Here is a 46,091-nt window from a genome sequence, read left to right as displayed (position 1 = left end):
GCGAAAGGCCGCCGCCAGAACCGTCGACGCCGTCTGCGCCGCCATCGGTGAAGTCCTGACAGCATTCACCCCAGAGGAATGCGCGAACTACCTCGAAAATTCAGGCTATCGAACCTAATGCCATCACGCTTTAGTGCGCAATTGCGCACGGGAGCAGGGACCCACAACCACCGATGGTCATTGTTGAGCGATGCTGGGACGATGAGTCCGATTCACCTCATCCGCCGCGGAGTATGGGTCCCTGCTTTCGCAGGGACGACGCGTGGAGAAAATCTTGTCCCCAACTACACCTGTCATCGCCCGGATGCTGCGGGTGATGACACCGCGCGGCTTGACGTCTTGAATCGAGAGCCATCCTCACCGTCGTCCCGGCTTCCGCCAGGACAACATCAACAATTTGTTTCTCCCGCTACCCGATCCGCACCACCATCTTGCCGAGCGCGGCGCGGGTCTGCATGGTCGTGAATGCTGCACGGAAATCGTCAAACGCGAACACCTTGCCGACAACCGGCGTCAGGCGGCCCTCGTTCAGCCACGTCGACAATTGCGTCATCACGCGCGCCTGCGCCGCGGGTTCGCGGCGCGCGATCTGGGCGGCATCGACGCCGATCAGGAGGCCGCCCTTCAGCAGCGGCAGATTGAACGGCAAGGCAGGAATGCTGCCGGCGGCAAAGCCGACCACGACATGACGGCCGTTCCAGGCAATCGAGCGGAACGCCTGCAGCGAGACCTCGCCGCCGACCGGATCGAAGATCACATCGGGACCCTGGCCGCCGGTCGCATCCTTCAGCGCGTCGCGCCAATCGGCCTTCGTGTAGTCGACGACGGCATCGGCGCCGAAGCTTGCAGCGAAACTGCGCTTCTCCTCGCTCGAGGCCGCGGCAATGACGCGCGCGCCGAGCAGCTTTCCGACCTGGATCGCGGCGACGCCGGTGCCGCCGGCGGCACCGAGCACAAGCAACTGTTCGCCGGCCTTGAGCGCGCCGCGTTCGCCGAGCGCATACAGCGCAGTGAGGTAGTTGGTGCGGAAGGCCGCGGCGGCTTCCATCGACAATCCGTCGGGCATGATCTCGACGGCCTCAGGCGGCACCGCGATGTGCTCGGCGAGCGCGCCCGAGCGCGCCGCGCCCATCACCCGCATGCCCGGGGTGATGCCGGTGACATCGCTCGCGATCGCATCCACCACGCCGGCGAATTCCGCACCGGGCGTAAAGGGCAGGGCATCCTTGGTCTGGTAGCGGCCCTCGACTTTCAGCCCATCGACGAAGCCGATGCTCGCGGCGTGGACCCGGACGCGGATCTGTCCCGGTCCCGGTTCGGGGGTGGCGATCTCCTTCAGCCCGATCTGATCGATGGGTGCATATTGCTCGACGACGACCGCCTTCATTCTGTCCTGCTCACTGGTTCGTTTCCTCTGCACCAAGCTATCTCATGTCCGTTGTTCTACGGGGAGGGCTTTTGCGCATCGCGCGGCGGCGGTCCGAGCAGAAAGCCAACATCTTCAACGACATCGCGAAATTGCCGGCGTTTACCCGTTGTTATCCCTACCAAATTCGGTAACGCGTCCTTAAGCGCATTAACGTTAGGGTTTTTCCACGCGGCCCGCCTTGGGCTGTGCGCCGTCCAGGACAGGCGGGTTGCGTTCGCGTTGGAGTTTTTCATGGATATCATGACAGGCGCCGGGCTGCTGGCCGGCATCATCGTCATCGCGGTGATGATGTTCATGGGCGGCGACCTGCACATGTTCATTTCCGAACATGCCATGATCATCATCTTCGGTGGTTCGATTGCAGCGACGATGATCCGCTTTCCGCTCGGCGTGATGCTGCATGGCCTGCCGCTCGGCGCCAAGTTTGCCTTCACGATGAGCCGGCTGTCGGCGCGCGACCTCGTCGAGGAGCTCGCCCGCATCGCCGAGATCGCCCGCAAGCAGGGCCCGGTCGGCCTGGAAAAGGTCGAGACCGACGAGCCGTTCCTCGCCAAGGGTATCCGCTACGTCGCCGACGGTTATGACCTCGAATTCATCCGCGACAACATGGAGCGCGACCGCGACAATTTCCTGATGCACCTCGACGAGGGCAGCAAGATCTATCGCGCGATCGGCGACTGCGCGCCGGCCTTCGGCATGATCGGCACGCTGATCGGCATGGTGCAGATGTTCGCCAACATGACCGACCCCTCCAAGCTCGGCCCGTTCATGGCGACCGCGCTGCTCGCGACGCTGTACGGCGCGCTGGTTGCCAACCTGTTCTGCCTGCCGATCGCCGACAAGCTGCACGGCAAGCTGCTCGACGAGGAGACCAACCGCACGCTGATCATCGACGGCATCCTGATGATCCGCGACTCCAAGAGCCCGGCGCTGGTGCGCGAGATGCTGCTGGCCTATCTGCCGGAGAAGCATCGCCACGAGGAAGGCGAGCCGGTTCCGGCCTGATAGGCCGGCGACTTCGGAAAACGCAGCCGGAAAAACGCGACAATGGCCAAGAAAAAGCGCGGCGACGCCCATACCGGAGGTCACGGCTGGTTCGTGACCTTTGCCGACCTGATGGGCCTGATGATGAGCTTCTTCGTGATGCTCGTCGCGTTCTCGACCATGGACAACAACAAGCTGAAAATCGTCGCCGGCTCGATGCGCGACGCCTTCGGCGTGCAGACCAATGTGCGCTATTCCGGCATCGTCGAGTCCGACGGCCTACCGACCCGGCCGAAGCTGAAGAATGTCGAGCACATCTCGCCGGAGGACTCTTCGGCCAATCCGACGCCGGACGAAAAGGAGCGCAGCCAGATCAACGGCGCGCGGCTGAAGATCGACCGCGAATTCGCGCTCGCCTCCGCCTCGCTGCGGCAGGCGCTGCAGGACATGCCGGAACTGACCGAGATCTCCAAGAACATCATGTTCGAGGAGACCAAGGAGGGGCTCAATCTCGAGATCGTCGACCAGGACGGCCGCTCGATGTTCGCCGACGGTTCCAGAGAGCCGTATGAGCGCACCCGCCGGCTGATCCAGAAGCTCGCCGCGCCGCTGAAGGCGACACCGCTGCGGATCGCGATCGTGGGGCATACAGCCGCAGGCTTCGTGCCGGCGCGCAGCGATTACGACGCCTTCGACCTGTCCGCGGACCGTGCCAACGCGGTGCGGCAGATCCTGGAGCGGGAAGGGCTGCCGCCGTCGCACATTTTCGCGGTTTCCGGCAAGGCCGACGGCCAGCCGCTGTTTCCCGACGATCCGACGCTGCCGGCGAACCGTCGCGTGACCATCACGTTGATGCGGGAAAATCCACCATTGCCGCCGGATCTGAAGCCGTAGCCGCAAAATACCATGCTACCGTCGAGCTAGTCGTGTTGGTTGGTTGACAGGCGGGGCGGAAGCGTCGATAGCCGCGCGGATCAAAATCAACCGATCGGGCGTTCCAACCTCGCCATGGCTGTCAGCGTCTCATCCACCGAAGCCCAGGAAGCCCAAGGCGCGGGTCAAGGCACAGGCCAAGGAGCAGGCCATGCCACCTCCGGCTTCTGGGCCCTGACGCTGGGCAGCATCGGGGTGGTGTTCGGCGATATCGGAACCTCGCCGCTCTACGCATTCCGCGAGGCGGTCGGCGGCGCCGCGCACGGCCAGCCGGTCACCCGCATCATGGTGTTAGGGGTGCTCAGCCTGATCCTGTGGGCGCTGTTCACCGTCGTTACCGCGAAATATGTGCTGCTGCTGCTGCGCGCCGACAACAATGGCGAGGGCGGCACGCTGTCGCTGATGGCGCTCGGCCAGCGCGCGATCGGACGGCGCAGCTGGCCGCTGCTCGCGCTCGGCGTGGTCGGCGCTTCGATGTTCATCGGCGATTCCATGATCACGCCGGCGATCTCGGTGCTGTCGGCGGTCGAGGGCCTCAAGCTCGCGACGCCACACCTCGAGCACTATGTGGTGCCGCTGACGATCCTGATCCTGGTCGTGCTGTTCGCCGTGCAGCGCAACGGGACCGCGCGCGTCGCCTCCGCGTTCGGGCCGGTCATGGTGGTGTGGTTCGCCTCGCTCGCGGTGATGGGGGTCGTCCACATCATGGACGATCCGTCGGTGCTGGCGGCGATCAATCCCTATTACGCGATCCAGTTCATGCTGACCCACGGCACCGTCGGCCTGGTGACCTTGGGCGCGGTGTTCCTCGCGGTGACCGGCGGCGAGGCGCTGTACGCCGATCTCGGGCATTTCGGCCGCAAGCCGATCCAGTCCGGCTGGCTGTTCTTCGTGCTGCCCTCGCTGCTGCTGAACTATTTCGGGCAGGGCGCGCTGGTGCTGTCCGATCCGGCCGCAATCGAGAACTCGTTCTATCGCATGGTGCCCGACGTGCTGCTGCTGCCGCTGATCGGACTCGCCACCGCGGCGACCGTGATCGCGAGCCAGGCGGTCATCACCGGCGCCTATTCGCTGATCAGCCAGGCGGTGCAGCTTGGGCTCTTGCCGCGCTTCGAAGTCCGCTACACCTCCGAGACCCATGCCGGGCAGATCTATCTGCCGCGGGTCAACCGGCTGCTGTTGATCGGCGTGCTGCTGCTGGTGCTGCTGTTCCGCACCTCGAGCGGGCTCGCCTCGGCCTACGGCATCGCGGTTTCCACCACGATGGTCGCCGACGGCATCATGGGCTTCATCGTGATCTGGAAGTTGTGGAATTGGCGCGTGGCGTCGGCCGCCGCGTTGATCCTGCCGTTCGTGATCGTCGACATGACCTTCTTCAGCGCCAACCTGCTGAAGCTGTTCGAGGGCGCCTGGGTGCCGCTGCTGTTCGGTGTCGTCATGGCGACGATGATCTGGACCTGGCGGCGCGGCGCCGCGATCCTGATCGCCAAGACCCGCCGCATCGAGGTGCCGCTGCGCGACCTGATCCACAGTCTGGAGAAGCGGCCGCCGCACATCGTCAAGGGCACCGCGGTGTTCCTGACCAGCGACCCCAGCTTCGTGCCGACCGCGCTGCTGCACAATCTCAAGCACAACAAGGTGCTGCACGAGCACAACGTGATCCTGACCATCGAGACCGCACCGACGCCGCGCGTCGACCTGTCGGAGCGCGTCAACATGGAGAAGGTCAGCGACAAGTTCACCGCGGTGCGGCTGCGCTTCGGCTACATGGAATCGCCGAACGTGCCGAAGGCGCTCGCAGTCGCGCGCAAGCTCGGCTGGCAGTTCGACATCATGTCGACCTCGTTCTTCGTCTCGCGCCGTTCGCTGAAGCCGTCGGCCCAGTCCGGGATGCCGCAGTGGCAGGACCATCTGTTCATCGCGATGAGCCGGTCCGCCAACGATGCCACCGACTATTTCCAGATCCCGACCGGCCGGGTGGTTGAAGTGGGTACCCAGGTAACTATTTGAGCCAACAGCGAATTCCGGCGTTGAAAAGCCGTGATCTATGCGTGTTACGCATAGTGGAGGCCTGAATCCGTGCTAACCTATGCATTCCTGCCGGGAGTATAGGCCTGCAACCCGGCATTGTGCAGTGCGGCAGAAGACAGAGGCGCAGCTTCCCATGTCATCCGAGAGTGCGATCACCGCGGCGGAAACGCCCGCGGCAAATGGCCATGGCGAGGCGCATTCAACCGCCACCTTCAAGGCGCTGATGCTCGGCAGCATCGGTGTCGTCTATGGCGACATCGGCACCAGCCCGCTGTACGCGCTGCGCGAAGCCGTCGTGGCGGCGGCCGGCGGCGAGGGCGGTGTGACGGCGCATGCGGTGCTCGGCGTGGTGTCGCTGATCCTGTGGGCGCTGATCGTGGTCGTCACGCTGAAATACGTCGTGATCCTGCTCCGCGCCGACAACAATGGCGAGGGCGGCACGCTGGCGCTGATGGCGCTGGCGCAGCGCGTGGCCACCAAGGGCGCCGGCGCCATCGTGCTGCTCGGCATCATCAGCGGTGCGCTGTTCTATGGCGATGCCGTGATCACGCCGGCGCTTTCGGTGCTGTCCGCGATCGAGGGTATCAAGCTCGTCACCTCGACATTCGATCCATACGTCGTCCCGCTTACGGTGGTGATCCTGGTCGTCCTGTTCGCGGTGCAGTCGCGCGGCACCGCGCGCGTCGCGGCCTTCTTCGGCCCGGTGATGTGTGTCTGGTTCGCCGTGATCGCGATCGCGGCGCTGCCGCAGATCGTGCGGCATCCCGAGGTGCTTTACGCGCTCAACCCGATCCTTGCGGTGTCGTTCATGCTGCATCATGGCGTGATCGGCTTCATCACCCTCGGCGCGGTGTTCCTCGCCGTGACCGGCGCGGAGGCGCTCTATGCCGACCTCGGCCATTTCGGCAAACGCCCGATCCAGACCGCGTGGCTGTTCATCGTGCTGCCGTCGCTGGCGCTGAACTATCTCGGGCAGGGCGCGCTCTTGATCGGTAATCCTCAGGGCATCGAGAACCCGTTCTTCCTGATGTTCCCGGACTGGGCGCTGATCCCGATGGTCGCGCTTGCGACCCTGGCGACCGTGATCGCGAGCCAGGCGGTCATCACCGGCGCCTATTCGCTGACCCGACAGGCGATCCAGCTCGGCTTGATGCCGCGGTTCGAGATCCGTCACACCTCCGAAGCCCATTCCGGCCAGATCTACATGCCGCGCATCAACCGCTTCCTGTTCATCGCGGTCATCGTGCTGGTGCTGATGTTCCGCTCGTCGAGCGCGCTGGCGTCGGCCTACGGCATCTCGGTGACCGGCACCATGGTGGTGACGGCGATGATGGGCTTTGTGGTGATCTGGCGTGTCTGGCGATGGTCGCCGGTCGCCGCCGCAGCGCTGGTTGCGCCGTTCCTGTTCCTCGACATCACGTTCCTGGCCGCCAACCTGCTCAAAGTGTTCGAGGGCGGCTGGGTGCCGCTGGCGCTCGGCGGGGCCATGATCGTGGTGATGTACACGTGGCGGCGCGGCAGCCGGCTGCTGTTCGAGAAGTCGCGCAAGCTGGAATTCCCGCTCGCCGATCTCGTCGCGATGCTCGAGAAGCGGCCGCCGCAGCGCGTCTCCGGCACCGCGGTGTTCCTGACCAGCGATCCCGTCAGCGCGCCGACCGCGCTGATGCACAGTCTCAAGCACTACAAGGTGCTGCACGAGAAGAACGTCATCCTCACCATCGAGACCGCGCAGACGCCGCGCATCGATCCGTCCGAGCGGGTGCGGATGGAGCAGCTGACCGAGACCTTCTCCAAGGTGACGCTGAAATTCGGCTTCATGGAGCAGCCCAACGTGCCGAAGACGCTGGCGATCGCCCGCAAGCTCGGCTGGCAGTTCGACATCATGTCGACCTCGTTCTTCCTGTCCCGCCGCGCGCTGAAGCCGGCGGCGCATTCGGGCATGCCGAGCTGGCAGGACCATCTGTTCATCGCGCTGAGCCGCTCGTCGAACGATGCCACCGACTATTTCCAGATCCCGACCGGGCGGGTGGTCGAGGTCGGCACGCAGGTCACGATCTAGGAGCCTCGATCCCGCGTTTTCGGCGCGGCATCTAACCCGTTTCGGGCGCTTGATTTTCTCGGCGTGAGAGGCGACTTTGCGGCCCGGACCGGCGGGCCGCGTGACGCTCGCCAATCGAATAGTCGGGAGGATATTTCCGTGGCGGACCACAAGGTGGAAGATTTGTTTCCGGACGAGGTGTCGAAGGGCATAGCGGAAGGCCGCTATCTCCTGGTCGACGTCCGCGAGCCCAACGAGGTTGCCGTCGAGGCCTATCCCGATGGCGTCGTGGTGCCGCTGTCGACGTTCGATCCGGCGGCGATTCCCGATCCGAAAGAGAAGCAGGTGGTGTTCGCCTGCCGTTCCGGCAAGCGCTCGGTGACGGCCTCGCTGGCCGCCCAGGCCGCGGGCCTGCCCTATGACAAGCATCTGGCGGGCGGCATCATCGGCTGGAAGGCGGCGGGATTGCCGACCAAGACGGGCGGCTGATCCCTGACATGACCTCCATGAACAAGGTCTTCGCAGACCTTCCCGTCACCATCTTCGAGGCGATGTCGCAGGCTGCGCGCGACAACAACGCCATCAATCTTGGCCAGGGCTTTCCCGACGATCCCGGACCGGAGGATATCCGCCGCGCCGCCGCGGATGCCTCCATCAACGGCTACAACCAGTATCCGTCGATGATGGGCATTCCGGAACTGCGCCAGGCGATCGCATCGCATTACGGCCACTGGCACGGGCTCAAGCTCGATCCGATGACCGAGGTGATGGTCACTTCCGGCGGCACCGAGGCGCTGACGTCCTCGATCCTCTCCGTGGTCGAGCCGGGCGACGAGGTGGTGTGCTTCCAGCCGGTCTATGATTCCTATCTGCCGATCATCCGCCAGGCCGGCGGCATTCCGCGCTTGTTGCGGCTCGAGCCGCCGGAGTGGCGGCTGAACGAGGAGATGCTGCGCAGCGCCTTCAACCACAAGACCAAGGCGGTGCTGTTCAACAATCCGCTCAACCCCGCGGCTGTAGTCTATCCGCGCGAGGACCTCGAACTGCTGGCACGGTTCTGCCAGGAGTTCGACGTGGTCGCGATCTGCGACGAGGTCTGGGAGCACGTCGTGTTCGACGGCCGCGAACATATCCCGCTGATCACGATACCGGGGATGCGCGACCGCACCATCAAGGTCGGCAGCGCCGGCAAGATCTTCTCGCTGACGGGGTGGAAGATCGGCTTCGTCTGCGCTGCGCCGCCGCTGCTGCGCGTCGCCGCGAAGGTGCACCAGTTCCTGACCTTCACGACGGCGCCGAATCTGCAGGCCGCCGTCGCCTATGGTCTCGGCAAGCCGGACGATTATTTCTTCGACATGCGCAAGGACATGGCGCGGAGCCGCGACCGTCTGACGAAGGGATTGGAGAGCATCGGCTTTCCGGTGCTGAAGTCGCAGGGAACGTATTTCCTCACCGTCGACCTGTCGCCGCTCGGCCTCAACGAGACCGATGCGGAGTTCTGCTGGCGAATTGTAAGGGATTACAAGGTCGCGGCTATTCCGGTGTCGGCGTTTTACGAGCAGGATGCGGTGACGTCGGTGGTGCGGTTCTGTTTCGCCAAGAAGGACTCGACGCTCGACACCGCGCTCGAGCGGCTGTCCGACGCCGTCCATCGTCGCAAGAGGTAGACCAGAATGCAGAGCCGTCGTCTCGTCAGCCTCGTCGGTACGATCGCCACGGTTCTGTTGCTCGCTGCCTCGGCCAGCGCGGAGGAGCGCACGGTCAACTTCTACAACTGGTCGAACTACATGGCGCCCGATGTCCTCGAGGACTTCACCAAGGAAACCGGCATCAAGGTCGTCTACGACACGTTCGACGCCAACGAGACGCTGGAGACCCGGCTGCTCGCCGGCAAGTCGGGCTACGATGTCGTGGTGCCGACCGGCTACTTCCTGCAGCGCCAGATCACCGCGAAAGTGTTCCTCAAGCTCGACAAGTCGAAGCTGCCGAACCTTGCCAATGCATGGCCCGTCGTGACGAAGCAGCTTGCGACCTACGATCCCGGCAACAATTACGGCGCCAACTACATGTGGGGCACCACCGGCATCGGCTACAATGTGAAGATGGCGGAGAAGATCCTCGGTCCTGACGCGAGGATCGACAGCTGGGACATGGTGTTCAAGCCGGAGAACCTCGCCAAGTTCAGGGATTGCGGCATCCACATGCTGGACTCCGCCGACGACATCCTGCCGGCGGCGCTGAGCTATCTCGGTCTCGATCCGAACTCGACCAAGCAGGCGGACCTCGAGAAGGCCGCGGATCTCGTCATCAAGATCCGGCCCTATGTGCGCAAATTCCATTCGTCCGAATATCTCAGCGCGCTGGCCTCCGGCGAGATCTGCTTCGTGGTCGGATGGTCCGGCGACATCATGCAGGCGCGCAGCCGGGCGGCGGAAGCCAAGACCGGCGTCGAGATCGGCTACACGATCCCGAAGGGCGGCGCGCAGATGTTCTTCGACAATCTCGCGATCCCCGCGGATGCGAAGAACGTCACGGAGGCCTATGAGCTGATCAACTACCTCTACCGTCCCGAGGTCGCGGCGAAGAATTCGAACTTCCTGTCCTACGCCAACGGCAATCTGGCGAGCCAGAAGCTGATCGATCCGAAGATCTTCAACGACAAGAATATCTATCCCGACGAGGCGATGCAGAAGAAGCTGTTCGTGATCACGGCGCGCGATCCGGCGACGCAGCGGATCATCAACCGGCTGTGGACGAGGGTGAAGACCGGGAAATAGGTCTATCCGTCATTGCGAGGAGCGTAGCGACGAAGCAATCCAAAGCTTCGCAAACGGTCGAATGGATTGCTTCGCTTCGCTCGCAATGACGCGGTTGGATTTGCGACAAGCCTTACCGCCAGCGCCGGTGCAGCCAGAGCCATTGATCCGGATATTCGCGGACCCAGCCCTCGACGATGTCGGTGATCGCCTGCATCGTGCCCTGGATGTCGATCTGCCCGGATGCGTCGAACACCGGTTTCACTTCCTCGGTGACTTCGCCGCGGAAGCGGCCGTCGGGCAGGCGGATGATCCGCGTGCCGTGGATCGGGCAATCGATCTGCCGGCGCAGCCGCGCCAGCAGCGGGTTCGCGGTGGTCTTGCGACCGAAGAAGGTGACGGGAACACCGTTGGTCAAATACTGGTCGACCAGCATCGCGACGTGCTGGCCGTTCTTCAGCGCCTGCGCCAGCTTGAGCGGCGCGTCGCGGCCGGCCGGGACCAGCGTGCCGAGGTTGACGGCGCGGATGCGTTCGATGGCGCGGTCGGCGGCCTCGATGTTCGGCCGCCGGAACAGGATGGTCGCGTCGAGCCCATGCGCTGCGGCGGCAATGGGCGAGAGCTCCCAGTTGCCGAGATGCGCGGCGAAGAACAGGGCCGGCTTGCCGTCGTCACGCAGCTGGTCGAACAGCTGCTTGCTGCGCGCCGAGAACTCGACGCGGCCCGGCCTGTCGGGATTCTGGGGATCATGGTCCCAGATGCGGTCGATATGCGCGAATTCGGCGCCGATGCGTCCGAGGTTGTGCCAGACGCCAGTCAGGATCTCTTCAATCTCCTGCGGTGACTTCTCCGGGAAGGCGGCCTTGAGGTTTTCGCGGCCGATGCGATCTTCACGCAGCCGGCGGCCGATGAAATGCGCGGCGTGGCCGAAGAATCGTGCGGTCTTCTCCGGATCGAAATAGCGCGTGGTGCGCAAGAGGCCGGTCGTCAACGCGCCAATGGCAACGTTGGCCACGGGCTTGGCAGCGTCACGCAGCTGCGCCCTGGTGCGGAGGATCAGGCGTTTCATCGAGGCGAGGGCGCGGGCCTAAGCCGGCTCGCGCGTCAGGATCAGCGAAGCGTTCTGTCCGCCAAATCCGAACGAGTTCGACATCACGGCGGTCACCTTGGCGTCGCGCGCCTTGTTGCCGACCACGTCGAACGGGATCGCGGGATCGGGCACCTCGTAATTGATCGTCGGCGGAATCCGCTGATGCTCGAGCGTGAGCAGCGAGAAGATCGCCTCGACTGCGCCGGCGGCCGAAATGGTGTGGCCGACCATCGACTTGTTCGACGACACCGGAATGTTTTTGGTGTGTTCGCCGAACACGGCCGAGGTGGCAAGATATTCCATCTTGTCGTTTTCCGGCGTCGAGGTGCCGTGCGCGTTGATGTGGTCGATCTGCTCGGGCTCCATCCCGGCATCCGCGAGCGTCTTGCGCACGCAGCCGATCGCCGGTTTGCCGTCCGGGGCCGAGCGGGTGCGATGGAAGGAGTCGGTGAGCTCGCCGCAGCCGGCGACGACGCCCAGGATACGCGCGCCGCGCGCCATCGCGGCCTCGTAGCTCTCCAGCACCAGCGCGCCGGCGCCTTCGGCCATCACGAAGCCGTCGCGGTTCTTCGAGAACGGCTTTGAGGCGCCCTGGGGCGGATCGTTCTGGGTCGAGAGAGCCGAGAGCAGCGAGAAGCGCACCATGGCTTCGGGATTGACCGAGCCGTCGGTCGCGACGCACAGCGTTGCATCGGTTTCGCCGCGGCGGATCGCCTCGACGCCGAGCTGGATCGCGGTCGCGCCGGACGCGCAAGCCGTCGAGAGCGAGATCGGCGACCCCTTGGTGCCGAAGGTCTCGGCGAGGTTGAGCGCGACCGAACCGAAGGTGAAGCGCCGGTGGAAGTGCGCAAACTTGCCGCCGCTGCAGGTCGCCAGATAATCGATGATGCCAAAGTCCTTGGTCGGAACCTCGCGCGCGATTTCGAGCCGCTGCGGCCACTCGGTCTCGATCGGCGCGACCGCGAGAAACAGCGGGCCGGGGAAGTCGCCCTTGCTGCCGATGCCGGATTGCTCCAGCGCCTCTTCGGTCGCGATCTCCGCCAGACGTTGCGACAGACTGGTCGAGGAGAACGGATCGACGGTGACGAAATCGACGGCGCCGGCCATCGTCGTCTTCAGACTGTCGAGCGGGAAGCGCGTCACGGTCTTGATGCCGGACTCGCCCGCGGTGAGGCGCTTCCAATTGTCGGTCTTGCCGCCGCCGAGCGACGTCACGATTCCCATGCCGGTCACGACGACGATCGGTCGGCCGAATTTATCGCGTGGTGCTGTCATGGTGTCCCCGTCGGTGCTTGCGCCGAATTACTTGACGGCCTCGACCAGTGCCATGCCTTCGCCCTGCCAGTGGCCGACCCCCAACACGACAATCTGGGTTGGCGCTTCGGTCTTTTCAACCTCCAGCCCGGTCGGGTCGTTGGCAGGATAGAGCGCGCCGCGGGAAATCGACAGCGCGGCCAGCGCGAGCCCGAGCGGGAACTGGGCCTCCATGGTGTGCCCAAAGGTCGTCCCCGTGGCGCGCACGGCAAGGCCGAGATGCTGCCCGAGGAATTCGCGCTCTTCGGCGGTGGCAGGCTCGGCGCCGGTCGCGCCCGTGATCAGCATGGCGTTGTCGTTGCTGACCCCGAGCTGCGGCCACATCGCCTGCAGCGACTTCGTCACAGCGCCGGGCTGCTTGCGCTTGGCAAGATCGGCGACCACCTTGGTCAGCTTGGCGTACGGCTTGGCGCCGCGCGCCTCGGCGTGCTCGCGCGATTCCATCACCAGGAAGGCGCCGGCGGAGCCGATCGCGAAGCCCGGGTGGTTCCTACGAGCCCAGACCGGCGCGTATTGATCCTTGAGGGCGAAGTCGCCGAACGAATAAAGCATCAAGAGGTCGCCGCGATCGCCGTTGTGCGCCGCGCCGACCAGCGCGATGTCGCTCTGTCCGGCGCCGATGCGTGCGACCGCGATCCGCGCGGCGTCGATGCTCGAGGCTTCCTCGCCCATGAAGGTGCGCGACGTCCCGCAGACGCCGTGAACGATCGCGATGTTGCCGGCGAGCAGATTGGAGAGCTGCGCCAGGAACAGCGTCGGGCGCAGCTCGTTCATCAGTTTCTCGTTGAGCAAAGCGGGCGGCAGCATGCCCTGCGCATCGGCATTCATGATCGCGAGGTCGACATTGAGGTCACGCTCGCCGCCACCGGCAGCGATGATCATGTCCATCCGCGACAGGATTTCCTGATTGCCTTTGACGCCAGCGGAATCGAGTGCCAGCCCGGCGGCATAGGTGCCGATGCGCTGCCACGTCTCCATCTGACGCTGATCGCCCTTCTTCGGGATCTGGGCGTCGAAGCTCACTGGCGCGATCGGATGGATCACGTATGGCGCGAGGCGCTTGTCGTCGGCATTGACGCGCTTTTCACCGAGCGCCTGCCAATGCGCATCCAGCCCCTCGCCAAGCGAGGAGAGCAGACCGACGCCGGTGATCCAGACTTCCTTCTCAGCCATTACTCATTGCCTGCTGCGGAAACCCGATCTTGGTGGCCATCGCATCCATGTGCACGCGCAAGTCCGGGCTGGGGAAGGGGATATGACGGAAGGTCAGCTCGGCATTGCATTTGAGCTCCTTGCCGACGCGGACCTTCGCCGAGGTCACGGTGAAGCCTGAACCCTCGTGCTCGATCTTGGCTTCGATCGTCAGGGTCGAACCGGGGCTGACGAAGCCACGCATCTTGGCTTCCTTGACCATGGCGAGGAAGGGCATGCGCTCGAACTTGGTCAGACCAAGGATCAGCCAGCCCGAGCTCTGCGCCATCGCTTCGGTGAGCAGTACGCCGGGCATGATCGGGTAGCCCGGGAAATGCCCAGCGAACACCGAATGGCTGTCCGGCGGGACGTCCGCCTCGACAACAATGGTCCTTGCGTCGAGGTTGAGGTCGACGATCCGATCGATCAGCTGAAAAGTTTCAAGCTGCATGGCGGGCGATTACGAGGCCGAGCCCGCGCCCGCGTTCTTGGCCGCGACCAGCTCGTCGATGCGGTCGGCGAGATTCTGCAACACGAAGTACTGCTCCGTCGTGGCCTTGCCGTCGTTGACCTCCTGGGTCCACTTCTCGAGCGGCATCTTGATCCCGAAGGCCTTGTCGATGGCAAAGGCGATGTCCAGGAAGTCGAGGCTGTCGATCCCCAGATCGTCGATCGCGTGGCTCTCCGGCTTGATCGTATCGCGCGGGATGTCGCAGGTCTCCGCGATAATGTTGGCGATCTGCTCGAATGTGGAGGACATCATTAAGCCTTTGATATATTGAAGGTAATTCCGGGTCGACTCGGAGGAGGCGGGCGCGTTGCCCCGGAATGCCCTATTGCTGCTGCCGGGAGTCGTGTGCCCGTATATCGGAGCAGGGCCGTTAGTTCAATGGAGCTTGGCCGGCCTCGCAAGGACGGTTTTTGGGCACGGTTCCTGCCAGCCTAGGTGCGCGGCATCACCGTAATCTTCGCGCAATCCCGGCGGCCCATCAGCACGCAATCCTGGGTCTTGCGCAAATCGGCGATGCTCATGGCAAGCCAGATGCCGATCGCCGTGAGCGCCACGGTGAAGGCAAAGGCGGCGATGTTGGCGAGCATGCGCTGGCGGAAGTCATCCGGCTCCTCGCGCGGCTTCTCGTAGCGGGAGAGGTCGTTGGCGACGGAAACGGGAGCGACGGAAGCCGGACGGGCCGTCCGGATAGAGTCCTCGCGCTTGCCGGGCGGCTGCGCCGAGGTACGCGGCCGGAATTTGAGCACCACGTGCTCGTCATCCGAGGAAATTGGCCGCTGCGTCTTCACTGTTGTCAGTCCGGTCGCGTCGCCACTCATGTTTAGCATGTTCGGCGCGTTTCACACCTAAAATCTTGATACCCGCAGAGGTGGTATTCATGCTTCGATCGTCTCGTGGAACCGACTGTAGTCGATCTTAAGACGGCCGTCGTCGGTCGCGCGCAGGATTTCGGCATAGCGATGTCCGAAACGGATATCGGAATGTTCGTAGGATTTTCGCGCGTGCACAGTTTGCGCTGCAACGTCGTCATAGCCCGACACGATGAGGCCCAGCCCGGCATTGATTGCTTCCAGGTCTTCCGCGTTGAGGCCGTGCAGCGGGCTGTCCTTGTCGATCACATGAAACAGGGTCCAGCTCAGTGCCAATGCCGGGCTTTCGCTGCGCGCGAGCGGCAGCTCGAAGAACCGGCGATAGGCCATGCCTTCCTTGCTGAGGTCGTTCTTGAACAGCCACAGCCGCGCGGTGGCGTTGGCGATGATATTGTGCCGCTCGTTGGCAAGGCGGATCATCAGCGTCCGCTCGCCCTCATGGTCCGAGATCACGGGGTTGTCGGCGAACAGCAGGCGCGCGCTCGGCCGCGAGAAGCGGGCGAAGATCAGCCCGGTCATCAGCGACATCGAGAAGATGCCGGTGAAGAGCTCGATGGCGGCGATGAAGTACCCGTAATGGGTCTGCGGGTGCATGTCGCCGTAGCCGGCGGTCGAGAGTGTTTCGATGCTGAAATAGAGGTAGTCGATGTATTGGCCGTCAGGCACGTTGGCGATCGGATGATCGCCGAGCCAGTAGAGCAGCGCGAAGAGGCCGTTGAAGGTGATGAACACCAATGCTGCGCCGCCGATAAAGGCGGGCCACGATGCGGTCATGCAGCGGTGGCTGATGTCTGCCCAGAAGCTGAGCTCCAACCCCTCGGTCACCACCTCGCGGTTGCCGAGGCGGACGGTGCGTGCCTTCACGCGTTCGCTTGCTCTCAAAGCCATTCCGCCGAACCGGCTCTTTCGTCTGCCTGAGACATCATGTCATAATGGAACCCATTCCGGAGTGCCGGTCAAACGGGAGTACAAATTCATGGCCCATACGCGCGAGCCTTACGTCAAACCGGTCCCGATCATGTCGCTACGACCGACCCAGATGACGGTCGGCATGCACGAGGTGAAGGAGAAGCGGAAGCGCTGGCGCGAGCACAAGTCGGACAAGAAGCGCGCCGAACTTCTGGGCAAGCACATGATCCCGGTGGTCCATGGCCCCGACGATCGCTACTACGTGGTCGACCACCATCACATGGCGCGGGCGCTGCACGAAGAAGGCGTCAAGGACATCCTGGTCACGGTGATCGGGGATCTCACCATGGTCGAGCGTGACGTGTTCTGGGGCGTGATGGACAACAAGCGCTGGGTCTATCCCTACGATTCCAAGGGTGAGCGGCGGCACTTCAGGGACATTCCGAAGTCGATCAAGGATCTCAGGGACGATCCGTTCCGCAGCCTTGCCGGCGAAATGCGCCGGGCCGGCGGTTTCGCCAAGGACACGACGCCGTTCAGCGAATTCCTGTGGGCCGATTTCCTGCGCCGCCACATCCCGCGCAAGACGGTGGAGAACAATTTCGCCAAAGCGCTGGAGAAGGGTCTGGCGCTCGGCCGCAGCAAGGACGCGGTCTATTTGCCCGGCTGGTGCGGGCCGGCATCCGACGACTGACGAGGGGAGGCCTCCGGCCCGTGCTGATCTTCCTTGCCGCCGAGCGCGTGGTGCAGCCACCGCTCGGTCCGCTTGCCGAAGGTCAGCAGCAGGAATGCCAGCACGAGCGCGGTGAGGACGATCGGCCAATGTCCGGCGCCGCAGACAATCCCGACGCATGCGGCGAAGAACGCGCATGCGGCGCTGGTCAGGCCATGGACGTGATATTGGTCGCCCCGCCGGACGATCACGCCGGCGCCGAGAAAGCCGATCCCGGTCAGCACGCCCTGGACCACGCGGCTGACGGCATCGGTGAATTTGCCGGGATCGACCCCATGCAAGGCCAGCAGCACAACCGTGGCGGTTGAGAGGCTGACGAGGCCGAGCGTCTTCAGGCCTATCGGCTTGCCGCGCAGGTCGCGGTCGAGCCCGATCGCGCCACCCGCCAGCATGGCAGCGCCGAGACGCAGGATGATCTCGCTCCAGTCTGCCAAGGCGTCCTCTACTACTACTTCGGCTGCCGGCCGAGCATGTAGAACTCGTCGTTCGGCCGCATGCCAGTGACGTTCGCGAGCCGGTTGGAGAGCGCGAAGAAGGCCGCGACCGCGGCGATATCCCAGACATCGTCGTCGCTAAAGCCGTGGGCGGCGAGCGCGGCGAAGTCCGCCTCTGAGACCTCCTCGGCCGCGCGGCTCACCTTCATGGCGAAATCGAGCATCGCGCGCTGTCGCGGCGTGATGTCGGCCTTGCGGTAGTTGACCGCGATCTGGTCCGCTATCTGCGGATTTTTGGCGCGGATGCGCAGGATGGCGCCATGGGCGATCGCGCAATATTGGCACTGGTTGGCGGCGCTGGTCGCCACCACGATCATCTCGCGCTCGGCCTTGGAGAGGCCGGAGTCCTTTTCCATCAGCGCGTCGTGATAGGCAAAGAAGGCGCGAAACTCGTCGGGGCGATAGGCCAGAGTGAGGAAGACGTTCGGCACGAAGCCGGATTTTTCCTGCACCGCCAGGATGCGGTTGCGGATATCCTCGGGGAGCTTGTCGAGAGCGGGCGTTGCGAAGCGTTTGGCGGTCGGCTGCGTCATGAGATGGTTCCGGCATGCCGCATGGATGCGGCGTCACGGCAAACCATAGAGGATGACGGGTCGGGCGCAAGCCGCATCGGCGCGCCTTGGCAGAATCCTGGCGAAATGCGGCTAGCGCAGCGGCTTCTTCAGCAGCGAGAAGCGATCCGGATCGAGACCGAGTGACGGCTGCAGCATCGGCGCCTCGGCGGGCGCCATGGTCCGCGCCGGCGGCGGATTGTTGAAATTGGCGTCGCCGCTCGGCGAATCCCGATGCGAGGTAGCGCCGCGCCAGCGCTCCAGGACGGCGCTGACGAAATGCATGTCGTGGCCGGCGGTGACCGACGGCACCGTTGCGATGGTGGCCTCGCCGCGCGGCAGCTGGTGCGGCGGCACCTCCTTGAAGCGCAGCCGGGTCGGCAGCGCCACGCCTTCGCCGAACGCCAGCACTTCGCGAGTGCCGAGCGAGGGCACGAACGACAGCAGATTGGCGGCAGCATCCGACACCGCGGAGCGCAGCAGCGCCTGGTCGCGGTCGTTGGCGAGCCGCATCGTGAACAGCGTGTTGCACTGGGAGATGATGGTGGCGTCGAGCTCGGCCGGGCGCTGGGTGATCAGGCCGAGATAGACGCCGTATTTGCGGCCTTCCTTGGCGATGCGCGACACCGCCTTGCGGGTCGGCCCGAAGCCGATATTGCGGTCGGCGGAGGCGTAACGGTGCGCTTCCTCGCAGACGAACAGCATCGGCGAGACGCCGTCGCTCCACAGCCCGAAATCGAACGCCATGCGGCACAGCACCGAGACCACGGAATCGACGACTTCGGCCGGGAAGCCCGCGAGCTGCATGATGGTCATCGGCTTGCCGTTGGCGGGCAGGCGGAACAGATGGCTGATCACCTCCGCCATGGTATCGCCGCCGACATTGGCATTGTCGAACATGAAGGCGTAGCGCGGATCGTTGCGCACCGCGTCGATGCGCGAGATCAGCTTGTGATAGATGATGCGCGAGGAGCGGTTCTCGAGCTTGCCCATGCGCTCGTCGATCAGCGAGATCAGGTCGACGAGGCGATAGGGCACCGGCGTGTCGACGGTGTAGCCGACCTGCTTCGGGTCAATGCGCTTCAGTCCGAGACCGACCCGGTCGGAGTTCTGGTACTGGGTATAGATGCCCTTCGCCATCGGGATCACTTCGGCGAGGATGTCTAGCTCTTCGGGCACGCCGGGCCGGCCGCCGAACAGCACGTCGACGATCTCTTCGAAGTTGAACAGCCAGAACGGCAGCTTCAGGTTTCGCGGGTTGAGCACCTGCGCGCGCTCGCCGAAGCAGCGGCCGTATTCATTGTGCACGTCGAGCAGGAAGATGCGCAGGTTCGGCCGCGACTTCAGGATCTCGTTGAGCAGCAGCGACACGCCGGTGGATTTGCCGACGCCGGTCGAGCCGAGCACCGCGAAGTGCTTGGAGAGCATTTCCTCGACATCGACATAGGCGATGACCGAGCGATCCTGCTGCAGCGTGCCGACATTGATCTGGTCCGAGCCGCTCGGCGCATAGACCGTGCGCAGCTCCTGGTTGGTGATCAGGTCGGTGCTGTCGCCGATGGTCGGATAGTGGGTGACGCCGCGCTGGAATTTCGGGCGGTCGCCGCCGAGGATTTCGCCGAGCAGGTCGACCGAGGCGGTCGCCATGTACTCGTCGGACGGCGGCAGGTGCTCGCACGTGACTTCGGTGATCATGGCAACGATGACCGAGCTCGCGCAGCGGATGCTGACGAACCGGCCGACGGTCGCGCGCATTTCTGAAAGTTGCATCTGGCCGCCCGCCAGCAGCCCCACCCGGGCCTGCGAGCCGCGCACAGAGATCACGCGTCCGAAAGGTGTCACAGTTCCAGCCTGGCTCGTTCTCGAAATCTAAATGACCGGACCAATATGCCCGCCCGGGATTGGAAAAACCGTTAAGTCGCCGGGGTTCGGCATCGGCTAAATCTACACCTTCCCGGTGACGATTTGTTTCTATCGTGACGTGAGATTGTGCTCCGTCGCGCGCATCGGCGGCGAAATCGTCGCTTTCCGGCACAGAAGCGTTGGTTTCACGGTTTGCCCGTTAATGTGGAATTCACCATCTTGGAGGAGTGCAGCGGCGGCTCCGTAGCTTTACGGAGGTTCGGCGCAATGTGTTGTGCGTTGGCTCCAGGTATCGCGTAACCGATTGCTAACTGCGAGTTGTAACGACCTTTCCATCTGTGCTGCGTAACGATGCCGCGCTCGGGAGAGATCAGCGTGCGCATCGAACACCGCAATTCATCGCCAGGAAATGCCGACGCCGGTTCGACCAAGGGACTGGCGTTCTGTGCCGGCCTGCTCGTCGGTAGCCTGCTCGGAAGCGCGACCGCGCAATGGAGCGAGCGCGAAGGCCTGCTGATGGCGGCGTTTGCGATCATGGCCGTGATCGTTTTCCTGCTGCTGAAGCGGCACCAGGTCTCGGACGAGCGGCTCGCGACTGAACGCCGCAATCTCATGACGGCCGTCAACAACATTCCGCAGGGGCTCGTGCTCTACGATGCGTCGGCGCGCATCATCATCTGCAACAGTCCCTACATCGAGATGTTCGGGCTTTCGCCCGACGTGGCGAAACCGGGCTGCACCATGCAGCGGCTGATCGCGCACCGGCAGGAGACCGGCTCGTTTGACGGCGACGTCGACGCGTTCTGCGATGCCATCATCCGCAATGTGAAGCTGGGCAAGGCGACGCGTCAGCTGACAGAGGCACCGGGCGGCCGCGCGATTGAGATCGTCAACAAGCCGCTGCCGGAGGGCGGGTGGGTGGCGACCATCGAGGATGTCACCGAACGCACGCGCACCGAGAACAAGATCGCCTACATGGCGCATTATGATGGGCTCACCGATCTGCCCAACCGTGTGCTGTTCCGCCAGCGCCTCGAGCAGGCGCTGAGAACGATAGGGCCGGATGACCAGCTCGCGGTCATGTATATCGATATCGACGAGTTCAAAGCCGTCAACGACGCGCTCGGCCATCAGATCGGTGACGAGCTGCTGAGGGCAATCGCCGATCGCCTGCGCTCCTGCCTCGGGGGAACCGATGTCGCGGCGCGGCTCGGCGGCGACGAGTTTGCCGTGATCCAGACCGCGGTCCGCGATCAGACCCAGACCATGCAGCTGCTGGCCGCGATCTACCAGAGCATCCGCCAGCCGATCGATTGCAGCGGGCACCTGATCACGACCGACGCCAGCATCGGCATCGCGGTCGCGCCCTCCGACGGCCTCGACCTCGATCAATTGCTGCGCAACGCCGACCTCGCGCTCTATGGAGCCAAGAGCGACGGCCGCCGCACGTATCGGTTCTTCGAGTCCGGCATGGACGCGCGCGCCAAGGCGCGGCGCAGCCTGGAGCTCGAATTGCGCCAGGCCATCGTCGAGGGCAGCTTCGAGCTGCACTATCAGCCGCTGCTCCATCTCGGGGACGGCCGGGTCAGCTGCTGCGAGGCGCTGCTGCGCTGGCGCCATCCCGAACGCGGCACCATCTCGCCCGCGGACTTCATCCCGGTCGCCGAGGACACCGGCCTGATCAACGATCTCGGACACTGGGTGCTCAACACCGCGTGCCGGGAAGCCGTGAACTGGCCGGATCATATCCATGTCGCGGTCAACGTGTCGCCGATCCAGTTCAAGAGCCAGACGCTGGCGCTGAACGTTGCCGCCGCGCTCGCAGCGTCGGGGCTCGCGCCCGCGCGGCTCGAGCTCGAGATCACCGAGGCGGTGCTGATCCGCGACGACGAGGCCGCGCTCGATATCCTGCATCAGCTGCGCGAGCTCGGCGTACGCATCGCGCTCGACGATTTCGGCACCGGCTATTCGTCGCTGAGCTATCTGCAGCGCTTCCCCTTCGACAAGATCAAGATCGACCGCGCCTTCATCAAGGATCTCGCCGGGACCGGCGCGTCGTCCACGATCGTTCAGGCCGTCGTGAACATTGCCGCCGCGAGCGACATGACGACGACCGCCGAGGGCGTCGAGACCGAGCAGCAGCGCAGTCTGCTTCGGACCCTCGGCTGTACCGAGATGCAGGGCTACCTGTTCAGCCGGCCGGTGCCTGATGTCGAGATCCGCAGGCTGCTGTCCTCGCATCGCGAGGATGCCGTCTCGGTCGCCTGACCGCAGGCAAAGCTTTCCCTCTGTGATTCCGGCCACGGAATGCCGGGCGAGCGCCGGCCATCTTGTTGATACGCAACAAGAGGGTCCCGCCATGTACTATCTCGTGAATGCGCTTCTCGTTCTGGCCATCGCGTTCTTCTTCTTCCTGCCGATGACCGATCGCCGCACGGCGCGGATGAAGCTCTGCATGGTGTGCGCGCTTGCCGTCGCGCTGACGGTGTCGGCGACCATGTCCAGGCCGCACGATGCGGCGCCGGTGATGGCGTCGAAGGGGTAGGCGCGGAGGCTGGCCTCAACCGCGGGGCTGCGATCGCCGGTGCCAATAATTTGTTGACGGGACCTAATCCTTTGTACACTAGTACAAATCGCGCCGGCACCGCTCGCCCGAGCGGAAAGACGTCGGTGGCGCCGTGCGAGGAGACCGCCCCATGCAGCCGGAACCGATCTTCGATCTCGCTCATCTCGGGCACATGGAGCTGCTGACGCCGAAGCCCGACGAGAGCTTGACGTTCTTCGTCGATGTGATGGGCATGACGGTCAGCGGCCGACAGGGCGAGTCGGTCTATCTGCGCGGCTGGGACGACTATGAGCGCTATTCGCTGAAGCTGACCGCATCGAAGTCCTCTGGCATGGAGCACATGGCGCTGCGGGCGCGCAGCCCGCAGGCGCTCGAGCGCCGCGTCGCCGCGCTGAAGGGCTCCGGCTTCGACATCGGCTGGATCGACGGCGACATGGGGCAGGGACCGGCATTCCGCTGCCGCGATCCCGACGGCCATGTCATCGAGCTCTATTACGAGACCGAATGGTATGAGGCGCCGGCCGGGCTGAAGCCTGCGTTGAAGAACCAGGCGCAGCGCTTTCCGGCCCGCGGCGTCAACGTCCGCCGGCTCGACCATCTCAACTGCCTCGCGGTCGACATCAAGGCCAATCGCTTGTTCTTCGAGAACTACCTGGGATGCCGTACCACCGAGCAGATCGTGCTCAACGACGGCACGGAAGCTGCGATGTGGATGACGATGTCGAACAAGAGCTACGACTTCGCCTATACGCGCGATCACTACGGCAAGCGCGGCCGGTTTCACCACGTGACCTATGCCCTCGACAGCCGCGAGGAGATCCTGCGGGCCGCGGATATTTTCCTCGAGCACGGCGTGCATATCGAGACCGGGCCGCACAAGCACGCGATCCAGCAGACCTTCTTCCTCTATGTCTATGAACCCGGCGGCAACCGCGTCGAGGTCGCCAATGCCGGTGCCCGCCTGATCCTCGCGCCGGACTGGAGGCCGATCGTGTGGACCGAGGAGGAGCGCAGGAAGGGCCAGGCCTGGGGGTTGAAGACGATCGAGTCGTTCCACACCCACGGCACACCGCCGGTGGTCGACTAGACGCCGGACTGTGGCGAGAAGACCGATCGCGCGCGTCGATACGCCGCCACATTCAGACGCGGACACTGACGACAACATCGACGCACAACCGTATGATCCGGGTCGAGAGGGCGAACGCTGCGCGGCGCGCGGGACGTGAATCGGTGGAAACAGGCACAATGGTTGGCAAGACTTCCAAGAAGTCGGCGAAGAGCGCAAAGAAGGCAGCCGCGCCGCGCCGGGCTGCAAAGCCGCGTCTGCTCGCGGGCGGCAATCCGCAGATCGCAATGGGGGTTGGTGACGCGCCTGTGCAAGCCTATATCGCGGCGATGCCGGGGTGGAAAAGCGAGGTCGGACGCAAGCTTGACGCGCTCATCGTGCGGGCCGTCCCCGGCGTGCACAAGGCGGTGAAGTGGAACTCGCCGCTCTACGGCGTGGCAGGCGAAGGCTGGTTCCTCGGCATCCATGTCTTCACGCGCTACATCAAGGTGGCGTTCTTTCGCGGCGCATCGCTGCGTCCGGTGCCGCCGGGCGAGTCCAAGCAGCAGCATACGCGTTATCTCAACATTCACGAGAACGACGAGCTCGACGAAGCCCAGTTCACCGCTTGGGTGAAGCAAGCCAGCCGATTGCCCGGCGAACGGATGTGAGCCGTCACATGGAACGACCTGCGTGCAGAAGCCACGCTGTGCCGCTGGTTCCGTAGGGGCAAACGCGCCCGGCCTTGCATACATGGCATTTCGCACCATGTTCCGGATGCGCGAACGGCGGCATGAGGTGGCGCCATGGCATCGCAGCCGGATTTTTCCAGCGAAACATTCAACCGGGATCCTGCCGCCGGCATTGCGATGCTGCGTGCCCGCGGCGAGGTTGTCGAGGTCAGGTTTCCGATCGTCGGCCGGGTCTGGCTGACGACGACCTACGATGCCGCCTCGGTGATGCTGAAGGAGAGCGCGACCTTCACGTTGCGCAAGGAGGACGGTGAAGTCGCCGGCCTGCGCTGGTGGATGCCGAAGTCGGTCACCGCCGTCGCCAACAACATGCTGACGATGGACGAGCCGGATCACACGAGGCTGCGCAGCATCGTGGACGAGGCATTCCGCCGCCGCGCGGTGCTCGACATGGAGCCGCACATCCGCGGCATCGCCGATCGCCTCGCCGACGAATTGTTCGCCGCGGGAAGCCCAGCCGATCTGATCCCGCGCTATGCCCGCATCCTGCCGGTCTCGGTGATTTGCGAGCTGCTCGGCTTGCCGCTGGCCGACCGGCCGACATTCATCGCCTGGGCCAATGCGATGACGCAGCTCAGAGGCCCGATCAGCTTCCTGCGTATGATGGGCTCGCTGTCGAAGATGCGAAAGTATCTCGCGCAGCAACTGCAGTTCGCGCGCGAGCGAGGCGGCGAGGGGCTGATCGCGGAACTGGTGCAGGTCGAGAAGGAAGCCGGTCGCATCACACCGGACGAAATGGTGTCGATGGTATTCCTGCTGCTCGGTGCGGGGTCGGAAACGACGACGCATCTGATCAGCGGATCGGTTTTCGAGTTGCTCAAGGACCCTGCGCGGCGCGACTGGCTCACAGCTGACTGGAGCCGCCTCGGCCTCGCGGTCGAGGAATTTCTGCGCTTCGTCTCGCCGGTGCAGTTCACCAAGCCGCGCTACGTCAGGCGCGACGTCGAATTCGGCGGCGTTCATCTGAAGAAGGGCGACCGGGTGATGGCGATGATCGCGGCCGCCAATATCGATCCCACGGCGCATGAGCATCCCGAACGAATGGATCTCGCACGCAAGCCGAACCGGCATGTCTCGTTCGGGACCGGAATCCATTTCTGCCTCGGCCACCAGCTGGCACGAATCGAGGCGGCATCTGCGCTGCAAGCGCTGTTCACGCGCTGGCCCGATCTCCGGCTCGCGGTGAAGCCCGAGCACATCCACTGGCGCGGCCGCCCCGGCATCCGCTCGATCGACAAATTGCCCGTCGTCGCGGGCAGTTGATGGCAGCTCTGCACGCGCGACCATTGCCTCGCCTCGGGAGTTTGGTGCTAGGCTGCACCAAAGCACGATGAATCGTCATCGCGCTTTGGATTGTTGTCCTGGCATGATCTCCGCGCAAACGCTTTGCGTTTGTCGCTAGGGAAAACCGCTTCGCGCTTTTCCGGATCATGCTCTGGTAACGTCAGAGGAAAACGTCGATGAGCGAACACACGACGGACAAGCGCGCGCGAGAGGCGTCTCGCAGACGATTTCTTCAGGCGGGTGCGGCATTGGCCGGAGGCTCCGCGATAGCTGGAGTTGCCGGTTCTCCTGCGCTTGCCGAGCAGGGAAATAATCTTCCGCCCAGCGTGCCGGAATGGATGAAAGCGCCTGGCGAGGCGATGGGAAGCCAGCCCTATGGCACGCCGTCGGTTCACGAGAAGGACGTCGTCAAGAACATCTCGAAGACGCTGCCGCAATATATCTCCGCCTCGGGCCGCACGCCGTTGCAGGAGCTCGACGGCATCATCACGCCGAACGGCCTGTTCTACGAACGCCACCATGGCGGCGTGCCGACCATCGATCCGGCCGAGCACCGGCTGATGCTGCACGGCATGGTCGATCGCCCGCTGGTGTTCACGATGGAGGACATCCGCCGCTTTCCGTCGCAATCGCGCATCCACTTCCTGGAGTGCTCCGGCAATCCCGTCTACACCAAGCCCTACGGCAAGACGGCTTCCGACCTCGTCGGCCTGCTGAGCTGCGCGGAATGGACCGGCGTGCCGCTGAAGACGGTGCTCGACGAAGCAGGCTTGCAGCCGGGCGCCAAATGGATCGTCGCCGAAGGCGCCGATGCCGCCGCGCTGACGCGCTCGATCCCGATCGAGCAGTGTCTCGACGACGCGATGCTGGTCTACAGCCAGAACGGCGAGCGGCTGCGTCCGCAACAGGGCTATCCGCTGCGCCTGTTGCTGCCCGGCTTCGAGGGCAACATGAACGTGAAGTGGCTGCGCCGCCTCAAGGTCACCGCCGAGCCGGCCTATTCGCGCGAGGAGACATCGAAATACACCGACCCGATGCCCGACGGCACGTCGCGCGAATTCACCTTCTACATGGAAGCCAAGTCGATCATCACGCGGCCGTCCGGCGGGCAGAAGCTGACCACGCACGGCTTCCACGAGATCACCGGGATCGCCTGGAGCGGCCACGGCAAGATCAAAAGCGTCGAGATCTCGCTCGACGAGGGCAAGAGCTGGCAGCAGGCGGAGCTTCAGGAGCCGGTGCTGACGCGCGCGCTCACGCGCTTCCGTTTGCCCTGGCACTGGGACGGCACTCCCGCAGTGATCCAGAGCCGAGCCATCGACGAGACCGGCTACACGCAGCCGACGCTGGCGGAATTGGTCAAGGTGCGCGGTATCAACTCGTTCTACCACAACAACGCGATCTGGCCCTGGCGCATCGACGCGAACGGCGAGGTGACCAATGCCCAGGCGTAACCTGAAGGCGGCGTTCGTCGTGGGTGCGATCGCGATGCTTGCCGCTGCTGCGCAGGCCGGCGATCGCTATGGCATCGGGCGTCCGGCAACGCCTGCCGGGATCGCGGGCTGGAACATCGATATCGGCCGCGATGGCTCCAACCTCCCGCCGGGCAGCGGCAGCGTCGAGCGCGGTCGCACCGTGTTCGCCGAGCAATGTGCGGCATGCCACGGCGACAACGGGCAGGGCGGCGTCGGCGACCGTCTGGTCGGCGGACAGGGCACGCTGGCCAGCCCGAAACCAATCCGCACCGTCGGCAGCTACTGGCCCTATGCCCCGACCCTGTTCGATTACATCCGCCGCGCGATGCCACAGAACGCGCCGCAATCGCTGAGCAATGAGGACGTCTACGCGGTGTCTGCCTACTCCTCAGCCTCAACGGCGTCGTCCCGGCCAATGCCGTGCTCGACGCCAAGTCGCTCGCCGCCGTCAAGATGCTGAACCGCGACGGGTTCGTCTCCGAGCCGCGGCCCGACGTGCATAATCACTGAGTAGCGAGCCACGACCGGTCGGCTCGCAGCATCGTGACGCAGTGGGTCCTGTGCCCGGGGAGGCGCCGCCACCATATGGTTTTGGGGGCGGCTCGGCCGGCCTTCGACAGGTTTCTATTGATCGACAGGAGTGGTCGTATGTCCGGATTGAGGGCGGTTGCAGCCGCCGTAGTGCTTGCAGGAATGACGTTTACTCCGGTCGTTGCCCAGATTTCGGAGCCGGCGCTGTTTGACGCGCAAAATCCCGGGCGCAGCGCAATCAACGGCGGCGCCCTGACGCCATGGGGTGAGGCTCAGGCGGCGGGGCAACGTAGCGGCAACCCGGAGAACGCCTACGGCGCCATGCCGCCGGCGCCGTCCTCGTCCTGCGCTCGCTACCGCTCGTTCGATCCGGCGTCCGGCACTTTCCTTGGCCGCGACGGCCGTCGCCATCCCTGCCAGTAGGGCCCGCCACGCCGCTTGGCGGTGGATAAGGGCTCCGGCTATCGCGCGGCGTGCGAACGCCCGCGCGTCGAGCGCGTTATAGTTCGCCGATCGTGGCGGGTCCCGCAGGGCCCGAGCGGCGGAGGGCTCTTGGCGTGACCGACATCCTGGCCGGCTTCTGGGATCGAAAATCGACCTCCGAGCTGTTGCGCGAAGCGGCGCGGGCCGACGGCGACGCGGAGACGCCGATCTTCAAACGCTCGCTCTCGGCGTTGCAACTGGTCACGCTCGGCATCGGCGGCATCATCGGTGCCGGCATCTTCGTGCTGACAGGGCACGCGGCCGCCGCCAATGCCGGCCCCGCTGTCACGCTCTCCTTCATGCTTGGCGCCGTCGCCTGCGCCTTTGCCGGCCTGTGTTACGCCGAGATGGCATCGACGGTGCCGATCTGCGGCAGCGCCTATACTTACGCCTATGCCACGCTCGGCGAATTGATCGCCTGGATCATCGGCTGGGACCTGATCCTCGAATACGCGGTCGGTGCGATCGCGGTCTCGGTCGGATGGTCCGGTTATTTCGTCAGCTTCATGCGCGATTTCGGCATCAACCTGCCGCAGCAATTCACCTCGGCGCCGCTCGCCTACGACGTCAACACCGGGGCCTGGTCGGCGACCGGCGCGGTCATCAACATCCCGGCGATGGCGATCATCGCTTTCGTCACCACGCTGCTCGTGGTCGGCATTCGCGAGTCCGCGCGCTTCACCGGCTTCGTCGTCGTGGTGAAGCTCGTCGTCATTGCATTGTTTCTCGCCGCCGCGGCCTCCTCGGTCTCGCTGGCGAACTGGGTGACGGCGGGCAATCCGGAGGGGGCGCTGATCCCGCCGAATGCCGGTCCAGGTGCATTCGGCTGGTCCGGCGTGGTCCGCGGCGCGGCGGTGGTGTTCTTCGCCTATATCGGCTTCGACGCGATCTCGACCGCGGCGCAGGAGGCGAAGACGCCGGAACGCGACATGCCGATCGGCATTCTCGGCTCGCTCGTGATCTGCGCCGCGCTCTATGTCGCCGTCGGTTTCGTGCTGACCGGCATCGTGCCGTACGACAAGCTCAGCGTGCCGGATCCGATCGCCGTCGGCATCGATGCGGTTGGCATCGGCTGGCTCGGTCCCTTCATCAAGCTCGGCATCCTGTTCGGGCTGACGTCGGTGATCCTCATCATGCTGCTGGCGCAGCCGCGGATCTTCCGCGCCATGGCGCATGACGGGCTGCTGCCGGGCCTTGCCGCAAAGATCCATCCGCGCTTCCAGACCCCCTATGTCTCGACCATCTTCGCCGGCACCGTCGCCGCCATTCTCGGCGGCCTGCTGCCGATCGGACTGGTCGGCGAACTCGTCTCGATCGGCACGCTGTTCGCATTCACCGTGGTCTCGATCGGAACGCTGGTGCTGCGCATCCGCGATCCGGAGTTGCTGCGCCCGTTCAAGGCTCCGGCAATCTGGCTGGTGGCCCCGGCTGCCGCCGGAACCTCGCTGTTCCTGATGTTCGGCCTGCCGCTCGACACCTGGATCAGGCTGGCGGTGTGGCTCGTGATCGGGCTGGTGATCTATGCGGCTTATGGCAGACGCCACAGCCGGCTGCGGGCGGGCGGTGAAGGCCGCGCGGGCCTATAGTGCGCGCGCGAGCGGCCTGCTAGGTTTGCGCGTTAAGATCGCATTATAAAGCCGCGATAGTCGGCGTAAGTCCCGGGAGGCCTCCATGCAAAATTCAACGGTGCGCGCGCGGTGGGTCGTCGCCGCGATAGTTTCGATCGGCATCGCGACGGCTGCTCCCGCGCGCGCCGCATCGGTTGCACCGGTCGCCGCCGAGAGCGGCATGGTGGTCTCCGCGCAGCATCTCGCGACGCAGGTCGGCATCGAGGTGTTGAAGCGCGGCGGCAACGCAATCGACGCGGCGGTTGCCGTCGGTTACGCGCTTGCGGTGGTCTATCCCGCCGCCGGCAATCTCGGTGGCGGCGGGTTCATGACCATCCAGCTTGCCGACGGCCGCAAGACCTTCCTCGATTTCCGCGAAACTGCACCGAAGGGTGCCACCGCCAACATGTATCTCGACAAGGACGGCAAAGTCATCGACGGCCTGTCGACCAAGGGGCACCTCGCCGTCGGCGTGCCGGGCTCGGTGGCCGGCATGGAATATGCGCGTGAGAAGTACGGCACGATGAAGCGCGCGGACGTGATCGCGCCGGCGCTGCAACTCGCCGAGGACGGCTTCCTGCTGGACCAGGGCGACATCAGCATGTTCCAGACCGCGACCAAGGATTTTCAGGACGATCCGGCCTCGGCCGCGATCTTCCTCAACAACGGCAAGCCGTTCCAGGTCGGCGAGCGGCTGACGCAGCACGAACTCGCCGAGACGCTGCGCGAGATCAGCAAGCGCGGCACCGATGGTTTCTACAAGGGGTGGGTGGGGGCGGCCATCGTCGCCTCGAGCCAGGCCGGCAAGGGCCTGCTCACCCAGGAGGACCTCGACAATTACAAAGTCCGTGAGCTCGCGCCGGTCGAATGCGACTATCGCGGCTATCACGTGGTCTCGGCGCCGCCGCCAAGCTCGGGTGGCGTTGTCATCTGCGAGGTGCTGAACATCCTCGAGGGCTATCCGCTGAAGGAGCTCGGCTACCACTCAGCGCAGGCGGTGCACTACCAGATCGAGGCGATGCGCCACGCCTATGTCGATCGCAACAGCTATCTTGGCGACCCGGACTTCGTGAAGAACCCGCTCGAGCGCCTGCTCGACAAGAATTACGCCGCCAAGGTTCGCGCCGCGATCGACCCGGCCAAAGCCGGCGTGTCCAAGGATATCAAGCCCGGCGTTCCGCCGCACGAGGGCAGCAACACCACGCATTACTCGATCGCCGACAAGGACGGCAACGCGGTGTCGGTCACCTACACGCTCAACGATTGGTTCGGCGCCAAGGTGACCGCGGCCAAGACCGGCGTGCTCCTGAACGACGAGATGGACGACTTCACCGCCAAGATCGGCGTGCCGAATCTGTACGGCCTGGTGCAGGGCGAGGCCAATTCGATCGTCCCGGGCAAGCGCCCGCTGTCCTCGATGAGCCCGACCATCGTCACCAGGGACGGCAAGCCGGTCATGGTGGTGGGCACGCCCGGCGGCAGCCGCATCATCACGGCCGTGCTGCTGACGATGATCAACGCCATCGACTACGGCATGAATGCGCAGGAGGCCGTGGACATGCCGCGTTTCCACCAACAGTGGCTTCCGGAGGCCACCAATCTCGAGGATTACACGCTGTCGCCGGATACGCGGAAAATGCTGGAAGGCATGGGCCACAAATTCGGCCCGCCGCAGCCGGCCAACCACCTCGCGGTGATCGTCGTCGGCGCGCCATCGCTGGGCGGCGAGCCGGTCGGCAACAACCGCTTCTACGGCGCGAATGATCCGCGCCGCAATTCGGGGCTGGCGGCCGGCTACTGATTGTCGTTGTGCGATCGCGCGGCGGCCGGGCACGGCTCGCCGCCCGGTCGATCTCGCCTCAGGCGACGGCGCTCGATCTGCCGTCGTCGTGCCCGCCGGTCAGCAGCAAGCGACGGCGGATCGCATCCTCGATCAGGGCCAGCGATTGCCTGGCTTCGCGTGCCTCGGCTTCGGCGGCCTGGGCGCGGAATTCGGCGGCATCGAGCTGCTCCTGCTGCGACTCGATGCGCCGCCTGGCCTCCTCGAGTGCCCGGGAGGCGTCCCTCAGCTTACGCTCGGTGGCGGCGATGATTTCGAGCTGCGCCTGTTCGGCGGCCTCGGCGCGGGCCTCGCCGGCGCGGGCCCTGTCCTCGATGCTGCGGAACAGATCCGCCGCCTGATAGACGAGGTCCAAGGCCTCGGTGCCCATCGCCGATGTGGGTGGTTTCGGAAATCCGACGATATTCGGGTCGACGGCAAACGGCCGTTTAAATCCGCGCAGTGCCATGCAAGTCAGCCCCTCGCGAGTCGCGTGTATCCCAACAACTTGGGGTAGTTATAGTTAATGGGTCGTTAATCGGATGGGCCAGCCGGCACTGTCCACCGGTTTCTGATGCCGCAGTCTCCGTAACGGCAGCCGGGTAGTGGAAGCGGTGGGCTGGACCCGCGCTTTTCTTTCGCGGCGGGCTCACCGCGCAAGCGCCGCGATTGCAGGCCGAGGCACGCTCGGCGCGTACGCGGGCGAATCGAGGGACGGAGGCTGGAAGGCCGGCGCAGTTCTGCGGAGCATCCCCGGGGGCGGGACAGCTGATTTGGCTGCGCGCGCGACCCGGGCTCTATGGCATAAGTTTGACGTCTGATGCGGTTTAATTCTCCAGTGTTGAATTGCAGGTCCATGGTGCGACCGATATACCGGGCCGCCTAAGTGGCACGCAGCGCACTCAGAACGAGCGACGTATTCGCCACGGAAAATCTGGTCGATGAAATTTCTGTTGCGGTTCTTCGGGTTCCTGTTCACCGCAGGAACCATCCTGTTCCTGGCCGGTCTGGCCGCGGTCGCAGGGCTGTTCTGGCATTTCTCCAAGGACCTGCCCGACTATTCGCAGCTCCAGAACTACGAGCCGCCGGTGATGACCCGCGTGCACGCGGCGGATGGATCGCTGCTGGGCGAGTTCGCCAAGGAGCGGCGGCTCTATCTGCCGATCCAGGCCGTACCGAAGCTCGTGATCAACGCGTTCCTCGCGGCCGAGGACAAGAATTTCTACGAGCACGGTGGCGTCGACTACACCGGCATGGCGCGCGCCGGCGTGGCCTACATCCAGAACTTCGGGTCCAACCGCCGTCCGCAGGGTGCTTCCACGATCACCCAGCAGGTCGCCAAGAACTTCCTTCTGACCAACGAGGTGTCGTTCACCCGCAAGATCAAGGAAGCCCTGCTGGCGATGCGAATCGAGCGGGCCTATTCCAAGGACAAGATCCTCGAGCTCTATCTCAACGAAATCTATCTCGGCCTCGGCGCCTACGGCATCGCGGCGGCGTCGCTGGTTTATTTCGACAAGTCCGTCAATGAACTGACCGTTGCCGAAGCGGCCTACCTGGCGGCGCTGCCGAAAATGCCGGCCAGCCTGCATCCGGTGCGCAACCATGCGCGCGCGGTCGAGCGCCGCAACTATGTGATCGACCGCCTGCAGGAGAACGGCTGGATCACCGCTGCCGACGCCGACAAGGCGCGCAAGGACCCGCTGACCGTCACCAACCGCAGCAACGGCGCGCACACCTTCGCCGGCGAATATTTCTCCGAAGAAGTCCGCCGCGACATCTTCGAGCGCTATGGCGAGAAGAAGCTCTACGAGGGCGGCCTGTCGGTGCGCACCACGCTGGATCCCAAGATCCAGGTGATGGCGCGCAAGAGCATGGTGGCAGGGCTCGTGAACTATGACGAGCAGCAGGGCTATCGCGGCGCGATCCAGAAGCTCGATCTCACCAGTGACTGGGGCGTTCCGCTCGCCGAGATCAAGTCGCTCTCGGACATCTCGCCATGGCGGATGGCGGTGGTGCTGGAGAGCAACGACCAGTCGGCGCGGATCGGCTTCCAGCCCGGCCGCGAGCTCGGCGGCGCCATCAGCAAGCAGCGCGAGACCGGCATCGTCACACTGGAAGGCGTGCGATGGGCGCGGGCGCTGTCCGGCCCGTACAAGGGCAAGACGCCGACATCGGTGGCGCAGGTGCTGCAGCCCGGCGACGTGATCTACGCCGATCCGCTGTTCACCAAGGACGGCAAGGCCGTCGAAGGCCAGTACCGGCTGCGCCAGGTTCCCGAACTGTCGGGCGCGATGGTGGCAATGGATCCGCACACCGGCCGTGTGCTCGCGATGGTCGGCGGATTCTCGTTCGACCAGAGCCAGTTCAACCGCGCGACGCAGGCCTACCGGCAGCCCGGCTCGACCTTCAAGCCGATCGTCTATTCGACGGCGCTCGACAACGGCTACACCGGGTCGAGCGTGCTGATGGACGCGCCGATCGAGATCGATCAGGGGCAGGGCAACATCTGGCGCCCGGAAAACTTCGATGCCGGCAAGTATATGGGGCCGATGACCCTGCGTAACGCGCTGCGGCTGTCGCGCAACACGGTGACGGTGCGGCTCGCGCAGGAGATCGGCATGCCGCTGATCAGCGAATACGCCAAGCGCTATGGTGTCTATGACGAGCTGCCGAACTATCTCGCCTATTCGCTCGGCGCCGGCGAGACCACGGTGATGCGGATGGCCACGGCCTATTCGATGATCGCCAATGGCGGCGTCCGTGTGAAGCCGACCCTGATCGACCGCATCCAGGACCGCTACGGCCACACCATCTTCAGGCACGACCAGCGCGAATGCCGCGGCTGCGACGCGCCGGAAGGCTGGAAGAACCAGCCCGAGCCGCAGCTCGTCGACCGCCGCGAACGCGTGCTCGACGCGATGACCGCCTACCAGATCACCTCGCTGATGGAAGGCGTGATTCAGGCCGGTACCGGCACCGCGCTGAAGGACGTCGGCAAGCCGCTCGCCGGCAAGACCGGCACCTCGAACGAGGCCAAGGACCTCTGGTTCGTCGGCTTCTCGCCGGACCTCGTGGTCGGTCTCTATGTCGGCTACGACAAGCCGCGCTCGCTCGGCCGCAACGCGCAGGCCGGCCATACCGCTGCGCCGATCGCGCGCGACTTCCTGAAGCTCGCGCTCGCCGACAAGCCCGCCACCCCGTTCAAGCAGCCGGTCGGCATCCGGCTGGTCTTGGTCGATGCCAAGACCGGCCTGCGCGCCGCGCCTGGCCAGAAGGGCGTGGTGCTGGAAGCCTTCAAGCCGGGCCAGGCGCCGCCGTACTATGATCCGACGCTGGTCGCCGGCACCGACGTGATCGACGGGACCCAGCAGGCAATCCCGCCGGATGCGGATCGCGCCGTGATGCGGTCAGGGACGGGCGGGCTGTACTGACGCCCGGCCGGCAGGGACTCCGCCAATTGCCATCTGTTCAGTCTCTTGCACCGCCGTGGCAACACGGCGGTGCGGCGCTTTGTCAGGGCGCGTCACGCCGCCGAAGTTGAACGTGCCGCTCGCGGCGCCGACTCAAAATTGAGCCCTCGGAGAAGCAGGAAACGCGGCGTTCACGTTGCGTCGAAGGCGTCGGGCGCGTGTTAGGCCGTGAATCGCAATGATCAAGGCGCTGGTTGCTGTAGTTCGGGTGATTTGGACCGTTATCGTGGTTGGCGCGGCAACCCTGATGGGCGCGGTCCTTGGATGGGGGTGGCACGGCTGGATTGGTGCCATCGCGCTCGGCACCGTCGGATTTGGCCTTGGAGCCCTGCTTGCAGCCCATCCTGAGCTGCTCCTTGGAGTACTCGCCGAAATGTAACACCTTTGGCCGACCGCTGATCGGCCGGCAACTTTCGCGCCCGTCCATCGCCATCAATGCTTGCCAAGCGTGGGACCAAGCGGGTAGAAGGTCGCTCTCGCGCGGGTGCTGATTTGGCAGGCGAACCCGCTGCACCGAGATGTCCAGTCATCCAGCTAAGCTGTTGATACCACGGGTAATTCTTGGGGAATGGTGTAACGGTAGCACAACAGACTCTGACTCTGTTTGTCTTGGTTCGAATCCAGGTTCCCCAGCCAATCTGCCTCAATGGCTCCGATCATTCTCTGAAATCCTGATGATTGTTCGTTGCTGTCTGCAGGCGACGGCGGGCCGGCCGCGACACGGCATCTGCCATCACGGCATCCAGGGTGGATTAGTGCGGCGTATTCCACCATGGTCTCGCGCGCCTGGTGCGGCCGGTTGCGACAGAGGTTTAAGCTGATGGACGAGATTGTTTATGCCCGCGAAGCGTCGATCGGCGTCGATGAGTTCATCGAGGTGCTGCGCCAGTCGGGGCTCGGCGAACGGCGGCCGCTAGCGGATACCGAGCGGATGGCGCGCATGATCGCCAATGCCAACCTAATCGTGACGGCGCGCAAGGCGCACCGGCTCGTCGGCGTCTCGCGCGCGCTGACCGATTTCGCCTATTGCTGCTATCTGTCGGACCTTGCCGTCGATCGGGCGTATCAGGGGCACGGCATCGGCAAGCGCCTGATCGCGGAAACGCGGCGCCACGCCGGACCTGAATCGATGTGCCTGTTGCTGTCGGCGCCGGACTCGATGAGCTTCTACAAGGCGATCGGCATGCCGCAACCCGACAACGCGTTTCTCTACAAGCGCGAGCGATAGCGCAGGCGGCGATCTTTGCCGCGCTACTTGATCTTGTCGTACACCGTCGCGAAGTCGCCGAGCGGCATCGGGATGCTGATGGTTTCCTTGCCGAGATTCTGGAACGACACCTTGAGCTGCTTGCCCGATTTCAGCTGGGTCAGGACATCGGGCGCGATCGGCGCGTTGATGTAGCAGCCGCGCGCCTCGCAGGTCTGGATCGGCACGTCGACGGCCTTGCCTTCGTCGACCTGCAGCTTGGCGCCGACGGGCAGGTTCAGGCCGAGCGGAAGCTGGATCAGCGCAACCGGCGTGCGGGTGTCGCCGGGAACGCGGATGTTGACCAGCACGATGAGCTGGCCGGTCTTGGTGAGAACGGCGGTCTGCTCCATGGCACATTCGAGCGACGCGTCGCGGCTCGCGCTGGTGCAGCGCGCGACCCAGCCGGTATTGTTGCCGGATGCATCACCTTGGAGCGCGGCGGGAGCAGCTGCCGGAACCGGTGCGGGCGCAGTCTTGCCCTTGGGCGTCTGGGCGTGGCCAAGGCCGGCCGCGCCGAACACGGTGAACAGGACGAAAAGCGACTTTACGACAATCTTCACGATACCGGCTCCGCAATGAACATCTTTCGGATGTGCCGGTATGGCGGCAAAAGTCAAGTCACTCGGCGGCCTGCTTGACCGATCGGTCCTCGCCACCGTCGGCGTCGTGGTCGGCGCGCGGCGAGCGGCCCCAGTTCGCAAACGCGTTGGAGAGCCGATCGAGATAGAGATAAACCACCGGCGTCGTGAACAGCGTCAGCGCCTGGCTGACGATCAGGCCGCCGACCATGGCATAGCCGAGCGGCTGGCGGATTTCGGAGCCGGTGCCGGTCCCGAGCATCAGCGGCACGCCGCCAAGCATGGCGGCCATCGTCGTCATCATGATCGGGCGGAAGCGGAGCAGGGCAGCCTGACGGATTGCCGCCACCGGCTCCATGTGCTGATCGCGCTCGGCGGCGATCGCGAAGTCGACCATCATGATGCCGTTCTTCTTCACGATGCCGATCAGGAGGATGATGCCGATCAGCGCGATCAGCGAGAAGTCGAAGCCCGCGGCCATCAGGATCGCCAGCGCGCCGACGCCGGCCGAGGGCAGCGTCGACAGAATGGTGATCGGGTGGATGTAGCTCTCGTAGAGAATACCCAGGATCAGGTAGACGACCACGAGCGCCGCCAGGATCAGCAGCGGCACGCTTGACAGCGACTGCTGGAACGCCTGCGCGGTGCCCTGGAAGCTCGAGCTCAGGGTCGGCGGTGCGCCGAGGTCGACCATGGCCTTCTGCACCGCTTCCGTCGCCTGACCTAGCGCGACACCCTGCGCCAGGTTGAACGAGATGGTGATCGCCGGGAACTGGCCCTGGTGGCTGATCGACAGCGGCCGCACCGGCACGGTGGTCCATTTCGCAAAGGTCGACAGCGGCACCTGTTCGCCGGTCAGCGGCGACTTGATGTAGATGTTGTTCAGCGTGTCGATCGAGCCCTGCAGCTCAGGCAGCACCTCGAGGATGACGTGGTAGCTGTTGAGCTGGGTGAAGTACTGCGTCACCTGGCGCTGGCCGAACGCGTCATAGAGTGTGTCGTCGATCAGCTGCGGCTGGATGCCATAACGCGAGGCGGTGTCGCGGTTGATCTTCAGCTCCACCGTGGTGCCGTTGGTCTGCTGGTCGGTGGCGACGTCGCGCAGTTGCGGCAGCGTCTGCATCTTACCGAGGATCTTCGGCGCCCATTCGTTCAGCTCGGCAAGGTTGGCATCCTGCAGCGTGAACTCGAACTGGGTACGGGTCGGGCGGCCGCCGAGGCGGACGTCCTGCGCGGCCTGCATGAACAGCCGGGCACCGAGCACCTTCTCCAGCTTCGGCCGCAGCCGGGCGATGATCTGCTGCGCGTTGGCATCGCGCTCGTTCAGCGGCTTCAGCGTGATGAACATGTTGCCGTTGTTGCCGGCCCGGCCGCTGCCGCCGATCGCCATCGCCACCGTCGCCACGCCAGGATCCTGCATGACGATCTTGCTGAGCTGCTCCTGCTTGCCCTTCATTTCAGCGAAGGAAATGTCCTGGTTGGCCTCCGAAGTCGCGGTGATCAGGCCGACGTCCTGCTGGGGGAAGAAGCCTTTCGGGATGATGACGAACATGTAGATCGACAGCGCGAGCGTTGCGAAGAAGATCATCAGCGTCGTGAACTTCCAGCGCAGTGCAAGGTCGAGCACGGTTTCATAGCCACGCAGCATCGCGTCGAAGCCGCGCTCGCTGAGCTTGTAGAGACGGCCGTGCCGCTCCTCATTGTGGGCGCGCAGGAAGCGCGAGGCCATCATCGGGGTCAGCGTCAGCGACACGAACATCGAGACGAAGATGGTCATCGCCAGCACTACCGCGAATTCGCGGAACAGGCGGCCGATGATGCCGCCCATCAGCAGCAGCGGGATCAGCACCGCGACCAGCGAGATGCTGATCGAGACGATGGTGAAGCCGATTTCCTTGGAACCCTTGAAGGCGGCCGCCATCGGCCGCTCGCCGTCCTCGATATAGCGGCTGATGTTCTCGAGCATCACGATGGCGTCGTCGACCACGAAGCCGACCGCGATCGTCAGCGCCATCAGCGACAGATTGTCGAGCGTGTAGCCGAAGATCCACATCAGCGCGCAGGCGCCCAGCAACGCCAGCGGCACCGTCACGGCAGGGATGACGGTGGCCCAGAAGCTGCGCAGGAAGGCGAAGATCACCATCACGACCAGGAAGATGGTCAACAGCAGGGTGAACTGGACGTCCTCCACCGCGGCGCGGATCGTGGTGGTGCGGTCAGAGATGACCTCGATCTTGACCGCCGGCGGAATGGCCGCGACCAGCCGCGGCAGCGCCGCCTTGATCTTGTCGACGGTGTCGATGACGTTGGCGCCGGGCTGCTTGAAGATGACGAGGAACACGCCGCGCTTGCCGTTGGCCCAGGCGGCCTGCTTGGCGTCTTCCGGCCCGGTCACGGCCTGGCCGATGTCGCGGATCCGGAGCGGTCCACCGTTGCGGTACGCGATGATGACGTTGTTCCAGGGCTCCGCCGTGAGCAACTGGTCGTTGGCATAGATGGTGTAGGCGCGGGTGGCGCCGTCGATGTTGCCCTTCGGGCTGTCGACGGTTGCGATGTTGATGGCGGCGCGGACATCCTCCAGCGACAGGCCTTTCGCGACCAGCTTGGCCGGGTCGATCTGGACGCGGACCGACGGCTTCTGCTGGCCGCCGATGATGACCTGCGCGACGCCGGAGATCTGGCTGATCTGCTGGGCAAGCTGGGCGTCGACGGAATCGCTGACCGTCGTCAGCGGCAGCGTGTCCGAGGTGGCCGACAGCAGCATGATCGGCGCGTCCGCCGGATTGACCTTGCGATAGGTCGGCGGCGAGGGAAGGTTCTTCGGCAACTGGCCGCTGGCGGCGTTGATGGCGGCCTGCACGTCGTTGGCGGCGCCGTCGATCGAGCGGTTGAGGTCGAACTGGATCGTGACCGATGCCGTGCCGAGATAGCTCGTCGAGGTCATCTGCGCGATGCCGGGGATTTGCGCGAACTGGCGCTCCAGCGGCTGGGCGACCGAACTCGCCATCGTCTCCGGGCTGCCGCCCGGCAGCGACGCGGTGATCTGGATGGTCGGGAAGTCGACTTGCGGCAGCGGCGCCACCGGAAGCAGGGGGTAGGCGACGAGGCCGACAAACAGGATGCCGGCCATCAGCAGCGAGGTGCCGATGGGGAAGCGAATGAATGGTGCGGATATTCCGTCGCTCATTCCTGCGTAACCTTCGACTGGGACTGGTCCGAGCTCGCCACCGCCGTCGTCACCAGGGTTCCCGGCGAGACCTTGTACTGGCCCGCGGTGATCACCTGCTGTCCCGGCGACAGGCCTTCTTCGATCACCGACTTGCCGTCGATCGACTGGCTGACCTTGAGCTTGCGGAGCTCGGCCTTGTTCTCCTGATTGACTGAATACGCGTACAGGCCTTCGGTGCCATGCTGCACCGCGTCATCCGGCACGACGGTGGCATCCTTCAATGTCCGGACCAGGAGCCGGGTCGAGACCGACTGGCCCGGCCACAGCGCATGGTCCTTGTTATCAAACACCGCCTTCAGCCGGACAGTCCCGCTTGTGGTATCGACCTGATTGTTGATCAGCGCCAGGGTTCCAGTCGACAGCACCCGCTTGCCGTCGGTGGTCAGGGCAATGGTCTTGGGCGGCGCCACGGCCAATGCCGCCTTGATATCGGGCAGCTGGTCTTCCGGCGCGGTGAAGATCACGGTGATCGGCTCGATCTGGGTGATCGTCACGATGCCGGTCTGGGCCGAGGCGTTGACGATGTTGCCGATATCGACCAGTCGCAAGCCGACGATGCCGTCGATCGGCGACTTCACGGTGGTGTAGTCGACTTGGGTCTGCGCGTTGAAGATGGCAGCGTCGTCGGCCGTGATCTGCGCCGTGAGCTGAGCCACGGTGGAGCGCTGGGTGTCGAGCTGTTGGCGCGTCGCGAACTCGCCGAGCTTGGTGTAGCGCTGCAGGTCGAGATTGGCGTTGGCGAGGTTGGCCTCGTCCTGAGCCTTCTTGGCCTTGGCCTGGTCGAGCGTTGCCTGATAGGGCCGCGGATCGATCTCAATCAGCGTGTCGCCCGCCTTGACGAATTGGCCTTCCTTGAAGGCGATCTTGGTGATCTGGCCGTCGACCCGGGTGCGGACCTGGACGGTGTTGAACGCCTGCACCGTGCCGAGACCGGTCAGGTAGACCGGGAAGTCGGCCTTCTCGACCGGCGAGATCTTGACCGGAACGGCCGGGCGCTGCTGGGCGGCACGCTTCTGCGCGGCCTCGGCCGCCAGCTTGTTGTCGGAATATTTTTGCCAGCCGAAATATCCGGCCGCGCCAACCGCAGCGATCACTAAAACCCAACCGATGGTGCGTGACTTTGACATGCGGACTCTTGGGTTCGACGTAACAATAAAGGCCGATCGCAACGGTTCACAGAGCTTGCGGATATAATATGCGTGCACTTAATGTGTAAACACACCAAGGCTTGAGAATCCTAAACATTTGGAAAGGTTTAGGCCAGAAACGAGCAGAAACATTCCGGCTGGGAAACGCACCGAGGACCCCTATGTCGCTCGACCTCAAACGCCAGTTCATTGCGCAGCTTGTCGAGAGTTCCAGGCTGCTGCGCAATTATATCGATCATCGCGCCAAGGCGCGAGGCACCACGCGCGCGCAATGGATCGTGCTCTTCCGCCTGCGCGAGCAGGAAGGACTGTCCCAGGTCGACCTTGCCGACGTACTCGAATTGCAGCCGATCTCGCTGGTGCGGCTGCTTGACCGCCTTGTCGAGCATGGCCTGCTCGAACGCCGTCCCGACCCCAGGGATCGCCGCGCCAATCGTCTATTCCTGACCAGGACCGGGCGCCGCCTCGTCGACGATCTCGACAGTCTGCGCGATGCGATCGCCGGCGACGTGCTGCGCGACGTATCAGACAAACATGTCGAGAGTGGCCTCGCCACGCTTCGCGAGGTCAAGGATCGCATCAAGGCGCTCGGCGAGGACGCCGAGCACATCGCCGCGAAATAGCGCGCGTCGCGTCGCGCGCAGTCCTGCGCTCGGTCCCCAGGTTGCGGTTCGCGCGACGCGGTTGAAACGCCGCGGGATGTCGTTCATATCGCGCAGCGACGGTGCGAGAGGATGAGGGTAGCGATGGATGAGTTGAACGGGCGAATGATGGCTTGCCAGATCCTGGTCACCGGATTGATCGCGCGCGTCGCCAACGAGCAGCGTGATCCGCTGCGCTTTCTCACCGACTTCCGCGACGAGGTCAAAGCGGTCGTCGACGGCGTCAATATCGCCGGCCTCGAGAACAGCGACCGTGTGCGGCAGGTCGCGCAGCGGACCATCGACGAGCTGTTTTCGCTGATGAAGCCGCCAAGCGCCGAGTGATTGTCGGCTACAGTTTAGAACCGCTATTAGAACGCTTAAAAACTTGAGCTTAGAACGATTTCAAACCGCAGATTAGAATCCCTTTGAACTGGGGCGATTCAAGCAAACTGTGGCGCTGATCGCATTGATAAAAAAGGTCACGCTCGATAACCGGAGGAGACAGTTCGTCGCACGTGATTTCGCGACGAATTTGCTTTCTGGGGGCGTGCAAGACAATGAGCAATGTGAAGGCGCCGAGATCGCTGCGCTTTGAAGCGGCGATCGGTTCGGCTGATGATACGGGTTATTCCGCGTCGAAGGTCTCCGCAGTCGCGAGCCTGATCGCGGTGGCGTCGTTCTCGGGGGCCGAAGCGCAGCAGACCAACCTGCCGCCGGTGAATGTCGATGCCCCGGTCGCGCGCCCGCGGCCCGTCTCCTCCAAGCCGACGTCGGACCAGGTCCGCGCCCGCAACGCGCTGCGCCGCGCCGCGCGCCGCAGCAATCAGCAGGCCCAGCAGGCGCCGGTGCCGTTTCCCAATGCCGGCGGTCTTCCCGCCGACCGCGATCGCTATGCGGATCCGGCCGCGCCGTACAAGGGCGACCGTCTGCAGGCATCCGGGAAGTATCCCGAGCCGATCCTGAACACGCCGAAGTCGGTCACGGTGCTGACCAAGGACGTGCTCGAGGACAAGAACGCGACCTCGCTGAAGTCGGCGATCCTGTCGACGGCCGGCGTGACGCTCGGCACGGGCGAGGGCGGCAACGCGTTCGGCGACCGCTTCTTCATCCGCGGCTTCGACGCCCGCAACGACATCTTCATCGACGGCGTGCGCGATGCCGGCGTCAGCGTCCGCGAGAACTTCTTCACCGAGCAGGTCGAGATCCTGCGCGGCCCGGGCTCGTCCTTTGCCGGCCGCGGCACCACGGGCGGCGCGATCAACATCGTCACCAAGCAGGCGACGACCGAGAACAGCTTCTACAACATGGACACCTCGTTCGGCACCGATCGCACCAAGCGGGTGACGCTCGATGTCAACCAGGTGATCAGCCCGACGCTGGCGATCCGCGCCGGCGGCCTGTTCCAGGATGCCGGCGTCGCCGGCCGCAGCTATGTCACCGACAATCGCGATGGCGCATTCGTCGCCGGAACGTGGAAGCCGGTCGATGCGGTGAAGATCACCGGCAACTATATCCATACCGAGCTCACCGGCATCCCGGATTTCGGCGTGCCGTACTACCGGCCGAGCACCGCGAGCACGGCCGGCGGCCCGTTCCCGGATTTCGGCGTCAACCGCAACAATTTCTACGGCTTCGTCAACCGCGACTTCTTCAGGACCGGGCAGGACATCGGCACGATCAACGCCGAGGTGCAGATCACGCCGGACCTCGTGATCAGCAACAAGATCCGGGAATCGCGCTCGACCCAGAACTACATCGGCACGCTGCCGGAATCGCCGGTGCTGACCAATCCGCTCTCGGCCTCGACATTGACCGCGAATCCGCAGAGCCGTTACCAGGTCACCGACGTGTTCGCCAACCAGACCGAAGCGACCTACAAATTCAACGACGGCGCCGGCTTCAAGCACACAGCGCTTGCCGGATTCGAGTATGACAACGAAAGGTCATCGATCGACAAGTATCTTGGTCTGAACTCGGAAGCGCTGCCTGGCGGGTTCAGCGGCGGCGGATCGCTCTCTGGCGTCAGCGTGTTCAATCCGCAATACACCAACATTCCGTTCCCGATTCCGTCGGGACTGTCCGGGCTGCCAACCAAACTCACCATCGACACCAAGAGTGTCTATGTCATGGATAGCGCCAACTACAACGATCTCGTGATCCTCAACGGCGGCGTCCGCTATGACGATTACAACATCAAGACCAGTGGCTATGGTACGGTCAATGGTGTCGCCAACGTTTTCGGTCAGCAGCAGCAAGACTACGGCATGCCGAACTTCAACCTTGGCCTGACGCTCAAGCCGTTGCCGAACGGGAGCGTCTATGCCGCCTATGCCACGTCATCCAACCCGGTCGGCGCGGAATTTGACGGTTCGAGCATTCAGTATGGTGGCCTCGCGCCGGTCCTCAACGGCAATCCAAGCCAGATCTTCGGGCCGGAGAAGAACAAGGCGATTGAAGTCGGCACCAAGTGGGAGTTGTTCGACCGCCATTTGCTGGTGACTGCTGCGCTGTTCCAGACCGAGAAGGAGAACGCGCGCGAATCCATGAACGTCACCGCGGCGACCGCAACCGCAGCATGTCCCTATCCGGCCGGCACGACTGGAACCGTCTCCTGCATAAGCGCCGGCGCGGCCTATCGCATCCGCGGCATCGATCTCGGAGTGGGTGGCAAGCTCACCGACAAGTGGAGCATGTTCGGCGGTCTGGTGTTAATGCAGTCGGAAGTGACCAAATCGAACATTCCGCCAGCGAACACGACTCTGTACACCACGAATGTTGGCCTGCCGCTCTCCAACGTGGCGCATCAGTCGTTCAGCATGCTGACGAAGTATCAGCTCACCGACATGTGGGAGCTTGGCGGGCAGGCGGTGTATCGCTCCAAGGTCTATGGCGGCACCTTCCTTGCCGCCAACCAGGGCACCTCGATTCCGAGCTACTGGCGCTTCGACGCCTTCGCCGAGGCAAAGATCGACAAGCACTGGACCATGAAGCTGTTCGTCAACAACATCTTCGACAAGCGCTACTACGACGCGCTGTACCAGAGCGCTGCGCCATTCGTGCTCGAGGCACCGGGGCGCGCTGCGTATCTGGTTGTGTCTGCGCGTTACTGACGGAGGCCTCGCGGCACAAGATGCTGGTCTGTATTCCCAACGTATTGAGCAGGGCTGATGTGGCGGACTTCCGCCGCATCATGGACGCCAGCGATTGGGAAGACGGCCGCTCGACCGCCGGTGCTGCTTCCGCGATGGTCAAGCGCAACGAGCAGCTGCCGCCCGACAGCGAGGTCGCGCGGCAGCTCGGCAACCGGATCCTGTCGGCGCTGTCGGCAAGCCCGCGCTTCATCTCGGCGGCGATCCCGTTTCAGATATTTCCACCCTTGTTCAATCGCTACGCCGCAAGCGACGGGCACCATTTCGGCCTGCATGTCGACAATGCGGTGCGGGGGGACAGGCTGACGGGCCTGCGGATCCGCACCGACCTGTCGGTCACGCTGTTTTTATCGGAGCCGGAAGACTATGATGGCGGCGAGCTGGTCATCGAGGACCTCTACGGATCGCATGAAATCAAGCTGCCGGCGGGTGATCTCGTGGTTTATCCTGCTTCCAGCTTGCATCTGGTCACGCCGGTCACGCGGGGCGTGCGGGTAGCATCTTTTTTCTGGCTGCAGAGCATGGTACGGGATGCCCACGCGCGCAGCCTGATCTTTGATCTCGATACCGCGATCCAGGCTCTGGTGGAGCGGCTGGGGCGCGATGACCCTGAAACGGTCAAATTGACCGGGATTTATCACAACCTGATCCGTCACTGGGCTGAAGTGTAACTGATGATGACATTCAAGTTCCCCGCTGCATCCGCCATGATCGCCTCGCTGGCGATGCTGATGCTGGCCGCTCCGTCTTCGGCGCAGCAGCAAACGGCGCCTGTCGCGCAGCCCGCGCCCGTGACCCGGCCTCAGACCGCACCCGTGGCGCAACCGCAGGCGGCCCAGCCTGCAACGGCCCAGCCTGCGGCTGCCCAGGCCGCGCCGGTGGTCCAGCCGGCGCCCGCCGCGCCGCAGGCACAGGTGGCGCCGGCACCGGCCGCCGCGGCTCCGGCACCGGCTGCCCTCGATGCGTCGCCGGCCGCGCCCGCGAGCGGCGACGGCAAGGCCCTGAAGTCGACCGCGACCGGCCTGCACGAATTGTCGCCGTGGAACATGTTCTTGAACGCCGACATCATCGTGAAGGCGGTGATGCTCGGTCTCGCCTTCGCGTCGCTCGTGACCTGGACCGTGTTCATCGCCAAGATGGTCGAGCTGACCGTCGCGCAAAGCAAGCTGCGCGGAGCGCTCGCCAAGATCGCTGAATCGCGGTCGCTGGCGGAAGCGCAGTTCGCGCTGGGCGCCAAGGGCACCGTGCTGTCGTCGTTCATCGGCGCCGCGATGCGCGAAGGGCGTCTGTCGGCTGGCATCTCCAGCGATGCCGGCATCAAGGAGCGTGCGGCGTCGAGCTTTGCCGAGATCGTGCGCGCCGA

At 64.5% G+C, this 46,091-nt stretch carries 39 protein-coding genes, 1 tRNA gene and 3 pseudogenes (1 of these 43 cut by a window edge); 28 read left to right on the top strand and 15 right to left on the bottom strand.

Annotated elements, in window-relative coordinates:
* A pseudogene (locus QMZ05_RS08460) lies at nucleotides 1–118 on the top strand (IS630 family transposase); the annotation flags it as partial.
* A 291-nt stretch (nucleotides 119–409) separates the two neighbouring features.
* Here QMZ05_RS08460 and QMZ05_RS08455 read toward each other — a convergent pair.
* The gene (locus QMZ05_RS08455; RefSeq protein WP_353700377.1) at nucleotides 410–1,387 is read right to left on the bottom strand and encodes an NADPH:quinone oxidoreductase family protein; all 978 of its coding nucleotides are present in this window, start codon (nucleotides 1,385–1,387) and stop codon (nucleotides 410–412) included.
* A 273-nt stretch (nucleotides 1,388–1,660) separates the two neighbouring features.
* Here QMZ05_RS08455 and QMZ05_RS08450 point away from each other — a divergent pair, with 273 nt between their 5' ends.
* The 7 genes from QMZ05_RS08450 (at nucleotide 1,661) to QMZ05_RS08420 (ending at nucleotide 10,192) form a co-directional block, all read left to right on the top strand.
* The gene (locus QMZ05_RS08450; protein ID WP_050418782.1) at nucleotides 1,661–2,434 is read left to right on the top strand and encodes a MotA/TolQ/ExbB proton channel family protein; all 774 of its coding nucleotides are present in this window, start codon (nucleotides 1,661–1,663) and stop codon (nucleotides 2,432–2,434) included.
* Between the two features lie 42 nt (nucleotides 2,435–2,476).
* On the top strand, nucleotides 2,477–3,307 hold the full coding sequence (locus QMZ05_RS08445; protein WP_279709184.1) for a flagellar motor protein MotB: 831 nt from the start codon (nucleotides 2,477–2,479) through the stop codon (nucleotides 3,305–3,307).
* Between the two features lie 114 nt (nucleotides 3,308–3,421).
* On the top strand, nucleotides 3,422–5,356 hold the full coding sequence (locus QMZ05_RS08440; protein ID WP_353700376.1) for a potassium transporter Kup: 1,935 nt from the start codon (nucleotides 3,422–3,424) through the stop codon (nucleotides 5,354–5,356).
* A 154-nt stretch (nucleotides 5,357–5,510) separates the two neighbouring features.
* Nucleotides 5,511–7,436: a potassium transporter Kup gene (locus tag QMZ05_RS08435; protein ID WP_146984554.1), complete on the top strand. Its 1,926-nt coding sequence runs from the start codon at nucleotides 5,511–5,513 to the stop codon at nucleotides 7,434–7,436.
* Between the two features lie 138 nt (nucleotides 7,437–7,574).
* Nucleotides 7,575–7,904 carry a rhodanese-like domain-containing protein gene (locus QMZ05_RS08430; protein WP_353700375.1) on the top strand — a complete coding sequence of 110 codons (330 nt, stop codon included), beginning with the start codon at nucleotides 7,575–7,577 and terminating at the stop codon, nucleotides 7,902–7,904.
* 8 nt (nucleotides 7,905–7,912) lie between these two features.
* On the top strand, nucleotides 7,913–9,082 hold the full coding sequence (locus tag QMZ05_RS08425) for an aminotransferase (RefSeq protein WP_353700374.1): 1,170 nt from the start codon (nucleotides 7,913–7,915) through the stop codon (nucleotides 9,080–9,082).
* Nucleotides 9,083–9,088: 6 nt separating this feature from the next.
* On the top strand, nucleotides 9,089–10,192 hold the full coding sequence (locus QMZ05_RS08420) for a polyamine ABC transporter substrate-binding protein (protein WP_353700373.1): 1,104 nt from the start codon (nucleotides 9,089–9,091) through the stop codon (nucleotides 10,190–10,192).
* A 112-nt stretch (nucleotides 10,193–10,304) separates the two neighbouring features.
* Here the strand turns inward: QMZ05_RS08420 and QMZ05_RS08415 are convergent, their stop codons facing one another.
* The 7 genes from QMZ05_RS08415 to QMZ05_RS08385 form a co-directional block, all read right to left on the bottom strand.
* Nucleotides 10,305–11,240 carry a lipid A biosynthesis lauroyl acyltransferase gene (locus QMZ05_RS08415; RefSeq protein WP_353700372.1) on the bottom strand — a complete coding sequence of 312 codons (936 nt, stop codon included), beginning with the start codon at nucleotides 11,238–11,240 and terminating at the stop codon, nucleotides 10,305–10,307.
* An 18-nt stretch (nucleotides 11,241–11,258) separates the two neighbouring features.
* Nucleotides 11,259–12,536 (bottom strand): beta-ketoacyl-ACP synthase, encoded by a 1,278-nt coding sequence (locus QMZ05_RS08410; RefSeq protein ID WP_074129843.1) that lies wholly within the window; start codon nucleotides 12,534–12,536, stop codon nucleotides 11,259–11,261.
* Between the two features lie 27 nt (nucleotides 12,537–12,563).
* On the bottom strand, nucleotides 12,564–13,748 hold the full coding sequence (locus tag QMZ05_RS08405; protein ID WP_353700371.1) for a beta-ketoacyl-ACP synthase: 1,185 nt from the start codon (nucleotides 13,746–13,748) through the stop codon (nucleotides 12,564–12,566).
* Nucleotides 13,741–14,217, bottom strand: a complete 477-nt coding sequence (locus tag QMZ05_RS08400; RefSeq protein WP_074129845.1) for a 3-hydroxyacyl-ACP dehydratase FabZ family protein — start codon at nucleotides 14,215–14,217, stop codon at nucleotides 13,741–13,743. Before QMZ05_RS08400 ends, QMZ05_RS08405 begins: the two co-directional genes overlap by 8 nt.
* Before the next feature lie 9 nt (nucleotides 14,218–14,226).
* A complete protein-coding gene (locus QMZ05_RS08395; protein ID WP_050419055.1) occupies nucleotides 14,227–14,526 on the bottom strand; it encodes an acyl carrier protein in 300 nt (99 codons plus the stop codon).
* A 182-nt stretch (nucleotides 14,527–14,708) separates the two neighbouring features.
* Entirely contained in the window at nucleotides 14,709–15,065 is a 357-nt protein-coding gene (locus QMZ05_RS08390; protein ID WP_353700379.1) for a hypothetical protein, read from the bottom strand.
* Nucleotides 15,066–15,152: 87 nt separating this feature from the next.
* Entirely contained in the window at nucleotides 15,153–16,010 is an 858-nt protein-coding gene (locus QMZ05_RS08385) for an ion channel (RefSeq protein ID WP_353700370.1), read from the bottom strand.
* Nucleotides 16,011–16,122: 112 nt separating this feature from the next.
* Between QMZ05_RS08385 and QMZ05_RS08380 the strand changes: the two genes are divergently transcribed.
* The gene (locus QMZ05_RS08380) at nucleotides 16,123–16,749 is read left to right on the top strand and encodes a ParB-like protein (protein WP_353700369.1); all 627 of its coding nucleotides are present in this window, start codon (nucleotides 16,123–16,125) and stop codon (nucleotides 16,747–16,749) included.
* Here the strand turns inward: QMZ05_RS08380 and QMZ05_RS08375 are convergent.
* From QMZ05_RS08375 to QMZ05_RS08365, 3 genes are all read right to left on the bottom strand, one after another.
* The gene (locus tag QMZ05_RS08375) at nucleotides 16,710–17,222 is read right to left on the bottom strand and encodes an MgtC/SapB family protein (protein WP_353700368.1); all 513 of its coding nucleotides are present in this window, start codon (nucleotides 17,220–17,222) and stop codon (nucleotides 16,710–16,712) included. The genes QMZ05_RS08380 and QMZ05_RS08375 overlap by 40 nt on opposite strands.
* A 14-nt stretch (nucleotides 17,223–17,236) precedes the next feature.
* Nucleotides 17,237–17,815, bottom strand: coding sequence for a peroxidase-related enzyme (locus QMZ05_RS08370; RefSeq protein WP_353700367.1), 579 nt, complete (start codon nucleotides 17,813–17,815; stop codon nucleotides 17,237–17,239).
* 111 nt (nucleotides 17,816–17,926) lie between these two features.
* Complete coding sequence (locus QMZ05_RS08365; RefSeq protein ID WP_353700366.1) at nucleotides 17,927–19,675, bottom strand: DUF87 domain-containing protein; 1,749 nt, start codon at nucleotides 19,673–19,675, stop codon at nucleotides 17,927–17,929.
* A 513-nt stretch (nucleotides 19,676–20,188) separates the two neighbouring features.
* Between QMZ05_RS08365 and QMZ05_RS08360 the strand changes: the two are divergent.
* From QMZ05_RS08360 to ggt, 10 genes and pseudogenes are all read left to right on the top strand, one after another.
* Nucleotides 20,189–21,964, top strand: a pseudogene (locus QMZ05_RS08360) (EAL domain-containing protein); the annotation flags it as partial.
* 91 nt (nucleotides 21,965–22,055) lie between these two features.
* Nucleotides 22,056–22,241 carry a hypothetical protein gene (locus tag QMZ05_RS08355; protein ID WP_050627033.1) on the top strand — a complete coding sequence of 62 codons (186 nt, stop codon included), beginning with the start codon at nucleotides 22,056–22,058 and terminating at the stop codon, nucleotides 22,239–22,241.
* Nucleotides 22,242–22,392: 151 nt separating this feature from the next.
* Complete coding sequence (locus QMZ05_RS08350) at nucleotides 22,393–23,349, top strand: catechol 2,3-dioxygenase (RefSeq protein WP_353700365.1); 957 nt, start codon at nucleotides 22,393–22,395, stop codon at nucleotides 23,347–23,349.
* 158 nt (nucleotides 23,350–23,507) lie between these two features.
* A complete protein-coding gene (locus tag QMZ05_RS08345; protein ID WP_353700378.1) occupies nucleotides 23,508–23,978 on the top strand; it encodes a DUF1801 domain-containing protein in 471 nt (156 codons plus the stop codon).
* A gap of 135 nt (nucleotides 23,979–24,113) precedes the next feature.
* Nucleotides 24,114–25,322 (top strand): cytochrome P450, encoded by a 1,209-nt coding sequence (locus tag QMZ05_RS08340; RefSeq protein ID WP_353700364.1) that lies wholly within the window; start codon nucleotides 24,114–24,116, stop codon nucleotides 25,320–25,322.
* A gap of 197 nt (nucleotides 25,323–25,519) precedes the next feature.
* Complete coding sequence (gene soxC, locus QMZ05_RS08335) at nucleotides 25,520–26,797, top strand: sulfite dehydrogenase (RefSeq protein WP_353700363.1); 1,278 nt, start codon at nucleotides 25,520–25,522, stop codon at nucleotides 26,795–26,797.
* Nucleotides 26,798–26,831: 34 nt separating this feature from the next.
* Nucleotides 26,832–27,328 (top strand): annotated as a pseudogene (locus tag QMZ05_RS08330) (cytochrome c).
* 138 nt (nucleotides 27,329–27,466) lie between these two features.
* A complete protein-coding gene (locus QMZ05_RS08325) occupies nucleotides 27,467–27,772 on the top strand; it encodes a BA14K family protein (protein WP_353700362.1) in 306 nt (101 codons plus the stop codon).
* A 134-nt stretch (nucleotides 27,773–27,906) separates the two neighbouring features.
* A complete protein-coding gene (locus QMZ05_RS08320; RefSeq protein ID WP_353700361.1) occupies nucleotides 27,907–29,418 on the top strand; it encodes an amino acid permease in 1,512 nt (503 codons plus the stop codon).
* Between the two features lie 85 nt (nucleotides 29,419–29,503).
* A complete protein-coding gene (gene ggt / locus QMZ05_RS08315; protein WP_353700360.1) occupies nucleotides 29,504–31,240 on the top strand; it encodes a gamma-glutamyltransferase in 1,737 nt (578 codons plus the stop codon).
* Between the two features lie 58 nt (nucleotides 31,241–31,298).
* Here ggt and QMZ05_RS08310 read toward each other — a convergent pair whose 3' ends face one another.
* The gene (locus QMZ05_RS08310; RefSeq protein ID WP_244484865.1) at nucleotides 31,299–31,727 is read right to left on the bottom strand and encodes a hypothetical protein; all 429 of its coding nucleotides are present in this window, start codon (nucleotides 31,725–31,727) and stop codon (nucleotides 31,299–31,301) included.
* A 472-nt stretch (nucleotides 31,728–32,199) separates the two neighbouring features.
* On the opposite strand from QMZ05_RS08310, the gene QMZ05_RS08305 reads away from it, so the two are divergent.
* The 4 genes from QMZ05_RS08305 (at nucleotide 32,200) to QMZ05_RS08290 (ending at nucleotide 35,959) form a co-directional block, all read left to right on the top strand.
* Entirely contained in the window at nucleotides 32,200–34,692 is a 2,493-nt protein-coding gene (locus QMZ05_RS08305) for a penicillin-binding protein 1A (protein ID WP_353700359.1), read from the top strand.
* 217 nt (nucleotides 34,693–34,909) lie between these two features.
* The gene (locus tag QMZ05_RS08300) at nucleotides 34,910–35,110 is read left to right on the top strand and encodes a hypothetical protein (RefSeq protein WP_353700358.1); all 201 of its coding nucleotides are present in this window, start codon (nucleotides 34,910–34,912) and stop codon (nucleotides 35,108–35,110) included.
* A gap of 183 nt (nucleotides 35,111–35,293) precedes the next feature.
* A tRNA-Gln gene (locus QMZ05_RS08295) sits at nucleotides 35,294–35,367 on the top strand.
* 184 nt (nucleotides 35,368–35,551) lie between these two features.
* Entirely contained in the window at nucleotides 35,552–35,959 is a 408-nt protein-coding gene (locus QMZ05_RS08290) for a GNAT family N-acetyltransferase (protein ID WP_353700357.1), read from the top strand.
* A gap of 23 nt (nucleotides 35,960–35,982) precedes the next feature.
* On the opposite strand, the gene QMZ05_RS08285 is transcribed toward QMZ05_RS08290, so the two are convergent.
* The 3 genes from QMZ05_RS08285 to QMZ05_RS08275 are packed head-to-tail and all read right to left on the bottom strand — an operon-like array spanning nucleotide 35,983 to nucleotide 40,914.
* Nucleotides 35,983–36,540, bottom strand: coding sequence for an invasion associated locus B family protein (locus QMZ05_RS08285; protein ID WP_353700356.1), 558 nt, complete (start codon nucleotides 36,538–36,540; stop codon nucleotides 35,983–35,985).
* A gap of 58 nt (nucleotides 36,541–36,598) precedes the next feature.
* A complete protein-coding gene (locus tag QMZ05_RS08280; protein WP_353700355.1) occupies nucleotides 36,599–39,745 on the bottom strand; it encodes an efflux RND transporter permease subunit in 3,147 nt (1,048 codons plus the stop codon).
* Nucleotides 39,742–40,914 carry an efflux RND transporter periplasmic adaptor subunit gene (locus QMZ05_RS08275; RefSeq protein WP_353700354.1) on the bottom strand — a complete coding sequence of 391 codons (1,173 nt, stop codon included), beginning with the start codon at nucleotides 40,912–40,914 and terminating at the stop codon, nucleotides 39,742–39,744. The genes QMZ05_RS08280 and QMZ05_RS08275 overlap by 4 nt, the downstream gene beginning before the upstream one ends.
* Before the next feature lie 182 nt (nucleotides 40,915–41,096).
* Here QMZ05_RS08275 and QMZ05_RS08270 point away from each other — a divergent pair, with 182 nt between their 5' ends.
* The 5 genes from QMZ05_RS08270 to exbB form a co-directional block, all read left to right on the top strand.
* Complete coding sequence (locus QMZ05_RS08270) at nucleotides 41,097–41,558, top strand: MarR family transcriptional regulator (RefSeq protein ID WP_074131887.1); 462 nt, start codon at nucleotides 41,097–41,099, stop codon at nucleotides 41,556–41,558.
* A gap of 123 nt (nucleotides 41,559–41,681) precedes the next feature.
* On the top strand, nucleotides 41,682–41,921 hold the full coding sequence (locus QMZ05_RS08265) for a hypothetical protein (protein WP_353700353.1): 240 nt from the start codon (nucleotides 41,682–41,684) through the stop codon (nucleotides 41,919–41,921).
* A 215-nt stretch (nucleotides 41,922–42,136) separates the two neighbouring features.
* A complete protein-coding gene (locus QMZ05_RS08260; protein ID WP_353700352.1) occupies nucleotides 42,137–44,689 on the top strand; it encodes a TonB-dependent receptor in 2,553 nt (850 codons plus the stop codon).
* 20 nt (nucleotides 44,690–44,709) lie between these two features.
* Complete coding sequence (locus tag QMZ05_RS08255; protein ID WP_353700351.1) at nucleotides 44,710–45,399, top strand: Fe2+-dependent dioxygenase; 690 nt, start codon at nucleotides 44,710–44,712, stop codon at nucleotides 45,397–45,399.
* 3 nt (nucleotides 45,400–45,402) lie between these two features.
* A protein-coding gene (exbB, locus tag QMZ05_RS08250) for a tonB-system energizer ExbB (protein ID WP_353700350.1) crosses the window boundary here: on the top strand, nucleotides 45,403–46,091 show its 5' portion. Its footprint extends 379 nt past the window's final position; only the first 689 of its 1,068 coding nucleotides appear in the window; the start codon lies at nucleotides 45,403–45,405; its stop codon lies off the right edge, out of view.

Source organism: Bradyrhizobium sp. INPA03-11B, assembly GCF_040446015.1.
Classification (GTDB): Bacteria; Pseudomonadota; Alphaproteobacteria; order Rhizobiales; family Xanthobacteraceae; genus Bradyrhizobium; species Bradyrhizobium macuxiense_A.
Note: the sequence above shows the minus strand (reverse complement) of the source record. Positions and strands in the feature narration are given on the sequence as shown.

Excerpts from the sequence above, each read along its gene's own strand:
- QMZ05_RS08400 (WP_074129845.1), bottom strand. The coding sequence starts at position 14,217 with ATGCAGCTTGAAACTTTTCAGCTGATCGATCGGATCGTCGACCTCAAC.
- QMZ05_RS08440 (WP_353700376.1), top strand. The coding sequence starts at position 3,422 with ATGGCTGTCAGCGTCTCATCCACCGAAGCCCAGGAAGCCCAAGGCGCG.
- QMZ05_RS08450 (WP_050418782.1), top strand. The coding sequence starts at position 1,661 with ATGGATATCATGACAGGCGCCGGGCTGCTGGCCGGCATCATCGTCATC.
- QMZ05_RS08270 (WP_074131887.1), top strand. The coding sequence starts at position 41,097 with ATGTCGCTCGACCTCAAACGCCAGTTCATTGCGCAGCTTGTCGAGAGT.
- QMZ05_RS08350 (WP_353700365.1), top strand. The coding sequence starts at position 22,393 with ATGCAGCCGGAACCGATCTTCGATCTCGCTCATCTCGGGCACATGGAG.
- QMZ05_RS08345 (WP_353700378.1), top strand. The coding sequence starts at position 23,508 with ATGGTTGGCAAGACTTCCAAGAAGTCGGCGAAGAGCGCAAAGAAGGCA.
- QMZ05_RS08455 (WP_353700377.1), bottom strand. The coding sequence starts at position 1,387 with ATGAAGGCGGTCGTCGTCGAGCAATATGCACCCATCGATCAGATCGGG.
- QMZ05_RS08325 (WP_353700362.1), top strand. The coding sequence starts at position 27,467 with ATGTCCGGATTGAGGGCGGTTGCAGCCGCCGTAGTGCTTGCAGGAATG.
- QMZ05_RS08370 (WP_353700367.1), bottom strand. The coding sequence starts at position 17,815 with ATGACGCAGCCGACCGCCAAACGCTTCGCAACGCCCGCTCTCGACAAG.
- QMZ05_RS08395 (WP_050419055.1), bottom strand. The coding sequence starts at position 14,526 with ATGTCCTCCACATTCGAGCAGATCGCCAACATTATCGCGGAGACCTGC.
- QMZ05_RS08305 (WP_353700359.1), top strand. The coding sequence starts at position 32,200 with ATGAAATTTCTGTTGCGGTTCTTCGGGTTCCTGTTCACCGCAGGAACC.
- QMZ05_RS08405 (WP_353700371.1), bottom strand. The coding sequence starts at position 13,748 with ATGGCTGAGAAGGAAGTCTGGATCACCGGCGTCGGTCTGCTCTCCTCG.
- QMZ05_RS08340 (WP_353700364.1), top strand. The coding sequence starts at position 24,114 with ATGGCATCGCAGCCGGATTTTTCCAGCGAAACATTCAACCGGGATCCT.
- QMZ05_RS08355 (WP_050627033.1), top strand. The coding sequence starts at position 22,056 with ATGTACTATCTCGTGAATGCGCTTCTCGTTCTGGCCATCGCGTTCTTC.
- QMZ05_RS08275 (WP_353700354.1), bottom strand. The coding sequence starts at position 40,914 with ATGTCAAAGTCACGCACCATCGGTTGGGTTTTAGTGATCGCTGCGGTT.
- QMZ05_RS08255 (WP_353700351.1), top strand. The coding sequence starts at position 44,710 with ATGCTGGTCTGTATTCCCAACGTATTGAGCAGGGCTGATGTGGCGGAC.
- QMZ05_RS08380 (WP_353700369.1), top strand. The coding sequence starts at position 16,123 with ATGGCCCATACGCGCGAGCCTTACGTCAAACCGGTCCCGATCATGTCG.
- ggt (WP_353700360.1), top strand. The coding sequence starts at position 29,504 with ATGCAAAATTCAACGGTGCGCGCGCGGTGGGTCGTCGCCGCGATAGTT.
- QMZ05_RS08260 (WP_353700352.1), top strand. The coding sequence starts at position 42,137 with ATGAGCAATGTGAAGGCGCCGAGATCGCTGCGCTTTGAAGCGGCGATC.
- QMZ05_RS08445 (WP_279709184.1), top strand. The coding sequence starts at position 2,477 with ATGGCCAAGAAAAAGCGCGGCGACGCCCATACCGGAGGTCACGGCTGG.
- QMZ05_RS08435 (WP_146984554.1), top strand. The coding sequence starts at position 5,511 with ATGTCATCCGAGAGTGCGATCACCGCGGCGGAAACGCCCGCGGCAAAT.
- QMZ05_RS08280 (WP_353700355.1), bottom strand. The coding sequence starts at position 39,745 with ATGAGCGACGGAATATCCGCACCATTCATTCGCTTCCCCATCGGCACC.
- QMZ05_RS08425 (WP_353700374.1), top strand. The coding sequence starts at position 7,913 with ATGACCTCCATGAACAAGGTCTTCGCAGACCTTCCCGTCACCATCTTC.
- QMZ05_RS08415 (WP_353700372.1), bottom strand. The coding sequence starts at position 11,240 with ATGAAACGCCTGATCCTCCGCACCAGGGCGCAGCTGCGTGACGCTGCC.
- QMZ05_RS08420 (WP_353700373.1), top strand. The coding sequence starts at position 9,089 with ATGCAGAGCCGTCGTCTCGTCAGCCTCGTCGGTACGATCGCCACGGTT.
- QMZ05_RS08290 (WP_353700357.1), top strand. The coding sequence starts at position 35,552 with ATGGACGAGATTGTTTATGCCCGCGAAGCGTCGATCGGCGTCGATGAG.
- QMZ05_RS08310 (WP_244484865.1), bottom strand. The coding sequence starts at position 31,727 with ATGGCACTGCGCGGATTTAAACGGCCGTTTGCCGTCGACCCGAATATC.
- QMZ05_RS08265 (WP_353700353.1), top strand. The coding sequence starts at position 41,682 with ATGGATGAGTTGAACGGGCGAATGATGGCTTGCCAGATCCTGGTCACC.
- QMZ05_RS08300 (WP_353700358.1), top strand. The coding sequence starts at position 34,910 with ATGATCAAGGCGCTGGTTGCTGTAGTTCGGGTGATTTGGACCGTTATC.
- soxC (WP_353700363.1), top strand. The coding sequence starts at position 25,520 with ATGAGCGAACACACGACGGACAAGCGCGCGCGAGAGGCGTCTCGCAGA.
- QMZ05_RS08410 (WP_074129843.1), bottom strand. The coding sequence starts at position 12,536 with ATGACAGCACCACGCGATAAATTCGGCCGACCGATCGTCGTCGTGACC.